Here is a 57,671-nt window from a genome sequence, read left to right as displayed (position 1 = left end):
TGGAGAGACTCGTCAGGCCGCGCATCTCCTTTTGCGGCCGCGACGGGCTGCCGGAGAGGGCCGGACCCTGCGCCGCACACCGTTCCGCTCCCGCAAGGGAGAGGAGGAGCAACAGGATGGAGAGGCGGCGGTTCATCGGGGCTAATAGATGAATTCCACATCGTCGAGGAACATGGTACTGCCCACCTCCCCTTCGAAATAATCACCCCTATAACTTGCCGCAGCGGTCAGTATGAGCACGTTCGGCCGCTCCGAAGCGTACTTGTCGCGGTAAACGAGCGGTATGGTCACCTCCGTCCATTCGCCTACCTGCGTTTCAAGCATCAAATCGCCGTAGCCGATGACGTGTCCTTGCAACGTCGACGGGTTGCTCTTGTCGGCATACAGAAATTCGTCGTCAGGCAAGAAAGCGGTCTTTTCGGCATTGTTCGTATCCACCGTATGGCTGGTGCTGCCGTCGGTCATATTGACCAGACAGACGAATATTCTCCCCTTGTCGCTTCCCACCGGGGTATATTTGTACCATACCCGCAACGCCGCGGGCCGTGCATTGAAATCGAACGGCCGCCCCATATTGACCGTACCGCCCATACCGGAAACGGCGCCGAACGACCCCACGAAGAGATTGCCCGCAGCCAGCTTGCCGATACCGAAGAAACTCGGCTTCTTGGTCTCCAGTTTTGCGGCAAGACGCCCCTCCGAACCGGGCCGGGGGTCCTCCACACCCGTCGTCAGGTTGTACTCCCCGCCCGCCGTGGTAGCACCGGGATTGCCCGTTCCCCAGAACTCCGTACCGCCCGCGGCATAAGGATACCACGGTTTGCCGGACTGATGCCACTCTTCAAAACCGGCGTTCGGCAGCTGCACCCCGTATTCGGTATCCGCCACTGCGAGCGGTCCGCTCTCCGAACCGTCCGTCACGAGCCGGAACTCATAGCGCCGGCCGGCTCCGATACCCGAAACGGCAGCCATATAGGTATATCCGTCGGCACCCCGCACAGCATCGGCTTCCGTCCACTCGTCGCTGCCCTGCACGCGGTAACGTATCTTTACGGAGACGACACCGGGGTCGGTCACGGCCGCCCCTGCCGTCGCCGTGCCGAACCAGAGGTCGGACGACACGAGCCCCGTCGCTCCGGCCACCGCTATCCGCGCCGCAGCCTTGCCCTCGCTTCCGTCCGTATCGGTCACGAGGAAATCCAGCGTATTGATGCCCGCCGGCAGTCCGGCGAAGAAATCACCGTCGAGCGTGAGCACGCCGTTGAATGCATCCGTACGGGAATAGGAGATTCCGTCGGCTCCGGAGCCGACGACCTCGCCGCCGGCCATCACCTCATAGTACTCTTCCCCGGCGGTAAAGGCAACGGCCGCGAGAGGATTTATCGAAGATATCGCGAAACGAATCGGGTCGGTATGATATCCTGTCACCTCCCCGATGTTGAACCCGTCGCCGCTGACGGCCGGCTGGGGACTGAAATTGAAGTTGTCGTCGTGCGAACTCTCCCACTCGCGCACCTGTACGTTGACGGTCAGCTCCCCGTCGGCATCCTTGGAGTAGCGGAACGTCAGGGTATATTGCATCCCCGGTTCCGGTAACTCTATCCGGCCCGTCTTCGTGCCCTTCGCCGACACGTCGGCATCGGAACTCGTTCCGTAGAATCCCCAACTGAGGTGTTTCGTCCCTTCCGGAAGGAGGAAATAACCCGTTCCGTCGGAGGTGTATTTCAGCGTCGGCACGAGACTGTTCTCGGCATCCGTCTTCGAGAAGTCGTCCGAGGCGCTCACATAGGCGAGATACCCTTCGTCGAACCGCTGGGCCACCGTCCCGTCGAACACCACCTTCACGGCGATATTGGTTATCCGGCAAACTATCGGCAGCGGTTTCACGTCGCCGGCCGCGAGCGTAAAGGTCTCCCCGCCCGCATAACTCTTGCGTGTAAAGGTGGCCTCGCTGCCGTCGCCCGCCTCGACCGCCACCCTGTAACGGCCTGCCGCAAGATAGAGGTCGGTCGGCACCTCCGTAGCCGGTCTGTATTTACGGATAAGGTTTTCGGCGGTGCCGCCCTCTCCGTCGTCCGTAAGGCTGTAAATGCGCATCGTACTCAAGGCGAGTGCATCGTACGCTCCGTCATCCGCCCGCGACTGGTCGGGGAGCGACACACTGAGCTGCAGGATACACTCTCCCTCGCCACCGCGTTCACCGACAGGAGCATCCTTGACGCACCCGGCCAGCAACAGGGCACAAGCAGCCAGCGACACGGCCGTACGGTTCATATATCTTCTCATCTTCATCTCTTTCTACCGAACGGCCCTCCTATTTCACAACGTACAACTGGATGGTTTTGGTAACGGTACCCGAAGCGTCCGTCACGGTCAGCCGGAAATCGCAGTTTCCCTCCCGGTTGAGCAGCGACAGCAGGTCCATGAAACCGGTAATATCGAACGAAACCCGCTTGCTCCCCGTCACCGCGGCACCCGTCGGGAATCCGAAGCCTTCGAGCTGCGCCTTGTACTGTCCCGGATTTATCAGGTCGAGGTGGTCGGTCAGTCCTACCCCGGTCAGTTCGGAGGGCGGCAGCACCGATTCGCTGACGATATCGACCGTGAATCCGGTAAAGGCGCTCTGCGTAGTCACGTCTATCACAATCTCCACGGCGTTATGGTTGTAGCGGGTACCGAAATCGTAATGTTTCGTCCCGGCCTTGTCCGTCCATACGACCGACGGCCCCTCGGCGACGGCACCGCCGGCCCGTACCCGGATGGCGAGTACCGTGTAAGAGGTGCGTCCCCTATCGTCCGCAGCCACGAACTTCACGGTATGCGTCCCTTCAAAGCCATACAGGGCCGACATGCCGGCATCCTTCACCGCGGCGGTCACGACGCCGGTTTCAGCCGCTCTCACGACCGCATAGGCAGCCAACTCCTCATTTTCCGGCCACAGCGTTACGGTTCTATCCCGTATGCCGGCAGCATCCAGCGCCTCCAGGAAGGCGGCATTGTCGGAACCGAACACCATCTCCACCGAATACAGCGACGCTCCTTCGGCCGGCGTGAACACCGCCTTCAGGTTCTCGTTCCACTTGCCGAGCGCATCGTCGTACATCGAACCGTTTATGTCGTAGCCGTTCGCAATGTCGTAACCGTCGAGCGTAACGACGGGCGAATCCGCATCGGAGACATCGTCGTCCGGAATGGTCTCCTCCCCGAAAGCATACAACTGCGTGACGTCCACCTCGACCTTCCGGTCATACACCCAGTTCTCCACGGTCACCTGGAACTGTACGTTGCCCTCGTCGGCATTGAGCACGCCTATCGACACCTTGCGCCACTGCCCCGCCTTGCAGCCCGTTATCTCTTTCGTCCAGTTCACGGCGACATACTCCGGCGCTTCGTCGGCCGCCGCCTTGTTATACTGTCCGGAGAGCACCACCTTGACGGTATTCGATGCCTCCACAGCCTTGAAATAGCCCGCTTTGCCCGCATCGGCGGCGGCACGGTCGAAAACGAGCCGGTTGTCGCCGACCGACAGGGTGACCGTCAATTTCTCCTTGCCGGCGGCCTCCGCTTCGGCATCGCTCATGAAGAGCTCCTGCAGGTCCTGCGTCAGCGTCACCGTGGTCTTGATGTTGGCGAGCGTACAGACGAGGTCGTTCACCTGCGTCTCCGTCCGTTTTATCACATTCTTGGTCACGGAACCGAAATAAACGGGACGCTCCCAATCCGCACACGACGTCCCCGCCATATAGTTCGCATGGTCAGGCGATTCGGCCGACACGACATACGCTCCCGGCGCAAGGGGCAGCTTCTGATTCCCGGCGAGCTTGAGGTCGGCATAGGTGTAAACCGACTCCTCGCCGCTCTTGACGCTCCGTATCTTCACCTTGTAGTCGCCCGGCGCATCGGACGTCGCACCCGCCGCACGGGACGACTGCGCCCCGCCGGCTCCCGTACCGGAAGTTATCTCCTCCGCATAATTGGCGACATCGACCTCCAGGGCTGACAGGGAGAGGTAACCCATCTCGGTCTCCCCGTTCCCGCCGCCTCCGAAATCTATCGACTCGTCCTTGCATCCCGCAAGCAGCAGGGATGCGAATACGATGGCCAGCGTAAATCTTTTCATATGATTCGTTTTCATTGTTTTACTTATGCATCGGGATTCAGTTCTACGGGTATCTCCTCCACGGCCACGGGCGTGTCGTCGAGCGACACCACGATTCCCGCCTGCCCTACCTGGCCGGCATCCACCGTCACCGTATGCCATGTACGGGCCGCGGTGGTTCCGACAAGCGTCTCCGGAAACGCCACCTCGACTCCGTTGGTCTTCGTGGCGCTACCGCTCATGTAAAGCCCGGTACCCGCCTTGACGAACTGCGGTACGGTCTGCGGCAGAGGACTGGATGCGGAACCGACGAACCCGGCCCGGAAACCCGAATCGGTACGGATATTCACCGTGAATTCCGAATAGTACTTTCTGAACCAGTCTGAAAAGACGAGGGTGAACACGGAGTTCGCCAGCGATACGGAAACGGGTTCGGTCACGGTCTTACGGGCCACGATGGTAAATGCCTCCTCACCGGAAAAACATGCGGCACCGGCCCCCTCGGCTTCGGGGTCGCCATACGTGAAGGAGGCGGTATAATTGCCCTCCGCCAGCAGCGGTTGGTCATAATCGGCCAGGGTTTCGTACGAAGCCACGACGCCGTCGGTCCCCGACAGGGAGAGCGACAGCGCCCCGGCATCGGGAATGAGTTCGGCAGGCAGCTCTCTCGTCTCCGCCCGCGTTCCCACGAAAGCCGATACGCTGCAATCGAATTCCACGCTGCCTTCGCCCGCGGACGCACCCTCCCCGCCTGCCGAGCAGGAAGAGGCGAACAACGCTGCGGATACCCATACGACAGCCCAATATCTCTTCATTTCGTCAATCTTTTTCATCGTTATCGTTTGATGGAGACCCTGATATTATCTATATATACGTAGACCGTCTTAGCCGTAATGGTCGACGCCCCCGCGTACTCGATGCGGTAAGATGTTCTCCATGCGAGCCGGTGGGCATTGGTGCAGCCGGGCACCTCTATTCCCTCTTTATGCAACGGAAGAGAGGTATAACTGCCGTCGGTACCCGCATCCTCCGCCGCCAGCACCGTGTTTTCGATGCCGTTGGTGTACGCTACCGCACCCGTTCGGGTATCGCTCCCGAACTCGTACTGCGAATAGACGACCGCCTGGCCGAAGAAATTTGTCCCTTTCTGCGAAGTACCGCCGATGTCGAACGACACGTCGAGGGTGACGGTCGCCCCCTCCTTGATAGCCGCAAGCAACGGCGTATCCATCCTGCCGCGCTTGTTGTCGCCGCTGTCCGGGTCGGGAAGAATGGCCGAAGAGCCGAGATAGGCCGATATCCTCGCCGCCGTTCCCGCCTCCAGCCCGAAACGCGAACCCGACCAATCCGGCAGGCTGTAACCATCCAGCTCCACCGTCGAATCGTCCTCTCCGCCGGCTGCTCCGCTGAAATCCTCGTAAAACAGGTACGGAACCGTAAGCCCGACCGGTGTGCCGCCCGCCTCGGGGAAAGGAGCGACGGTCCGTCTCTCCGATACTATGGCACTGGCCGATTCGTAAGTGAACGTAAACTCCCCGTTCTTCATCAATGCACCGTTGTCTATACCGTCGTACCGGTCGTAATAGCAGAGCCGGTAGCTGTTCTGCGAATTGATTTCGAAACTGCACGTATCCGTCCCGTTACGGAACTTCGCCCCCTCCGGCGCCCTAACCGTAAAACGTTCGGGCTCTTCACCGAGGTTGTTGCCCGTAACGGAGAGGTCTATCCACGCCACCGGCAGCTCCTGCGGCACGGTCAGATTGACGGGCGTGATACGTCCCGCCTCCAGCATCCTGTCCATCTCCACCTCCAGCGAACCCGACTGATAGCCGTTGGCGTCGTAGGCGGTGAACCGCACCGTACCGGAAACCTGCCCCGGACAAAGGAAAAGCCACACATACGCTCCGTCCGGCGAATCCTCCTCCGACTCGTGCAACGGTTCCGAAAGGACGGCCGTCACGGTCGCACTGCCCTCCGTCAGCACGGGAGGAGCCGTCGGAGCGGCCATATCCGCCGTCATCGTCCCTACCACATCGCGCGGAAACTCGACACGCAACTTCCGGACACCCACCCCCCACAGGTTACGTCCTTCCGGTATCTGTATGCGCATGACATGACATTGATGGATGAAATTCATGGAGAGCTCCTCCGCCTCCGAAGTAAGCGCCTGCCCCCGAACGGGTTCGGCAAGCATGAAATCGAAATTTTCCGAATAGCCCCGATAGCGGCCGGACTGTACGGCGGGCAGATGCCAGGTCACGGACGTACCGTCCATACGCTCCGGCAGGGGATAGGCTCCGTAATAGCTGTACTCCCCTTCCGCCATCGCAGGCATCTCCGCTGCGAAAAGCGCCTCGCCGGGATAGGCCCTATAACAGCCGAATGCCCGGCCGACCGGACTTCCGGCGTCGTCCGCCGACCGGTAATAGACCCCTATCGTATCCCGTTCCGACCAGAAGCACCGGTCCAATGCCTCGCCCCCGATAAAGGTTCGCGACACCGGTTCGGGTACTTCTCCCTCCTGCACGGCACGGACATATACCCGCCGGAGCACCTCCTCTCCGCAACCGTTGCCCATGCCGGCGGAACAGCCTGCCGCAAGACACATGGAGAGAACCGCCACAATCGCGGGAATCCCTATTTTCCGTCTCTTCTTACCGTCCATCGGCACAATCGTTCCTTAACTTTCGCACCCGCCGGCAACCCCGCACCGACAGGCCATAAAACAATAGCAGAATGTACAAAGGTAGAAAAAAGCGGCCAATAATAATATATATTTAATTTTCCCGATACGATGGCCGGGCGGCACATCTCCTCCTCCGCCCCGCAAACCCCATAAAAATGAAGTTTCCGCAGAAAATTCCTGCGGAAACGACATGGGGCCCGACCGTCCGTCACGGACAGTGACAGGGCCAAGAATCCAACAACACAAAGCTACAAAATCCATGCTCGCTCACATCGTCCGCAAAGCGGGCGCCACAAACCAAATCTCGCCGACATCCCGATCCGAGGTTCCGGGAATCCGTTTGGAAACGATACGCCCGTCCGGAACCTCCGGGGCGTTTATCCCGAAATCATCGTCGTTCACTACGCAAAGGGTTCCGTCTCCGAGGAGGCACATCCCCTCCGGCTTGTCGTGGGGATAACCGGGCGCTGCGGCGAGGATGTCGCAAAAAAGCTCCTTCTCCACGGCCCTGAGGCCATACCCGGCCAGCCGGCCGGGCGCAAGGGTATCGACGGCCATGTATCCGTCCAGCGGAGAGATATCGGAAGCCTGCGAGAGGTCAATACGGAAAACCTTCTTGAAACCGCGCCCCTCTGCAGGAAACTCCGCATCGCGCTCCAGCACGAGCAAATCTCCGCCGCCGAGCACGCAGAGTTCGCTCACCACATTACCGGGGTCCTCGAGCGGATAGAGATACTGCGCCGTCCGGCCGTCGGTGGGACGGAGCGCCACGATACGGCAGAACACCGCAGTATCTTTCGTGGAGGCGTCCGGATTGTAGAGCGGCGACTGCATGATGCCGAAGAGCATGTCCGCTCCGGCATCGTAGGCGAGCCCCTCCATGCCGCGGTTGGGCCGGCGACGGGCCAGCACTTCGGGCAATCCCCCGTTGAAGGGGCTGTACTCCTCAAGCAGCCTCCCCTCGCCGTCGAAACGGAGCAGGTAAGGGCCGTACTCGTCGCTCACCCAAAACGTACCGTCGCCCGCCAGTGCGAGCCCTTCGGTATCGAGACCGCGTCGCAGGCTGTCGCATACCGCCTCTCCGGCAAGGTCATACCCCACCTCTCCCGTACTGCCGTCACCGCCGGCGGCAGGCAGTCCGCTGAAAAGGTTTCCGGCAGCATCCCGAAGCGGCACCGTTCCGACCGCCTCGAGTGAATCGCCCGAAAGCCGGAACTTTCCCACCCGCGGAGCGAACTCCGGCAGTGCGAAAACCTTGCTCTCCGGCGTCGGCCCGTCCACGTTGGGTCCCCGGTCGGTCAGGAGCCAAAAACAGGAATCGGCCGCATCGTAACCCATTGCCGAGCCGTACCCGCCAATAAAGACAGGTGTTCCGTCCGCCTGCGGACATACCGTTTCAAAAGGTACCGCCACCCGTTCGGGCAGGGAGGAGGCAGCGCTCCCACACCCCCAGCACAGCGCAGCGGCCGCAACCGCCCCGAACATTCGCTTGTCTGCAACAACCGTTTTCATACGTTTTCAATTTGGGACAGGCCCTGCGACCTGCCTGTCTGAAAAATCCCCTGTATCCGCTGTTCCTATGTAAGACCGTCTGCAGTCCGACCGGACTGCTCCGCCCGGCTGCAGACAAGTCCTACGCCTCTTTTTCCGGTCACTCCCGGACCGTGCCGCCCGCATTGGAAGCCCCGCGGGTGGAGGTGCCGAACACCGTCCACTCCGCCGCGCCGTCCGTACGGCGACCGTATGTCTCGTCATCGTCGAGCGCCGGTATCTCCACCTCGTCGGTCACCGCCCCCGAAGCGTCGAGCAGCGTCAGCGCATCGCCCTTCTTGCCGAGCCCGAAATCGAACGACCCCTCCTCCTTGGCCACCATCACCAGATAACCGCCGGCCGGAACCACCGTTCCGGCCGGGAAGGTGAAGGCCTTTTCGACACCGCCGTCGTCATAGAGCACATACCCCTCCAGGTCGGCATCGGCGCTGCCTCCGTTATAGAACTCCACCCAGTCCTCGTCCTGCGAACCGTTGGTCAGTATCTCGTTAATCACCACGGCCACCTCCGGATGCACCTCCCCGCCGTTGCTGCTATTCTTGGTAGGCTCCATCTTCCGCAACACATCGCCTCCGTCGGGCATGCGCCCGTACGACATCACCTCATCGTCTGCAAAAGCGGGTATCTCCAACTCGGCCACCAGCACGCCCGCAGGGTCATAGACGAACACCCAGTCACCGCTCTTGCCGAGTCCGAATGAAGGTCCCTCCGCATTCTTCTTGCAGACGTCGTAGGTAAGGAACCCGCCCGCCGGAATGACCGTCCCGGCCGGAACGGTATAGGATTCGTCATCGGCTCCCTTGTCGTCCTTTATCACATATCCGCCGAAGTCTATCGCCGTATCGCTCGAATTATAGAATTCAATGAAATCCACCGACTCGTTCCACGGGAGCTGGGCCGTATCCTGGTTGTTGGTGAACACCTCGTTCACCCAAAGTCCCATCGTATTCGTCACGGGCTGCCGGGCAGGGCCCTCGTTGGGAGTTCCCTTGGTAAAGGCGGCGAATATCTGCCACTCCGGCGCCCCGTCGGTCACACGGCCGTAACTTTCGCCCCGTTTCATGCTGGGACATGCCACGCAGTCTATTTCGTTCATCTCGGCATCGGCCAACGTCACATATTCGTCGGGGCCTTTGCTGAGCCCCCAGCCCGGATAGTTCACGGGGTCGGCATACCACGCGTTGTCCTTGTCGCAGACCACCACGAAGAAGCCGCCCGCCGCAACGCGGGAGCCTTCGGGGAAACTCCATGCTTCGGCGCTTCCGCCGCTCTCCCACAGCTTCAGGCCACCGAGGTCGATGTCGCTGCCGCCCGCATTGTAGAGTTCGATGAAATCGAGGTCGTCCTTTTCACTGCCATCGGCATACGTGTAAACCTCGTTGATGACAAGCACCCCCTTCAGGGAGGCATCCGCTCCGCCCGTATTGGAAAAGCCCTTGGTCGGTACGGCGGCAATCCGCCACTCCCCGCCGCCGTCGACGGTACGGGCGTAGGACTCCCCTTTGGTATCGCCGAAATCGGGCGTATCCACCTCGTCCGCCACCTTGCGCTCGGAATCGAGCAGCACCACCTTGTCTCCCTTGGAGCTCAGACCAAAGGTAAAACTTTCGCCCTGGCCCGGCGACACCTGTTCGTACACCAGGAATCCGCCCGCCGGGATGACCGTTCCGGCCGGAATCACGAACTCTTCGGCAGCCCCCTTATCGTCCTGCAGAACGAATCCGCCGATATCGGCATCCGCCTCGCCGCCGTTATAGAGCTCGATGAAATCCATGTCATCGCCCGCGGGAGCCGACAGCACCTCGTTGATATACACCTTCGCATCCGAAGGTTCCGGTTCCGGAAGGGGGGCGCCGCCGCCCGTATTGCTCCGCCCTTTCGTAGGCGCAGTGAAAGCGGCGAATTCCGAACCGCCGTCGCTCCTGCGCCCATAGGAACTGCCATCCTCCATTACGGGAAGCATCACGTCGTCCACCACGTTACGCGATGCGTCGAGCAGCGTCACCCGGTCGCCTTTGGAGGAGCTGATGCCGAACGAGAACTCCTCCAATACGAGGAACTCCCCAGCACCTATCGTCGTACCTTCCGGTATGACGTACTCCTCTTCCGCCCCCTTGTCGTCCTGCAGGATGAAGCCGCCGATATGCAGCTCCTCATTCCCCGCATTGTAAAGCTCCACCCAGTCGGGATTGCAGGAATACACTTCATTGATGTAGAGCCCGTCGATATCCGAATCGCCGGGGTTCACATCGCTCTCCCTGTCGTTCTTACAGGATACCGCCACCGCCGCGAATGCGCAAAGCGCCGCGAAAACAATCTTTCTCATGCTCTTATCTGTCTGTTTATAAAATTTTCCGTATCAGAACGACAGCAACAGACGCAGCTGCAGGATGCTGAAGTCGAGCCCCGAAGGAAGCATCTGACTGAGCGGTTTCCCGTCGAGAGTGATGTGTCCCTTGTCGTCGGCATACTTGTCGTTGTCCATGTAGGTATAATTCAATCCTATCAGCACGTTCTGGTTCGGGTACCAGTTCAGCGACGCGGAATAGCTCGTGGCCGCTCCGCCGGTAATGACCGCCCGTGCATCATGGAAATCGTTCATGTTGATGTTGCTCGCCCGGACAGCCAGTTCGAGGTTCCCGCCCCGACGCACCTCCATGGGCCCGAATTCGGCATCTTCGGGTGCATAACGACGCTGTTCGCCGCGCAGCATGTAGGAGGCCGTGGCATACCAGCCGTTAAAGGAGGCGTTCTTCAGCGGTATCCGCTCCCCGCCCGAAAGCCCGTAGCGGGAGAGTTCGGTGAAGATGTATTCGCCGTAGACGAGCAGCTTGCGCCATCTGAAAGCGAGCTCGGCACCCACCGTATAGTAACTCTTCACATTGAATATCTCGGCCCTCACGAAACGCCTGCGGTCCGTGCGGCTCTCCGGGAAGGTTCTGAATTCGACGAAACGCTCCGTTTTGCCGCTCATCTCCGGAACTCGCCAGGTACCGTAACCGCCGATATGGAGCGTCAAGTCCCTGTCGGCCAGCGGCGAAAAAGCCACCCGCGCCGTAAAGCCGTAACCGTCGCCGCCACGGTTCTTCTCCTTCTGGATGATGTCCACCTGCCGACCGAAGATGCCTCCCGACACCCACCAATGGTTCCCCCATGCGGTGGCCGCAGCCCCGAGCCGCCGCCCGCCGGCGAACGCCTCGACAGCCATCGGACGCTCCATGTTGATGAGATATTTGGAACTCGTCAGGCGTTCCATGCTCATTGGTTCCTTGAAATGACCGACTTTGACCGAAACCCGGTCAGAAAAACGGTACCCGATGAACATATCCTTCAACTCCACCTCGTTGTACGCGAAATCGAGGTCGAGCTCGCCGAACCATTTCTCATAGAGCGTGGCCTTGACTGCGAACCGGGCCCGCCGTATCGACATGCCGTTGCTGAAACGGAACGCCCCGTCGTCGTACTCGAGGTCCTTGTTGGGCTTGGACATCAGTCCGGAGACATCCTCCGAGGGGAGATAGGCGGCCGCATCCACATAGATGCGGTTGTCGAACCAGAGTCTGAACGCCCTGTCGCGCGTCTCGAACGTCAGTTTGCCGTTGCGAAACGAAGCGCGGGCAGGCATATCCTCCTGTGCGAAACCTGCGAAGCACGAAAAAGCGGTCCATATCACCAATAGCGTAAATTTCTTCATTGCATCGTTCTTGAATAATACGCCGCAAAAGAACCGCGGCGACTTTAACGAAGCGTTAAGGCGAGGTTAAAAGATTGTTACGCGCGTACCTCTCCCTATAGGTCCGAAAAACCGGAGGCGCAAATACGAAGTGATTTCGCTTTTAAAAAATTGTCCCTACCTTTACCTGCACCGCGGACGAAGGAGCGCAGGCAGCCGGGCCGCCCCTTCGGCCGCCCGGCAAAAATGAAAACTTAACGACACTATGATGAAATTCGCAGAACTGGCCGGAATACGCCAGAGTGTAAGAAGCTATTCGGGAAAGGCCGTCGAGGAGGAGAAACTGATGCAATGCATCGAAACCGCACGTCTGTCGCCCTCGGCCAACAACTCCCAGCCATGGAGGTTCGTCGTCGTGGACGAACCGGAACTCAGAGACCGCATCGCCGATGCGGCAGCGGGAATGGGGATGAACAAATTCGTCCGGCAAGCCCCCGTCATCATCGCCGTCGTGCTCGAAAAACAGAACATGCTTTCGGCTGTCGGAAGCGTCATACAGGACAAGGAGTACAGGCTGCTGGACATAGGCATAGCCGCCAACCAGCTCTGCCTGCAGGCGGCCGCGCTCGGACTCGGCACCTGCATGGTGGGATGGTTCGACGAAAACAAGGTAAAACGACTTCTCGGAGTGGACAAAAAGCGCCGGATACCGCTGCTGATAACGCTCGGCTATTCCGATGCCCCGGTACGGCAGAAAGTCCGCAAGCCGTTCGAAGAGATATACGGCCGCAACCGATACTGACAAGGCCGAACGTCCGTCCTACCGCGGTACCGCCGAACGGATAGCGAAACAGTGCCCCTACCGGTCTCCGGCAGCTCCGGCCCGCCTGCGGACACCGCTGCCGGAAGCGTTGTTGAGCACCACCCAACTGACAGCGGCTATGACGAGCACCATTCCTGCGGCAGTCATCCACGTAAACGGCTCTCCGAAAGCGAGTATGCCGATAACCATGGCCGTCAGCGGCTCCATGGCGCCGAAAAGCGACGTGGTCGTCGGCCCGATATACTTGATGGCCTGCACGAGGGTGATGTTGGAGATGGCCGTGGCGGGAAGGGCGATGCCCAGTACGCAAAGCCACATCTTCCAGCCGGTGACGAGGCGTATGCCGCCGTCGAACAGCAATCCGCAGCAGCCGAAAAGCAGCGCCCCGAAAGCGGTCACATAAAACGTCAGGGCCGCCGAATCTATCCGGGCGGCACGGGTCTTACGTACCCCTATGATATAAGTGCTGTAACAGACCACCGAAAGGCAGGCCGCCCCGATGCCGACCAAAGCGTGTCGCCCGCCGGCATTCAGGTCGCCCGCCGAAAGCAGGACGGCACCCAGCAGCGATACGAGTATCGCCACGACGACCTGCCACGAGATACGCTCCCTAAAGAAAAGGGCCATGCCGCACGCTACGGCGAGCGGATAGAGGAAGTGGATGGAAGAAGCCACCCCGGTAGCTATGTTCTGGTAGGCTATCACGAGGCTCAGGGAGGTCATGGCCCGGGCCGTTCCCAGCAGGCATACCGTCCCGAGGTCGCGCCACCCGATGCGAAAGTTCTGCCGCACGGCGAGTCCAAAACATCCGAGTGCCAGCGAAGCGACGCCCCAACGGTAAAACAACACCTCGAACGAGGAGAGGCCGCCCCCTATCAGCATCAGCGTGAAAAACGGTGCGAAACCGAACGTCGAAGACGAAAGTATCGCGTAAACTATCCCTTTAAAATTGTCGGTGCATCCCATATCGCTGCAAAATCCATCTACCCGCCGCAAAAGATTTGGCAAAGATAGAAGAGTTTTTCCGAAATCGGACCGTTTCGGAAAGAAGGGCCACAGCTGAACGGCCGGGAAAAAGGTTGTGCCCCGGCCGATAACGTCCAACCCGCAAAATAAAGCACCCGAACCCACGTTATAATCATTAGTCTGCAAGGCATATCCCCTTCTGCGGTCCGGGAAAGGGCGGAAAAACCCGGTGCGACAAAAAATCGCGACGAACGGCAGATGTCCGTTCCTCTTGACCAATATCCGCTGGAAGAGAGATGGATACATATCCGTCCGCGGGAAAGGAAGCCCGCCGGAACGGGACAGTCCCGGTCGCAAAAACAGATTTTGAGCGGGGGAAAGAGGGGAATTACGCCCCAATCCCTATATTTGTATGTTTTAAAATCCGACCGGACGTCAGATGACCGGCAACAACAAACACGCCCAACCATGGCAAAAAAGGAAAGGAAGAGACTCAGACTCACGAAACGCCAGGCCATTGCAGGAGCCGTCGTACTGGCAATAATAGCGGTAGCCCTCTATTTCATTTTCCGTAAACGTCCCCAGCCCGAGGTCCATCCGACCGTCGTAGTGGAGACCGTAACCACGGACGACATGGAGATTTACGGCGAATATGTAGGCCGGATACGGGCCCAGCAGTTCGTCGAGATACGCGCCCGCGTGGAGGGATACCTCGAAGAGATGCTTTTCGAAGAGGGTACCTACATCAAGAAAGACCAGGTGCTCTTCGTCATAGACCCGAAACTCTATAAGGCGCGCGTGGATGGCGCACGTGCCCAGTTGCAGAAAGACAAGGCCCTCGAACTCAAGGCCAAACGCGACCTGGACCGCATCCGTCCGCTCTTCGAGCAGAATGCGGCCAGCCAGCTCGACCTGGACAATGCCATCGCCTCGTACGAAAGCGCCGTGTCGGCGGTAATCATGAGCGAAGCCGACCTCGCACAGGCGGAACTGGCGCTCGGCTATACGACGGTACGCTCGCCTATTTCGGGATACATCAGCGAACGCAACGTGGATATCGGCACACTCGTCGGCCCGGGCGGCAAATCGCTGCTGGCCACCATCGTCAAAAGCGACACCGTACGGGTGGACTTCAGCATGACCGCCCTCGACTACCTCCGGAGCAAGGAACGCAACGTAAACCTCGGCCATCAGGACCCGACACGCGGATGGAACCCCTACATCACCGTCACGTTGGCCGACGACTCCGTATATCCCTACGAAGGACTGGTGGATTTCGCCGACCCGCAGGTAGACCCGCAGACGGGTACTTTCTCCGTACGTGCCGAGATGCCCAATCCCGACCATGTGCTGCTGCCGGGACAGTTCACCAAGGTCAAGCTGCTGCTCGACGTGCGCGAGGGAGCCGTGGTGGTACCCTCGAAGGCCGTCATCATCGAGAAGGGCGGCGCATTCATCTACGTCATCAGACCCGACAATGTAGCCGAAAGACGATTCATCGAGCTCGGTCCCGAAACCGACAACATGATGATAGTGGAGCGCGGGCTCATCCCCGGGGAACGAATTGTCGTGGAGGGATATCACAAACTGATGCCCGGCATGACGGTCGAAATCGTGGAACCTGTCGCCGGGGAAGCCGCCGCGGAGGGCATGGACAACAATGCGGAGGAATAGCCCATGAAAGCCGATTTCTTCATAGACAGACCGGTTTTCTCGGCGGTCATCTCCATCGTCATCGTCATCGTGGGCTTCATCGGGCTCACGATGCTCCCCATCGACCAGTATCCGCAAATCACACCGCCGACGGTCAAGGTGAGCGCGAGCTATCCCGGTGCCAGCGCACTCACCGTCAGCCAGGCCGTGGCGACGCCCATCGAACAGGAACTCAACGGTACGCCCGGCATGCTCTACATGGAATCGAGCAGCACGAATACCGGCAGTTTCAGTGCCACGGTGACGTTCGACATATCGGTCAATCCCGACCTCGCGGCCGTGGAGATACAGAACCGCGTGAAACAGGCGGAGGCCCGCCTCCCCGCCGAAGTGGTGCAGAACGGCATCAGCGTCGAGAAACAGGCCTCCAACCAACTCATGACCGTCTGCCTGCTCTCTTCGGACGACAAATTCGACGAAATATACCTGAGCAACTTCGCAACGCTCAACGTGGTGGACATCCTGCGAAGAATACCGGGCGTGGGCGGCGTATCGAACGTGGGCAGCCGCTACTACGCCATGCAGATTTGGGTACAGCCCGACAAGCTGGCCAGTTTCGGTGTAACCGTTCAGGACCTGCAGAGCGCACTGAAGGACCAGAACCGCGAATCGGCCGCCGGCGTGCTCGGCCAGCAGCCCATCGAAGGCGTGGATATTTCCATCCCCATCTCCACGCAGGGCAGGCTCTCTTCCGTGGAGGAGTTCGAGAACATCGTCGTACGCGCCAACCCGAACGGTTCGATAATCCGCCTCAAGGACGTGGCCCGCGTATCGCTCGAAGCACAGAGCTACAACACCGAGAGCGGGCTGAACGGCGGCAATGCGGCCGTGATGAATATCCGTCTGCTGCCCGGTGCGAATGCGATGGAAGTCTCCAAGCTCGTCCGGGAGTCGATGACAGAGATAAGCGCCTCCTTCCCGGAGGGCATCTCGTACCTCATCCCGTTCGACATCACCACCTACATTTCCGAATCCATCCACGAGGTCTACAAGGCACTTTTCGAAGCGCTCTTCCTCGTCATCCTCATCGTCTTCCTCTCGCTGCAGAGCTGGCGGGCAACGCTCATCCCCATCATCGCCGTCCCCATCTCGCTGATAGGTACCTTCGGCGTGATGCTGATATTCGGCTTCTCGCTCAACATGCTCACCTTGCTGGGCCTCATCCTCGCCATCGGTATCGTGGTGGACGACGCCATCGTAGTGGTGGAGAACGTCACACGCATCATGGAGGAGAAGAAAATCGGAGCCTACGAAGCGACGAAAGAGGCCATGCACGGCATCAGCGGAGCGCTGATTACCACCTCGCTCGTACTCTGCGCGGTATTCGTCCCCGTGAGTTTCCTTTCGGGCATCACCGGCATGCTCTACCGCCAGTTCACCGTCACCATCGTAGCGTCGGTACTCATCTCCACCGTCGTGGCCCTCACGTTGAGTCCGGCCATGTGCGCCCGGCTGCTCAAGCCGGATAACGGCCGTAAAAAGAATATCGTCTTCCGATACATCAACATCTTCCTCGCCCGTGGAAACCGGACTTACGAGAAGATGATTAAAAAGAGTCTGACCGTACCCAAACGTGTATTCGCGGGGCTGGGTATCATCGTGATAGGCATCTGGCTGCTGAACTACGCCGTGCCGGGCAGCTTCCTCCCCGAAGAGGACCAGGGCTATTTCACCGTGGAGCTCGAACTGCCCGAAGGAGCCACGCTGCAGCGGACACGCGAAGTGACCGACCGCGCCATCGCCTACCTCATGGCCCGTCCCGACGTCGAATACGTGCAGAGCGTCGCGGGGTCGAGTTCCAGAGTGGGAACGAGCCAGTCGCGCAGCGAGCTGACGGTCATTCTGAAACCGTGGAAAGAGCGCAAGAAAGGGAAACTGGACAAAATCATGGACGAGGTACGCAGCGAACTGTCGCGCTATCCGGAGGCCAAGGTGGTGCTCCGTACCCCTCCCGTCATCCCGGGGCTCGGTACGTCGGGCGGTTTTGAAATGGTACTGGAAGCAAGGGGCGAAGCCACGCTCGACAACCTGCGGCAGGCGTCGGACACCCTCATCTACTATGCGGCCCGCGACCGCAGGCTGAACGAGGTATCCTCCTCGCTGCAGCCCGAAATCCCACAACTCTACTTCGACGTGGACCGCGACCAGGTCAAACTGTCGGGCGTCCCGCTGGCCGACGTCTTCTCCACCATGAAGACCTTTACCGGGTCGGTGTACGTCAATGACTTCAACATGTTCAACCGTATCTACCGCGTTTACATACAGGCCGAAGGGACTTACAGGGCGCACAAGGACGATATCAACATGTTCTACGTGCGCGGCACGGGAGGAGTGATGATACCGCTCACCGCCCTCGGCACGGCCTACTACACCACGGGGCCGGGGGTAATCAAGCGGTTCAACATGTTCAACTCGGCCACCATTACCGGCGAAGCGGCACAGGGACAGAGCTCCGGACAGGCCATGGAGGTGATAGAGGAAATCGCACGGGAGAAGCTGCCGGAAAACATCGGCATCGACTGGAGCGGGCTCTCCTATCAGGAGAAGAAGGCGGGCGGTCAGACGGGTTACATCCTCGGACTGGTGTTCGTCTTCGTATTCCTCTTTCTCGCCGCACAGTACGAAAGCTGGTCGATACCGATAGCCATCATGCTTTCGCTGCCGGTAGCCGTCCTCGGCGCCTATCTGGGGGTATGGATATGCGGCCTGGAGAACAACGCCTACTTCCAGATTGGCCTGGTGATGCTCATGGGCCTCGTGGCCAAGAACGCCATCCTCATCGTGGAATTCGCCCAGGCCGAAGTCAAGCGCGGCGTGAACGTCACCACGGCGGCCATACACGCCGCAAGGCTCCGTTTCCGCCCCATCCTCATGACCTCGCTGGCCTTCATCCTCGGCATGGTACCCCTCGTGCTTGCGAGCGGCCCCGGTTCTTCGAGCCGGCAGGACATCGGCACGGGTGTTTTCTTCGGGATGATAGTCGCCATCATCGTGGGTATCGTTCTGGTACCGTTCTTCTTCGTCATGATACACAAGTTCACCGACAGGCTTAAAAAGAAGAGGGCATGAAGCAGACCGTAAAACACATCCTCCGGGCCTTGCTGCTCGTCGCCGTAGCGGCGGCAATGGGGTCGTGCGTACTCGGCAGAAAATACCAGAGTCCCGAGCTCAACCTTCCTGACCGCCTCTCCGACTCGGCCCCCGACAACGATTCGCTGCTGTTCGCCGACATGCGGTGGTGGGAAGTATATTCCGATACCACTCTCCGGAATCTCATATCCGCCACGCTCGCCAACAACAAGGATATGCGCATCGCGGCCGAAAGGGTACAGGAACTTGCCCAACTGCGCCGGATAGACAACGCCGCCATGCTTCCGCAGATAGGAGGGACGGCCTACGGCGAACGGGAGTGGGAGAATTACGGAGGCAACAATCCCGACGTCAGCCCCGAATTCGGAGCCAAACTCACGCTGGGCTGGGAGCTCGACCTCTGGGGCAATCTCCGCTGGGCACGCCGCAAGGGAGTGGCGGAATACCTCGAATCGGTGGAGGCGCAGCGGGCACTGCAAATGACGCTGATTGCGGAAGTGGCACAGGCATACTACGAACTGGCCGCTCTGGACAACGAACTGGCCATTGTCCGCCGGACGCTCGCCACCCGGCAGGAGGGGGTACGGCAGGCCAAGATACGTTTCGAGGGGGGCCTGACCTCCGAAACCTCTTACCAGCAGTCGCAGGTAGAACTTGCGAGTACCGCCACCCTCGTACCGGAGCTGGAACGGAAAGTGGCCGCCAAAGAGAATGAAATCGCACTGCTGGCAGGCAGGTATCCGGGGCCCGTGGAACGTTCGTCGCTCGACAACGCCATGAAACTACCGCAGGAGCTGCCGGTGGGACTGCCTTCCGAACTACTGCTCCGGCGCCCGGATGTCCGGGCTGCGGAACAGGCGCTCATAGCGGCCAACGCCGCGGTAGGCATGGCCTACACCGACCGCTTCCCGCGGATACGCCTCACGGGAGCCTACGGACTCGAAGGCGACGCCATACAGAGCATCCTTCAGTCCCCCTACGGTCTGCTGAGTGGGACGCTGACCACTCCCATCTTCTCATTCAACGCCAAACGCGCCAAATACCGGGCCCAGCAGCACGCCTACGAACAGGAGTGCGCACGGTACGAAAAGAAGGTACTCACGGTCTTTCAGGAGGTGAACGACGCCATCGTGGGCTACAACAGCGCCCGCGAAGCGTGCGTCCTGAAACGGAATCTCGAACAGGCCTCGCGCAAATACGTGGAGCTCGCCCGGCTGCAATACATCAACGGCGTCATCAACTACCTCGACGTGCTGGACGCACAGCGCCAGTATTTCGATGCACAGATAGGACTCAGCAATGCCATCCGGGATGAATACATCGCGCTCGTACAACTCTACAAGGCACTGGGCGGCGGATGGGACACGACGCCTCCGCCGACGGAAGAGCCGGAGGAACAGAGGGAAGAGCAGGGTACCCGCCCCGAAGTCTCCGAACCGCGATAACCGGCTCCTCCGGACGAGGAGCCGAAACAGGCGGCGACACGCTCCCATCTCCAGAAGGAAAAGGGTTGTCCACCGCAAGCCGCTGCCGCCCGCATCCGACAGGACAAAAGAGGCGAATGGACCGGTGGCCGGAACATCCGTCCATAGGATGAATCGTTCTTTTTGTAACCGGGAAGCGGAACCTGCCCGACAAATGCAAACTGCAAATCATAACCCTTCTCCATACCATGCGCACAAACCGTCCGATACGTCTTCTTTGCCTTTTGGCAGTGCTTCTGCTCGCCGCCGGATGCAAAAACCGGGAACCCCGACTCGTCACCCATACGCTCGAAGTTGCCCCTGCCGTCCTGTCGTTCGCATTCGATGAAACCGGCATATCCAAACGGATAGACGTCGAAACGGATGCTCCGTCTTTCAGTTTTTCGGTGAGCTACTCCGGCCAGGAGACCGACTGGCTGGAAACGGCACAGGAAGAAACATGTATCACGGTATCGGCCGCAAGCCGGAATGTTTCCGACGGCGAACGCCGGGCGACCCTCACGGTAAGTGCCGACCGGGCGGCTTCCCGTACCGTCGTCGTCACGCAGGGTAGCGAGGGGGAAGGGACGGACTATGCCGTCGTACTGTCGCCGGACAGCCTCGAACTTCCCGCCTACGGTACCCTGACGGGAGAGGCGGAAATCATCTCCGCCGGCAGCGGCTTCCGGGCAGAACGGGCCGCCGGGGATACGTGGTACGAGGTGCGCATCGAAAAACAGCGGCTCATCGTAACGGCCGCGCCCAACTCCTCCGCCGAGGCACGGGAAGGAGCAGCAACGGTCACGAATGCCGAAGGCGGTGAAGCCGTGCTGACCATCCGGCAGGCCGGAATTCCCGCCGCTTACGGAATCACCCTCGAACCCGCTTCGCTGACTTTCGCCTCCTCGGGCGACGAGCTGACCAAAACCGTCTCCGTCGTAACACAAGGAAGTGTTCCCGCCGCTTTGGTGACGTCCGACCAGGCCGAATGGCTCTCGGCGGAGATAGTGGAGAAACAACTCCTTGTGACGGCAACCGTCAATGACGGCGGTGAACGCCGCGGAGAGGTCACGGTCACCAATGCGGAAGGGGCCTTCGCGGTACTGGAGGTTACGCAGCAGGCGGCCGGCGATACCGGTATCGCTGTCGAACCGGCACAACTTTCATTCGGGCCGGAGGGCGGCCGCCGCACCTGCGGAATCACCGCCGGAGGAACGGAACTGACGGCCGCAACCGACACCGGAAGCACCGCATGGCTCTCGGCCGCCGTGACCGGAACGGCACTGGAGGTGACCGCCGCACCATGGAGCGGCAGCGGCGTACGGAGCGGAACCGTCACGGTACGCTCGGCGGAGGGAAGCGAGGCAACCGTGGCCGTATCGCAGCAGGGTACCCCCATCACCGACCTCTCCGGCACATGGCAGTGGCATTCGCTCTCCGCCACTACGGAAGACTGGACGAATACCTCCGAATTTTCCGGGACGGCGACCATTGCCCGCGAAAACGGCGGGTATGCCGTCACGGGCATCGCCGGCAGCGGCGTACAGGGGTTCGGCGGGGCGACGGCCACCATCCACCTCATACTGCGCAACGGTACGGCGGGAGTCTCCTTCGGAGCCGCTTTCCGAAAGGGAGACAAGCCCTACTATTCGGCCCCGCATCTCGTATTCCCGTCAGGAATCGTCGAGGCATGGACGGAGCCGGAAACCTTTCTTCCGGTATCGGTAGAACGGGACGCATCGGGACTCGAACGCCTCCTGCTGCCCGACCTTCTCACGGCCACTCCGGAACTCTTTCCCGACTCCGAACAGCTATGGGGCGAAACGGGCGAAGCGAGTTACATCTACTACGAAACCCTCACGATGGGCGGCATCGCCGTTCCAGTCCCGATAGAGTACCACCGGCACGTCGTCCTGACGCGACAACAACCGTAAAACGACGGAGTGAAAGGGCGGCCGCACAGCTTGCGGCTCCATACACAGACGACCGTACAAACCTGAGCGTAACACCGGAACGAACGGAACATCCGGACTGCGATACCTTCTGCCCGGCAACCGAAAAACGCCGCCCTTTCTCCGCCCGCTCCCCGGCGCCCCGACGATACCCCCATACGGCATCGGGCAGACGCACCGCATCCGGCAATGCGGCGAATAAAAAACTATGGATTAAAAAAGCGCACGGAACCGAAATTCCGCACGCCCCACCTATGAAAAGAATGGAGGTCGGGCGCCGTCACGGGTCTGACGGCGCCGTCCCGTTCCATATTTATCAGCCCACGACCTCCAATGCAAGCGGCCCTTCGTAACTGCCCGTCGTATGATACATGGCATCGGAGATGAAATCCCATTCGAGTCGGTAATTACCGTCTCCTGTTCCCGTTACCGCCAGGGTACCGCCGGTAATCCGGGCCTCCTCGCCGTTGTACTTGTCATCCTGCATCCGCAGGTACCAGGTTCCTTTCGCCGTCGACGGATGATTCCACAATCCCCGCTCGCCTCCGCTCACGGTAAAAGGCTCCGGAACGACCGAAGTCCCATCTTCGTTCTTGCCATCAAAATTCGGGGCAAGTGCGTACGTTCCGTCCGGAATCACGTAAATTCCCTCCTCGTTCTTTTCGATAGGATTCGTCGCAAGCTCTAACTGGAGCAATTCGCCCGAACCGGTATATTTGCCAAATTTCGACACGAACTCGATACCGCTACCCCACAGCGTAATATTCCACTCGGTATAGGCCAACTGCCGTTTATCGTTGTTGGGATAGACAATCGCCCTCGTTCCGGTCACTGTTCCTACCTCAACGTTTTCGAGAATCGTGCTCTGAAATTCGGGTTTTCCGGTCTGCGTCACCTTCACCTCATAGGGGCCGATACCCTCTTCGCCCGTATAAATCACGATACGGCCGGAACGCGGGTCGGCAGCTTCGTTTTTGTTGTTGTTCAGCAGCACCATCAAACCGACACGGTCCGACAGTTCGTTTTTCCGAACCGTAATCCAGTCGGTCGCGGCGGAATCGTACTCCACCCGATAGTCCCAATCGATATTTACGGCCCGTACATCGATGGAATAATTCTGGTTTTCGCCCAGATAATCGAACACGAATCCCTCCTCGGGCGTCGCACCGTTGCTGAGTGCAATATCGAGCGAAGGGGGTATCACCTTCTCCTTCTGTACGACGCGCACCACTTTCGGCGAAGCGGACTCCTCACTCGGTATTACGGTGATGTTGCCGGCACGTTCCACTGTATCGGGATTGTCGGACACCGCCACGGCAAACTGTCCTTCGCCCTCGGTCACGGTGAGCCACCCGCGGGCAGCCTCATCCACTTCGGTACGCCAGGTAAGTCCTTCGCCTTCGGTCATCACGGTCACCTTCTGTGTCGCCGCTCCCTCCGCCTCGAAAGTCAGCGAAGCGGGCTCCACGGTAATGGAATAGACAACAGGAGTGTCCGACGGCTGCTGGACAATCGTCACGGTCTTGTCTTTCACCTTGATGCCGCTGCCGCCAGCGGCGTTTACCGTCAGGGAGGCGGTACGCTGTTCGGCCTGCGGATTATCCTGTACGCCGACCGTCAGGAGCCCTTTCGTGCGGTCTTCGGTCACGGTGACCCACTCCGAGGCATTTCCTACAAGTTCGTATTCCCAATCGGTACCGACGGCCGTGACCGTTACCTCCTGGGCAGGGGCGGCGGCAGCCGCGAAAATGAGGGAAGTGGGCGACACCTCGAGCGACGGCTGCGGTTCGTTTTCCCCTTTGGTCGTACACGACACCGCAGCAAGGCAGGCCGCGGCGATAACGCACAATCTTTTTTCCATGGTCTGTTCAGTATTAGGTCAGTTAAAAATATGCTAAATAGACGGTTAATGTCCGGTACGGGCCGAAATTCCCTCGCCGCCGGGATGCCGGCAACAAACCGGTCCCGGCCCGGTATCCGCCTTCGGACGGATACCGGACGAAACCACGGACCAGCCACCTGTCAAATAACCTTATGTAAAAATTATGAAAAGAGTTTTTTGTTATTGCGCCGGAGGAATGATGTACCACGGGTAAATTCTCCCCTTCATACCCGCCGGCTGTTCCGTACCCGTACCGAGCACCACCCGACCGTCCGGCGAAACGCTTTTGATGAAGATATCCGACGGAATGATGAGGCCGTATTCGCTGTAAACCCATTCGGCTACCGTTCCGATGGCAACTCCCGCATTGAGGTCGTACACTTCGCCGCCGGCCATAGGCAGTGCAATGAATGCGATGCCCCCGTCGGTCACATGCACGCCCTTGGCACCGCTGTACTCCTCCAATACGACAGTCGTCTCCGTTTCCGTATTGTAAAAGGCCGGGCACGAACTGGCGACCGTCGAATAGTCGTCCGTATTGACCGTTATCTCCTGATAAGCGCCGGCTATCCAGTTGCCCGAGGGACTCATCTTGTAGATTTCGGCCTGGCTGACTATTCCGTTGGCATAGTAGAACGTCTCGTCGCCTTCCGGATAGGGAATGGTTACCGACTTGATTTCATGTACATCCTCGCCTACATACTTGACCTTGCCGTCTTTCCAGTAAATCATGGCTCCGTCGCTGTTGTCCCACGTCGTTCCATAAATCACGGAGCCGTCGGCGGAGATGCCACGCGCCATCGCCCCTACCGAGAAATCCTCGCCCTTGAAGTTCTTCTCGGGCATGGAAAGCATCCGGGCCTCGCCGTCCTCCCAAATTATCGGACGGTACTGACCAATGCGCTCTCCCTCCTGCTTTTCGCTGGTTGCATAACCTACCCATTTGGAACCGTCGCCCGAAACGCCCATCACGTTGCCCCGGTTCGTACAACCCTCCGGAATACTGGAGAGCATGTAGTCGCCGTTGAGGTCGAAAATGACCGAACCACCGTTCTCATGGTCGGAGATAAAAAGCTGGCCGTAATCGGTAATGGCAAACGGCTGACTACATTTGAAAAGCGCGGAAGGGAACGGACCGAGTTTGATTTTTTCTCCGGTCTCCGTGTCGATAATCACAGGATAGTATTCCCACGTATTGTCCTCCATCGCTTTGTTCGTAAAACCGCCGATGTACTTGCCGCTGGGCGACACTACGCCGCCGTTCTGGAACATCCGTTCCTTCCTGAAACGGTTGATGGAGAGGTCGGGTGCCAACTGATAGACCGTAATCGTCTGGGATGCCTGCCCGGCCGTCACCGTCACGGCAGCCTTTCGCTCGGCATCGCCATCATTGTCTTCTACTGATAGAACAAGGGTCGTACCGTCCTCTCCGGGTTCCGCCTTCACCCAGGATGCGGATGCTTCCGCCGCCCACTGCGCCGGAGATGTTTCCACCGTCACTGCCAAAGGCTCGTTATCCGTACCGAAAAAGGTACAGCCCGCCTGGCTGAGGCTCACGTATTGCAGTTGCTCCTGCGCCTCCTGCCCGCAGGCCGAGAGTGCGACAACCGCCAAAGTACACATAACACCTGTAAAAAACCGATTCTTTTTCATGAATAATTAGTAGGTTTAAGATTATCCAAAAATCTTCGTCACATCGGACCGTCTGCATGCACGCAATGCAAACATACGATTAAAAAAACATTAAAATGCTGATAGTTAATATTATTACATCTTTGCTCGCAAGACATATATATGCAACGAACCGGATATTTTCAGCATAAAATCCACAAAAAACCTTTTGCAACGTTACGATATGCCGACAGGGCCGCCGGCAATCACGTAGCGCCCGTCTGCAATTCTGTCAGCCAGCCGATACGATTTGTTGCCAGACTGGCATACAAAGGGTGACAGTTTGTACGGCCGGAGCGTTTGGCATATAATGTGCGACACATACTGCCGCAATGCGAAAAGCAGACGATATCACATAACATATAACTTCAAAACAGTTTAAGAGCTATGAAAATCAAACCGTTATCAGACAGAGTTTTGATACAGCCCAATCCGGCTGAAGAGAAGACGGCGGCAGGCCTCATCATCCCCGACACCGCGAAGGAAAAACCGCTCGCAGGCAAAGTGGTAGCAGTCGGCCCCGGCACATCGGAGGTAAAGATGGAGGTCAAGGTAGGCGACCAGGTACTCTACGGCAAATACGCGGGTACGGAGGTGACCGTCGAAGGCGAAACATACCTCATCATGCGCCAGAGCGACATTTTCGCAATCATCTAATCATTTCACACGCAAATAAATCATATAGCCATGGCTAAAGAGATAAAATACAATGCGGAAGCCCGCGAGCTTCTGAAAGAGGGCGTCGATGCGCTCGCCGATGCGGTAAAGGTAACGCTCGGCCCGAAAGGAAGGAATGTGATAATCGACCGCAAGTTCGGTACGCCGCACATCACCAAGGACGGTGTGACGGTAGCCAAGGAAGTGGAACTCGAAGAGCCCTTCGCCAACATGGGTGCCCAGATTGTCAAGGAGGTAGCCTCCAAGACCAATGACGACGCCGGCGACGGTACCACCACCGCCACGGTGCTCGCCCAGTCCATCATCGGCGTGGGCATCAAGAACGTGACCGCCGGCGCGAACCCGATGGACCTCAAGAGGGGTATCGACAAGGCCGTCGCAGCCGTTGTGGAGAACCTCCGCAAACAGAGCCAGAAGGTGGGCGACCACATCGAGAAAATCGAGCAGGTAGCGACCATTTCGGCCAACAACGACAACACTATAGGTTCCCTCATCGCCGAAGCCATGAGCAAGGTGAACAAGGAGGGCGTCATCACCGTCGAAGAGGCCAAAGGCACGGAGACCACCGTCGAGGTAGTGGAAGGCATGCAGTTCGACAGGGGCTACATTTCGGCCTATTTCGTGACCGACACCGAAAAGATGGAGGCGCAGCTCGACAAGCCGCTTATCCTCATCACCGACAAGAAGATTTCCACGATGAAGGAGATTATGGGCGTACTCGAACCCGTGGCACAGAACGGTCGGGCACTCGTGATAATTGCCGAGGACGTGGACGGCGAGGCGCTCTCGTCGCTGGTGGTGAACAAGCTCCGCGGTACCCTCAAGATAGCTGCCGTCAAGGCTCCCGGTTTCGGCGACCGCCGCAAGGAGATGCTCGAAGATATCGCCACGCTGACGGGCGGTACGTACATCACCGAAGACAAGGGTTACAGGCTCGAAGACGTCAAGCTCGAAATGCTCGGAACGGCCGACAAGGTGACCATCAACAAGGAGAACACCACCATCGTGGACGGTGCCGGGCGCAAGGATGCCATCAAGGCGCGCGTAAACCAGATACGCAAGCAGATAGAGACCACCACCTCCGATTATGACCGCGAGAAACTCCAGGAGAGGCTCGCCAAGCTGGCAGGCGGCGTAGCCGTACTCTATGTCGGCGCAGCCACCGAAGTGGAGATGAAGGAGAAGAAAGACCGCGTAGAGGATGCGCTGGCCGCAACGCGTGCAGCCGTGGAAGAAGGTATCATCCCCGGTGGCGGCGTGGCCTACATCCGTGCCATCTCCGCACTCGACAAACTGAAGGGCGAGAACGACGACGAGACGACCGGTATCGCCATCGTGAAGAGGGCCATCGAAGAGCCGCTCCGCCAGATTGTCGCCAACGCCGGCGGCGAAGGTTCGGTCGTAGTGAACAAGGTACGCGAAGGCAAGGGTGCTTTCGGTTACAACGCCCGCAGCGACCGTTACGAAGATATGCTCGAAGCAGGTATCCTCGACCCGACCAAGGTAGCCCGCGTAGCGCTCGAAAACGCCGCTTCGATAGCCTCCATGTTCCTCACCACCGAGTGCGTACTGGCCGAGAAGAAGGAGCCCGTACCCCCGATGCCGGCAGGCGGCGCAGGGATGAACGGCATGGGCATGATGTAATCAACCTGAATAACAGGGTGTCCCTCACGGGGTACCTTAACCGAAGAGGGGAGAGTGCGAATATCGCACTCTCCCCTCTTCGGTTAAGGTACCCTTAAAACAATTCCTCCCGCGAACTGGCCCAACCTCCCACCGACAGTACATCGTCCTCAAAGATACCGACAATACCGCCCTGCCCCTTATCCATTCGGCAAGCAGACGGAATTCGCTGCATTACGTTCGACACCGTATGACCCTATACACCTCATGGCGTATTGCATTCTTTGCACCACCGCTTATCCATGACCGTAAAATGTTGGACATGTAAAATAAATAACATATCTTTAGGGTGAAGATTTAAGTTTAACTCATAAAAACCTTCTATTATGAAAACCAGACTTCTTTTACTCCTTGTCGCCGCAGCGACGCTGTGCGGTTGCGACCGTTTAGGACACCGATTGACCTACTACACCTATATCAATGCTACGGACAAGACAGTTGTCGTGACACTTTACGACCAAGACTTCTATACGAATATTTGGGATCTCAAAGTAAATCCCGATGCCAAAGAAGTATTCCGCTTTGTCATCGCACCGGGAGAACAATACACCAGAATACTGCAGCCATATCCGGGTATGGGAAAAAAAAGTTTCTCTCCTCCGTTTGAGGATATAAAAGAGGCAAGATGTATTACCGTATCGAACGGGGAGAGCATAGTTTCACATCTAAGGCCCAATAATCTATTCTACCAATACAACGGCTTTTATGAAGAGACAAAATCCACGAATAAATCCGTCCATCTACAGTGTGTATTCGACGATGATTTTTTTAATGACTTCGGATTACCTGTGCCGGTTTACGATTAACTCCATAATTACCTAACTTAAAACTGTTGCAACATGAAAAGACTTTACCTGTTACTGCTTTCGGGGCTGCTCCTGGCGTCGTGCGTCAAGGAGGAGCTTCCCCAACCGTCGGAGGGCGAAGAACCCCTCTCGGCGGCCGTCACCCGCTCCGCTGGAGAGAAAGACCCGTACAAACTGTCGCTGGTGCAGGAGGTGCTCGACGCCAAACTCGTCCAAATGGGACAGCCGAGAATCGTGTTGGAACCGACCCACCAGTACGTATGCTTTTCTCCGACCGATTCGGCCCAGGTAGCTAATTGGAATCATTGAATACAATTGCACTTTACAATCGTAACGTATTGTCTTTTAAAAACAAATAATACGCCTTTGAAGCGATAGTTAAGTTTAACTCATAACAATCTTTTATTATGAAAACCAGACTTCTTTTACTCCTTGTCGCCGCAGCGACGCTGTGCGGATGCGACCACTCGTATTACAAGTTTGCCTATTATACTTTTATAAATGGAACAGACAAAACCATTATCGTTACGCTCTATGATCAGACTTATTATAGTGATGAATGGGGACCGGGAAAAAACCCAAATGCTAAGCCGGTCTACAACTTTACAATCACTCCCGGGGGAGAATTCACTAAGATATTGACGCCGCCTCCTACGGGAGGATTTGGTACAAATATAGCTGATCCTTTCGATGACTTAAAATTTGAAGGTCTTTCTATATCTAACGGAGAATGGGAAGTCGGAGATATGGTTGGAGCATATTTATACCATGCGGAGAACTACGATATAACCAAAGAAACCAAAGATGTTGTATACCTTCAATATATTTTCACAGAAGAATTTTTCAAAAGAGGATATCCAATATTAACGGAATAAAAGCCTACAAAATTGTCTAACTTTAAAATTACTATTATATGAGAAACTTTTACCTGTTACTGCTTTCGGGGCTGCTCTTGGCGTCGTGCGTCAAGGAGGAGCTTCCTCAGCCGTCGGAGGGCGAAGAATCTTTCACGGCGGCCGTCACCCGCTCCACCGGAGAGAAGGACCCGTACAAACTGTCGCTGGTACAGGAGGTGCTCGACGCCAAACTCGCCCAAACGGGACAGCCGAGAATCGTGTTGGAACCTACCCACCAATACGTATGCTTTTCTCCGACCGATTCGGCCCAGGTAGCCCGGCTGGAGGCGCTCGACCTGATTACGTCCTATAATCCTGTCGGCGAAGAAGGTAAGCCGATTCCCGAACCCGATGAAGATTCTCAAGGTGAGATTCTACCGCTTTACTCCGTGGTTCCAATCGGTTTCCAATTCCCGGAGGATATCCCCTATACGAAGATTTATGATGTCTATATTCAGAGTCTCGGCGGCGCAGGGTCTGCGTCCGGTTCGGAAGAGCAGCTCTCGACCGACCTGTTCAAAGATGTCCTGACTCAGACGCTGGCCGCTACGGGACACACTTCTGTCGCAACGCGTGCAGGCGAATCGCAGCAAGAGTGGAACCCTTCGGCAAGATTCCGGTTTCACGTCGATGTAGGCGACAACAGCGACACGATACTCCCCTTAAAACAGCTCAACGTAGTGGTCGTACAGGGCAGCAATCAGAAACGATATTATACCGATGCTGACGGGAGGATTACAGTAACCGATAAGTTCATAGGCCCCGTAGATTATCAGGTCGTATGGGATTCCCACCATTTCGTCATCCGGCAGGGCAATACATGGACGAGGCGCGGTTCTTGGTGTAAGGGACACACGGAGCCGCTCGATACGGTACTGACGTCGCAGTGCGGTCTCGATTATTTCCTTGCAGGTTCTCACCGTGCGCTGACAGCCTATTATACCGAACCGAATCACGTTCCGGGACTGGTCAGGGAACAGAAACTGCTCAATATAGGAATCGTCGATAAAGAAACGCCATTTAAGTGGGAAGGCAGATACGTTCCTATACTTACTGCCGTAATAGGAGAACACGCTTTGACCATGTATGCAAAATCCCGTGTTGGGGGCTATCACTCGTCCAAAAGTGCAATGCAAACGACCTTTCACGAATTGGGACACGCATCGCACTACTATAAGGATGCCGGCAGTTACAGTGCCATGTATCTTTTCGGTCGAAGAAAAGACATGGAATCTTGGGCTAACGGCGTTTCGTATGCTTATACGCGTGCATTGCTGGGGGAGGAATACGAATGGAGTGGCACTACCAATGAAGAATATACCAGACTTATAGAGTGCCTGTTACTGAACGGCTTTACGATGGAGCAGATTCAGTACGACTTTTACGGTTCGGACGATTGGGGGCACTGGCAATCGAGAATCCGTGCCAGAAACGACAAACAGATAAGCGACCGATTAGTGAACCTTATCTTCGACAATCCGAACAAATATCATTTCGATATGAGGAATATGGCCGAGGTTTCGGATACCCGGATACGGCTTTACCAACCCGTCCGACTTAGGATGAAAGACCAAACACCGTTTTCTGCAACCTGGGAGATAACGGACGGTACGGGCGCCACGATACTGAATAACAATACTTCCCAACTTCTGGTATGCTTTACCGAACCGGGAGAAAAGACCCTGCGTGCCACAGTAGAGCTGGCACCGGGCATCGAAGAGACGTTCGACAAGACCGTCACCGTCTCAAACACGAGCATCGTTTCGGTACCCGGAACCGCTACGGAGGGTTATCCGGTCACGGTTTCGGTGATGGATTTGGAAATCTGTCCGGATGCGAAAGTCACGGAGTGGTCGGTGGTTCAGGGCGACGCAACCATTACGCCGAAGACGGACAGAAGCGCCCAGTACACTTTCAGACAGCCGGGAAATATGACCGTCAAGCTAAAGATACAGTTCCAGCCAAACGGCCCCGAAGTGGAATACACCGCTCCGATACGCGTGCAGCCATTGGATGTTTACAGCGTATTCGGAGTCATCAACGCACCGGAGACCTACGCCTACAACACCACCTACCGGGCCAAATATATGGGGACGGAAACGAACGTCGAAATAGTGGATGTAGAGGCCGACCACCGGACACATTACCCGTACTATCCTTTCGATACATGGAGTTATAACAAATCCACAAGAACGCTGTCTTTCCTTATTCCCGACCACCCGTTGACTTTCGATTACAAACTCATCATACACTACAAGGTAAACGGAGTGGAAGTAGAAGAACCGGCCATACTCATCGTATCGAATTTCCCGGATACGCCTGCGTCTCAAACGACGGGCACGACAATCGGCGAATAGGAAACGGACAAAAGTCCAATCGACCGGACGACGGTTCAGATGTCCGGAATAACAGCGGACGGCCTGTCCGAATAATCGTCATCCTGCGAAAGGTCGGATTGATTTCAATACCTGCTGTTTCCAGCAACGAACGAAGCCGGAGTTTCCTCTCCGGCTTCGTTTTTACAGTGCGTCTACAACGGATACGCCGCGCAATTCAGCTATTTCCGTTTCTTTCCCTTGGCCGGACGTTCCCACCGGTTGCCGTCTTTCTCGAAAAACGACCAGTCGAATCCGCCGCTGCCTCCCTCTTCCGATTCAAAAGAGAATGCCGCATCCACCCGTCCGGCATCCCGTCCGGAAGAGGGGAACGGTTTTCCCTTTCCGGCCGGTCGTTCTCCGCGACCGCTGTCCGGCCGCCCCTTTTCTTTCTTCGGACGCTTCCCGCGCTCCGCAGCAACATGCTCCGCCCCATCGCAGGAACGACGCTCCCACCCGACCGACCGGCCCGTCTCCCGCTTCCCGCGGATAGGTTCCTCCCTGGCTGCAACCTCCTCCCCGACATGCTCCTTTTCCCGGCCGCGCGGTCCGTCGGACCCGCCGACCGATTGGGCTATCTCCGCCAGAGGACGCGTACCGCGGCGCAGTTTGTTCAGCCGACGCACCACCTGCTCGGCATCCTCGAAGGGAACGCTGACGAAAGAATAGCTGTCGCCGAGCTTCACATCGTTGATATGTTTGTCCCGCAGGCCGCACTCGCGTTTGAGCAGGGCCACGAGTTTCCGTACGTCGTAACCGTCTTTCCGGCCGACGGCGAGGAAGAGCCGCGCCGTTCCCCGCCTGTCTACCGAGAAGGAGCGTATTTCCGGATAGTTCGACTCGTCGAGCTCGCTCCGGAAAGCGAGGCGCAGCAGGGCAGCCAACGCCACTTCCGGCGTATAGGCAGCCAACAGCTCCTCGGCCATATCGCCGTAATCCGCATAGTTGTCCCCCTCGACGATTTCCCGCAGTTCCTCCTTGATGCGCTGCCTCTTGACGGCCACAATATCCTGCGGCGTAGGCAAATCCTGCCTGCGGATGTCGGCCTTGATATCGCGGCGCAGGAAGCCGAACTGCCGCATCTCCGAAGAGGAGATGAACGTAATGGCCGTTCCCTGATTCCCGGCCCGGCCTGTACGCCCGATGCGGTGCACATAGCTTTCCGAATCCTGCGGCAGCGAATAGTTGATGACGTGCGACAGGTTGTTGATGTCGATACCCCGCGCCGCCACGTCCGTAGCCACGAGGATATTTACCTGCCTGTTACGGAATTTACGCAGTACCTTTTCACGCTGTGCCTGCGACACGTCGCCGTGCAGGCCCTCGGCCGCGTATCCCCGTTCGAGAAGCCGGTTCACCAGCTCGTCCGTCCCCACCTTCGTGCGGCTGAAGACGATGCCATAAAATTCGGGAGTGATGTCGATGATACGCGTCAGGGCGTCGAACTTGTCCGCTTCGCGCACCTCGAAATAAATCTGGTCGGTCAGGTCGGCCGTCAGCCGGGCCGATTCCACGCGCAGCATCTCCACGTCGCGCATGTAGGTCCGCGAAAGGTTCACGATACGCTGCGGCATGGTCGCCGAAAAAAGCAGGACGCGCCGCTCTCCGGGCGTATGCGACATAATTTCCTCGACATCCTCGATGAATCCCATGTTCAGCATTTCGTCAGCCTCGTCCAGCACGAGGTAGCGGATGCCGGACAGGTCGAGCGTCCCGCGCCGGATGTGGTCGAGCACGCGCCCCGGCGTCCCCACCACAATATCGGCCCCCTTCGCCAGCCGCCTGAGCTGTTCGCTCATGGAGGCTCCGCCGTATATGGCCGCGATGGAAAGCCGCTTCTCCCGATTGTAGGAGACCAGCTCCTCGGTCACCTGCAGGGCGAGTTCGCGCGTCGGCACGAGGACGATGGCCTGCACGCTGCCCGCACCGCGCACGAGCTCCTGCAGGATGGGCAAACCGTATGCGGCGGTCTTGCCCGTCCCCGTCTGGGATTGAGCGATAATGTCGTTCCGGCCGTCAAGTAATATGGGAATGGTGAGCTTTTGAATTGGCGTAGGGCGCTCGAACCCTTTCGCTTCGACTGCGGCGAGCATCTCCGGAGAGAGCCCGAGCGAGCCGAAATCTTCGTTTTCGGTCATCTTTTATCTTTTACGAACCGCAAAGATACTCAAATAAACCGCATTTACACAAAACGGCAGCGAGGCTTACCGCCCACTGCCGTTCTTCTTCCTTCACCCGAAAGCGCTGCAGCCTCCCGGATGCAATGCGACTACTCGGCTACCGCCGTATCGGCCTCTTCGACAACTACGGTCTCGGCACAGCAGTCAGCACATTTGCAATCTTCGCATTTGCACTCCTCGCACTTCTCTGCCGGGCATTTGCAATCCTCACACGATGCGCAGTTCTCACACTTCGCAGCTTTGGCGCAACTGCACCCTTCGCAAACACACTTCTCGCAAGTGCACACACCCTCGGCGCATTTGCACTCCCCGCATTTGCACTCCTCGCAGGGGCAGGCGGCGCAGCATGCAGTTGCCTCGGCAGCCACCGTCTCGGTCTCAACAACCTGTACTTCCGCAGCCTTCTTGGCGTTCCTGTTACCGCATGCGGTCATCACGAAAGCGGCCATAGCCACGATGCAAACGAGCGTTAACTTTTTCATGGTCTTTAAATTTTAGTAGGTTATTATAATGAATTAATACGGTAAAACCCGTGTCACTGCCGCAACGGTATCGGCCTGCAGGCCGGATTCCGGTACCGGAACCGGTTCTTCCCGCAGCAACTCCTCGACGGGGATGCTTCCCCGCCAGAGAAACGCGGTACTGAAACTCTTCCGCACCCTGTCCCACAGCATCAGCGCTTCGTCAATCGTGATGCAGTTACCCACGGTCACGATATAGGAAGGATTTTCGTAAACGAGAAAGGTTGGTATACCGGGAAACTCGCTGCGGAAACGCTCCTGCGTAGCCAATGCCTCGCTGCGGGCATTCTGTCCGTTATCGAAAAATATCCGGATACGGTAACCGGGAATCTCGGTCGGCCGGTCGCTGTTGTCGTAGCGCCGCACGGCCTCGACTGCGGAACCGTACTCGCGAACCGTCACCACGGCATCCGTCGATTCGCCGGGCCGGGCCAGCCGGGCCTTGAACGTCCCTATCCCCTGCCCTGCGGCCGGGAAAGAGAGGAGCAGCGCCAGAAGTGCGACCGTACCGTATGCCAACAATTTCATCCTCATAACACACAATTCAAGCGCCGCGAAAGGACGATACGCTTTCCCCGAAATACCTCAGAAACTCCGACAGAGGCATCTTCTCCACTCCGAACGTTTTCTTCAGGCATCCTGCCTTCACCGTCACGCCTCCCGTTACGAAGAGCAGCGGCGCATTTCCCTCGATGTCTCCCAAAACGGCGAGTGCCTTCAAGGGATTGTCGAGCGAACACTGCAAGGGCACATACAGCTCCGTACGGCATCGTTTCGGCAGATAAAGCTCTCCCTCCACCCGAGCCTTGGCGATACGGCCTCCGTCCCGGGAGGTGAGGACGAACGACGCGTCGCGCACCGTGATGTTCCTGCCGGAGGTGTTCTCGACGAGCAGCACGACGCCCACACGGGGCGACGCCTCCATCGAAACCTCCACGTCGGAGATACCTTGGAAGATGACGGCATCCCTCCTCATGCACCCCTGCAATGCCAGGAGTGCGGCGAGCGCCGCGACGAATATGCAAATCTTTCCTCTCATTCCTTTCTGCCCTCGTAAATATAGGCGATTCCGCGCATCTGGCGGCGGGAGCGGCACGCTGCGAACCCTGCCTGCCCCATCAATCGCAAAAATAGTAAATTATCCGGAAAATGGTCCACCGATTCGGGAAGATAGGTATAAGCCGAATCGTCCTTCGATATCAGGCGCCCCACCAACGGCAGGATACGGTGGAAATAGAACCGGTACAGCGGGCCGAAACAACGTCCGCGGGGCGTCGAAAATTCGAGGATACAGAGCCGGCCGCCGGGGCGAAGCACCCGGAAGGCTTCGGCGAGACCGGCCTCGATGCTGCCGAAATTGCGAATTCCGAATCCGATGGTCACCGCATCGAACGTCCCGTCGGGAAAGGGCAGTTGCTCGGCATCGCCCTGCACCAGTTCGATACGGTCGCAAAGTCCCCTGCGGGCCACCTTGCCGCGCCCCACGGCGAGCATCTCGCCGGAAAGGTCGATACCGGTTATCCGGGCCGCTGGAAGACGGCGGGCCAGGGCGACGGCTACATCGCCCGTCCCTGCGGCTACATCGAGTATGGCAGCCGGCGTACCGGCCGCCACGACGCCGACCATACGCCGCCGCCACAGTCTGTCCACCCCGAACGAAAGCAGGTGGTTCAGCAGGTCATATCTGGGGGCGATGCTGTCGAACATCTCGCGCACCCGCGTTTTTTTGCTGTTCTCTTCCATCACATCACTGATAACGCATGGTCCGCTCCGGTCTGACCGCCGAAACGGCCCGTGCCGGAATGACCATCAGGACAAGCATCACGAGGGGCACCCCGACATTCAGGGCAAACCACCACTCCCATCCGAAATGTACCGGGACACGGGAAAGCATGTACCCCGTACTGTCGAGCCGTATCAGCCCGGTATATTTCTGCAGCAGCGCCAGCCCTATCCCGACGACATTTCCCCACAGCATCCCGCGGAACACGATGGCCAGCGAGCGCAGCATGAAGACCTTCTGCACGGCCCGGTTCCGCATACCCAGCGCTTTCAGCACGCCTATCATGGAGGTCTTTTCGAGGAGGATTATCAGCATCGCCGATACCATGTTCAGAAAGGCCACGAGCAGCATGATGACGATGATGACCGCGGCATTGACGTTGTGGGCGCGAAGCCAGTCGAAAGTATTGGGATTGAGACTCACGATATCCTCCACCTTCAACACGTCGGAAGTGCGGTCGGCGTTATCGAATACGGCCCCGTAGACCGCCTCGGCGAACTCGTCAAGCCGGCTGAAATCGGTGGTCATGACCTCGTAACCGGTCACCTGTTCCCCGTTCCAGCCGTTGAGCCGCTGCACGTTCCGGATATCGGTAAAGGTCATGGCGTTGTCGAGCTCTTCCATACCGGTGGAGTAGATGCCGCACACCTTGAAGCGGTCGCGCCTGACGGGCCGCGAGGAACTGATGAAGAGCATCTCTACCCGGTCGTCCACGGCGAGCCCCAGCATCCGGGCAATATTGGCGGAGACCAGCAGCTCCTTACTCCGTACCTCCCCTCCCACGGCAGGAAGCGAACCGACGACAAGATGTTCCTGCAGGAAAGCGGTATCGTAATCGGGACCGATACCTTTCAGCGCCACGCCCTGTATCGCTTCCGGCGTCTTTATCATCCCCCCCTTCACGGCATAGGGGGCCACGGAGGCGAAGCGCGGCAGACGGGCGACGGATTCCATGAGCGCAGTATCCACCGTCACGGGGTCGGTTTCGAGCGAGGCGTTCGAGTGGAGGCTCACTATCCGGACATGGGAACCGAACCCGACCAGCTTGGCCGTCACCTCCCGCTTGAATCCCGTCACGACCGCCAGTGCAAGTATCATGACGGCCATGCCTACCGCCACGGTAAGCGTGGCGATGCGCACCATGATATTCTCCCGCCCCCCCTTCCGGGAGGAGATGCGACGGGAGATAAACAGCTCTGTATTGATATGCGACATGACAGTACGGTCCGATAACTCTGAAGAGGGCGGCGCCGGACATAATCCGCACGGGACATACCCGATGCTCCCGCCTCCGTCCGCAAAATTAAACCAAAAAACGGGGGTTGAGCGAAATCGGACGGCAAAATTGCATATCCGCCGCTTTATTCGTAGTTTTACCGGAAATATGAAAACTCCAATTCCGTCATGAAAAAAGTTGCGATGATAACCGGAGCGACCTCCGGTATAGGAGAAGCGACGGCAAAGCTGTTCGCACAGACAGGCGATTACGACCTCATCATAGCGGGCCGTCGAGCCGACCGGCTGAAAGCGCTCAAAAAGGAGCTGAAAGAGGCCTACGGCACGAAGGTACACGTCATGAGTTTCGATGTCAGGGACTACCAGCGGGGCCTGGCCGCCCTGGATTCCATGCCCGAGGAGTACCGCCGTATCGACATTCTCGTCAATAACGCCGGCCGCGCCACCGATCTGGTAAAGTTCCAGGAGGGCGATATCCGGAACTGGGACGAGGTAATCGACATCAACATCAAAGGGTTCATCTACATGGCCCGCATCGTTTCGGAGCGGATGGCACAGCAGGGCGGCGGACATATCGTCAACCTGGGTTCGATAGCCGGCACCGAGGCGTACGAGGCGGGCAACGTCTACTGCGCGACGAAACACGCCGTACACGCCCTCAGCCGCGGCATGCGCATCGACCTGCTCGGCACGGGCGTCAAGGTCACGGAGATACGTCCGGGCAAAGTGGAGACGGAATTCTCGCTGATACGCTTCCACGGCGACAAGGAGAAGGCCGACAAGGTATACGAAGGCATCCGCCCGCTGCGGGGGGAGGACATCGCCCGCACCATCCTCTGGGCGGTCACGCAGCCGCCCCACGTCAATATCGACGAAATCGTGGTGACACCCGTATCGCAGGCCAACTCCTACTACAACAAGAAAGAGATGTAAGCCTCCGCCGAAAGAAACGGCACGGCAAACGATTTAGCGGGGAGGCAACGCAATAGCCTCCCCGAAGCGCCGTTATTGATACAGAAACCAATAAACAGGAATTAACGATGACAATAGAGTGGTGGCTGCTGATAATCATCGGGATTGTCGGCCTTATCGTACAGGGACGGTTGCAGTCCGTATTCTCCAAATACTCCAAGGTACCGATGACAGGAGGGCTGACGGGCCGTGAGGTGGCGGAAAAGATGCTGCGCGACAACGGCATCTACGACGTCACCGTGACCTCCACGCGGGGACACCTTACCGACAACTACAATCCCACGAACAAGACAATCAACCTGAGCGAAAGCGTCTACGCTTCCAACAGCATCGCGGCTGCGGCCGTGGCCGCCCACGAAACGGGACACGCCATACAGGATGCCTACGGGTACGCCCCCCTGCGTGTGCGCTCGGCGCTCGTGCCGGTCATCAGCTTCGCATCGCAGTGGTCTTTCCTGCTCATCATTGTCGGCATCATCCTCATCAACACCATGCCGGCCATCTTTTGGGCCGGCATCGCCCTGATAGCCCTCTCGGCAATCTTCTCGGTCATTACGCTGCCGGTGGAGTACAATGCCTCCAACCGGGCCATGCAGTGGCTGGAAGCGAGCGGCACGCTCCACGGCGAAGCGCTCCAACAGGCCGGAACCGCCCTCCGATGGGCCGCACGCACCTACCTCGTCGCAGCCCTGAGCGCCATCGCCACCCTCCTCTACTACATCGGGTTCGCGCGAAGAGACTAACGCCGACACCAACTATCAAACAGATGCAGGGAGACGGAAATCCGTCTCCCTGCATCTGTTTTGCGGCGCAGACAATGACCGCTTTTCCATCTTCCGAACCGGCTTCGCCGACACCACCGCGCAATCTTCCCCACTTTCCGAATAACTTAAAGAGGCCGTACCGTTCTGAACATATCTGTTCAGAACGGTACGGCCTCTTTAAGTCTAACCCCACCCGGACGAGACATCGAAAACCGGTGCGAAAAAATCTTCCAGCCCAACCGGTCGCATCCGATACCGATAACAACGCAACGATTTGCGATTTATCTTCCGCTGCCATAACCGACTTGTGCGGATAAAGGGACTCGAACCCCCACGCCTTTCGGCACCAGATCCTAAGTCTGGCGCGGCTACCAATTACGCCATATCCGCAGTGCGTGACAAAAATAGCTTTTTTTGCCGTCAATGACAAATCGCAGCAGAAGCGTTCCAGTTCCATCCATCCTCCTGCGCAGCCGAGACGACTGCAGAAGCCCCCCTTTCCACCTCTGTCCTTTTCTTCCGGCCGCCTTCCCCTCTCTCTGCCCGTGCGGACACAAGCCGCACCTCCGACCGGAATGAGACGAGCGAAGACAGCACAAAGCCCCTTTCGGAAAGGCAAAACCAAGGCGCAAACACAAAAGGTCGGAAACAGAAACCGATACGGCTCCGAAACCCGTTCCGCTTCCGTCGGTTCGGGACGACGACAAAAAACGGGCACCCTCACCGGGTACCCGCCTGTTCGTCACCGCCGAAGCGGCCGCTATGTCCGATTAGAAGAAGAGGCTGAGGCCCACTGCCCAGGTATTCTTCACCGGGCTCTCCTTACCTGCAATCCAGTATGAAGCATCGACCCTCACCGGACCTACTGCCGCACCGAGCCCCACGGTAGCGTAGCTGCCGCCGATGGATTTCTCGTCACCGTAGTGATAACCGGCACGGAGGAAACCGTGTTTCAGGAAGTTGTACTCCAGACCCAGACCGGCGGTAAACGACGCATCGGTCGAAGGCATGAAGGTATAGCCGAGGTCGAGAGCTGCGAGCAGCTTGTGGTTTTCGGAGAAAGGCATGTCGATAGAACCGCCCAGCTTAGCGTAGGCAGGCATCGCTATCGGATTGGAAGGCACCGAGATATCGAGTTTGGTACCTACGTTGCTGACGTTGAGGCCCACCGCCCAGGTCGAACCGTAGAAAGATTCGATGGTATTTTCATAGTAAAATCCCAGGTCGAAGGTAAACGCATTGCCGGCCTTGTAATAGTCGCTGCCGAACTTCGTATAATCCGAACGGATATACCTAGCAGTCAGCGACATGGTGAAGTTATCCACAATCCTGCGCGTATAACCGATGCTGACAGCCATATCGTTGGGACGGAAAGAATCGCCCGCAACGGCATCGTCACCTGCGATAATGCTCTTGGGACCGTTGAAATAACGGAAGCCGAGGGAGAAACCGTTGTTTTCGTCGAGGTTGAAATAACCGCCTACCGCATGGGTAGCAACGCCCTTATTGTAATCGGGCATCACGGGGTTGTAGGAATAGCCGAAGCCCATCCGTTTTTCGCTGAGGAGGTTGGATGCGGCATTGCCGAATATTCCGAAAGGATTGTCGTTCACTGCGGTAGTTGCCATACCCATACCGGCGGCGCGGGGGTCGGCGCTGTTAAGCAGTGAAGACGCAGCGCCCGAGGGAGCATTGTCCTGAGCGAACACAGTTGCAGAAGTACCGCAAAAAAGTACCGTACAAATTGCTCCGAGCAAGATTTTTTTACTCATAGTCAGAGATTTAGATTATTATAATTTACTTTAGTTGATGACATATCGCATAAGTCACAATAGACAAAAATAGTAATTTTTTTTAAACTTGATTAAACGATGCACAAAAATACCCGAATTTGGGCGATACGGCATCCGGTCCATCCGTTCCGGAGCGGATACCGGACGGCAAAGAGATACGGAAAGACACCGTACGGAACATCTTCCGTACTGCATATACCATCAACCACTCCGATATATGACACATTCAGGCCTCCAAAACGCATCCGGAACGCCCGAAAACGGCATGTGCCGTTACTTTATAGGTAACGGCACATAACACAACGCAAATATAGCTGTTTTTTGCAACCGCGCAAAATAATAGTTGTTTTTTTTATTATGTGGCGATAAATCAATGTATTCAAAACAAATGCGGTACTATGGAACAGAAATCGTTATTGCAAACGCTATCATCTATCATACAGGAGCTTAAAGAGAACGGACAATGGGGTACGGCCCACGTCTACCAAAGCGCGTACAATTCGTTCGCCCTGTTCTCCTGCTGCCGGGACATCCCGTTCAAGAAATTCACCCCGGCGCTCCTGAAGGATTTCGAGATATACCTCCGCAAACGCAAATGCAGTTGGAACACCGTCTCCACCTACATGAAAGTGCTGCGGGCCACCTACAACCGGGCCGTGGACGAAGGCTACGCCAGCTATGTCCCACGGCTCTTCCGGCACGTACAAACGGGGGTCTCCTCCGAGCGGAAAAAGTCGCTGGAAGCCTCCGACATGGGAGGGCTGATGAACGGCAAGGGCGAGGAACTCTCCGCAGGAATGGAGCGCACGCTGGCCATTCTCCAGTTGATGTTCATCCTGCGCGGCATCCCGTTCGTAGACCTCGCCTACCTGCGCAAAAGCGACATCCAAGGCAATATATTAAGGTACAGGCGACGCAAGACGGGCAGACGACTCACCGTAATACTGACACCGGAGGCCCTGAAGCTCATCGACACCCTGTCGGATAAAAGGGAGGAATCGCCTTATCTGCTGCCGTTCCTCACCAGTCCGGAAGGGAGCGAGGAGGCTTACCGTGAATACCAGCGTGCGCTGCGGAGTTTCAACCGGCAGCTCGCCGCGCTCGGGGAACGGTTCGGCGGCTCGACACCCATCAGCACCTACACGATACGGCATACATGGGCTACCATGGCCTACTACTGCGAAATACATCCCGGCATCATCTCCGAGGCGATGGGACACTCCTCCATAGCGGTCACCGAGACCTACCTCAAACCGTTCCGGGACGACCGGATTGACGAAGCCAACCGGGAAGTGATATCCTATGTAAAAAAACAGGCCCGGAAAAACTCCGGCCGATAAACGTTCGGCCCGGTTGCCGGAGCCGCTTCCCCCGGCTGCCGGAAACCGGATACGAACAAATCCGCGACTTTTCTCAACTGCGACGGTCGGTCCGGGGAGATGCGTTTCCCCGGACAGGCTGTCTCTGTCCGTATGCAACCGTACCACGACCCCATATCCGAAACGGCCTCCGGTGAGGATACAGGGACATGTGCCGTTACCTATAAAGTAACGGAAAACACACGGGGATAATTGAGCCAACCGCTGACAAGGCCACATTTTCTTTTTTAAAATTTATAAATTTTAAACTTTTGTGTCATGAACAAAAAATTTCTAAGCTTATTTCTGTGCGGGGCATTGGTGTCCGGTTCGGCAGGGATGTTCGTGTCCTGTAAGAATTACGACAGCGACATCGCCAGTCTGGACGACCGTATCACCGCTGTCGAGAAATCGGTCAGCGAACTGAAAGCGCAAATCAGCGCCGGCGCTGTCATCACCGATGTGACTCCCACCGAAAACGGCGTCAAGGTAACGCTGAGCAACGGCAAGACCTTCGAACTTACGAACGGCAAGGATGGTGCCAACGGCACCAACGGCTCGAACGGAGCCGACGGTCAGGACGGCAAGCCCGGTTCGGTAGTGACCATCGGCGACAACGGCAACTGGTTCATAGACGGTGTAGACACCGGTTACGCATCCAAGGGTGACAAGGGTGACAAGGGCGACCAAGGTGACAAGGGTGACAAGGGTGACAAGGGCGACCAAGGTGACAAAGGTGACCAAGGTGACAAAGGTGATAAAGGCGATACCGGAGATAAAGGTGATAAGGGCGATACCATCTACTATTATCCGGGCACCGAAGGCGAGGAGAACGGCTTTTGGGTAGAGGTGACCCGTGACGGCGTTACCGGCAACGAAACGAAACGCATCCTCACCGAAACGTGGCTGCCGCTCGGTACCGTAACCGCAGTATGGGACAGCGAAAACGGTTACCTGACGCTTTACAACGTGGATGGCGCTACGGAAGAGGAACCCGTACGCATCCCGCTCTATACCCATCTGCAGTCGATTGCTTTCGTGCCGCAGGTTATCGACACGAAACTGGGTATGGGCGTGATTGACTTCTACACCATCACCCGGGCAGGTGAATTCATCGCTGCCAACGACGCACAGGTCACCTACCGTCTGAATCCGCAGAACGCAAAGGTTTTCGATATCGAGTGGTCGTTCATCGACCGCACGGTTGAAACCCGCGTTGCAGGCGACAACGCCGACCTGCTCACCATCGTCTCCAGCGAAGCGGGCGAACTGGGCGGCATGAACTTCACCGTCAAGGCCAACGACGCGCTGAAAAGCCTGAAGGAGAATCAGGAAGCCATCGTAGCCCTGCAGGCCCTCAATACGGAGAACAATACGGAAATCGTCTCCGACTATGCAGCGGTGAAGGTGACCGAACTGAAAGATTTCGTCATCATCAACAAAACGAAGCTGAAATACGACGAGCAGCAGAAGGTGGACTATGACGAATCCGACATCGTAACGCTCGGCTGGACTACTCCCGCCTTCGACGAAGCTGCCGATGCCTATTTGAAATACGATGCGTCAATCGACCTCCACACCGTCGTGGAAACGTATGCCAAGGAGATTGAGAAGGTACTCACCGATGCGACCGTACGTTTCGAACCCATCTACGAGTTCCGTAAACCCGCCTCGTACATATCGCCCGAGGACGGCAATACCGACCAGCAAAAGTTCGTAACGCTCGACGAGAAGACCGGCATCGTGACTGTGGACAAGGAGTGGCTCGCACAGGGTACCGCAGCGGTAGGCCGTACCCCCATATTCGAAGTATACGCGTTCGTGAATGACAAGGCAATCGCCAACGCCTACATCAAACTCGAAATAACCAAAGACGACGTCGCTCCGGAAGACAAGGAGGACTTCGAGAAGACCTGGAACATCAACCACGGAGAGGCCATCGAGTATGCGGACATCGACCCGAACACGGGCTATACCGAACACTACGACTGGGCTACCTTCAACGCCGAAATACTCGATGTACTCGGACTGACGATGGAAGAATTCTCCACGAGGTACAACGATGCCGAGGTAAAATACATAGACCCGGTAAACGGTCCTACGACGCAAATGCCCGACGGCGTAACCATCGACTCGAAGAATCCGGCGGATGTCAATACTTCCACCGAGCTGGCAAACATCCTCATTACCAACAAGGCGAAATTCGGCGAGAAGACCTTCACCCTCACGTATCCTGCGAAGAACAGGAAACAGGACCCGAATATCGTCATCACGCTCGACTACAATATCGAACATGACCTGAGCCACATGCCCGCACTGAACCCCGACTACCTCATCGCCGGTGCAGACCAGACGGTACAGGTTAAAGGCCGGGAAGTAGCCGGTGCATGGAAGCTCGAAGCCGAAATGAAGGAATTCTGCGAAAACTACCTCAACGGTTACGACGTACTCGCAGGCAACCATACCGGTCTCTCCTTCCGGTTCGAGGACAACAGGCTCGAGAACGAAGGTGCCGAAATTACCGGTACGGAGTGGTCCGACCAGGTAATCTCGCTGACCACTCCGCTGACACAGAACGAATCGTACAGGGAGTACAAAGTCGAGATGGTTGCAACCTGCCAGAACGGCGAATGGTGCGAAAAGAGCTTCACCGTACGCTTCGTAAGGCCCTTCAACGCGACGATAGCCGCCGTCGAGCTCCGGACGCTTACCGCTACGGCTGACGAGGCAGACATCGCCGACCTGGTAGTCATCAAGGATACGGACAACAGGGTAGTATACCAGAACGGCGAACTCACGACGCTCGGTACGGATACCTACAAGCTGAATGCCGCAGCCCTGACGTTCGAATACTCGCTTGAATACACGGCCGACAGCGAAGCATCCTTCGGCGGCGGGCTGACGATTGACCCTGCAACCGGCGCACTGACGTGGCTGAACAAGGGCGGCGACCTGCAGACCGACAAACACGCTACCGCCGTAGCCGTTATCACGATACCCGACCTCGCCGCAATCAAGGCGACCGGCACCGTGACGGTACTCTCCACCGAGAACAGCAAAGAGTAGGCAATGACGAAAAGGCTATGGTTGCATAGTCCGGTTTTAGGATAATTAATGTTGGTGCCGGGGTCCCCGAAACGGGGGCCCCGGTTTTTTCATCCCCGCAGCTCGAAGTTCGTTCCCGGCAGGGCGCCTTGCTCCGCGAAATAGGGAGCGAACAGACACGACAAGAGCGAACAGACACGACAAGCGCAGGGCGCATACTCTTCGGTATGCGCCCTGCACTGTCATTTCTCTTTGCAACAAGCAATCTGCGGAGCTATTGCAGTCCGTTGGCGTACATCTTCACGTCATCGACCGTTATCGTATTCTCGCACAGGATAACGAGGCGCTCCACCACGTTGCGGAGCTCCCTGATGTTCCCTGTCCAGGGCAATTTCTGCAGTTCGGCCAGCGCTTCCGCCTCTATCTTCTTGACAGGCACGTTGTATTCGCCGCATATCGTCTCCAGGAAATGGTCCACCAAGATGGGAATATCGTCTATGCGCTCGGCCAGCGTCGGCACACGGATGATGATGACGCTCAACCGGTGGAAAAGGTCTTCGCGGAACTCGCCGCGGGATATTTCGCGGGGAATGTCCTTATTGGTCGCGGCCAGAACACGCACATTCACGTCGATGTCGCGGTCGCTGCCGACGCGCGTTATCTTGCGCTCCTGCAACACGCGCAGCACCTTCGCCTGCGCCGGCAGGGACATATCGCCTATCTCGTCGAGGAACAACGTTCCGTTGTGGGCCTGCTCGAATTTGCCCTTGCGCTGCTTGACGGCGGAGGTGAAGGCCCCTTTCTCATGACCGAACAGTTCGCTTTCGATAAGTTCGGAAGGAATGGCGGCGCAGTTTACTTCGACGAACGGTCCGTCGCGCCGGCGGCTCTTCTCGTGCAGCCAACGCGCCACGAGCTCCTTGCCCGTCCCGTTGGCTCCCATGATAAGTACCCGTGCATCGGTCGGGGCGACCTTGTCAATCAACGTGTTCAGACGCTTGACCGGAACCGATTCGCCCACTATCCTGCCGACATGCGACCGCGCGGCACGCACACGGCGTACCGGGACAACCTCTTCCGGGACGGATTCGGCCTCGTCCGCCGCATCCGCCACGGCGGCAGGCGTCTTGGCCAGCCCCTTGCGCACGGCATCCAGCAGCCGGTTCATGTTGATGGGTTTCGTGACGAAATCGACAGCACCCTGCTGCATAGCCAGAACGGCGCTTTCCGGGCTGCTGTCATGCGACAGCCTTATCCACGGCGTGGAGGTTCTCAGCGGGGAATCGGGCTGTCCGCACAGCAACAGGTCGAAATGCCGGTTCGCATAGACGGTCATGCCGGAAATCGTGTCTTCGGCGACTTCCACCGCATGGCCCTCATACTCCAAACGCTCTTTCAGAGTATTGCGCATGCTGCGCGAAGGATCTATTACCAGTATATTGGCCATAGTCGGAGGTTAAAATGTTACAGCAAAATTTGATTTCCCCAAAAAATCGCATTAACTTTGTACAAAGTTAAGTAATTAGTTTTTCTTGTCAAAAGACATGCTGTTATTTTTCTCCTACCTATCAGCATTTTGACCTCCTGATTTCACATATTTTACCGGACGGATGTCCTACCGAGGAACGGAGCCGGTCATTATCGTGAACAGGCGGTTGCCGTCTTGCGGCAGCGACTAATGATTCATTTTATGGAAAAAAACTATAACATCTACAGGAAAAACCTGCAGCTGCCGGAGTACGGCCGGCACATACACCAGATGGTGGACAACCTGATGGCCATCGAAGACCGCGATGAACGCAACCGCAAGGCACGGGTGGTGATAAACGTGATGGGTAACCTCAACCCCCTCCTGCGGGACACCCCGGAGTTCACCCACAAACTCTGGGACCACATGTTCATCATGTCCGATTTCAAGCTCGACGTGGATTCTCCCTATCCCATTCCCACCTCGATGACGCTGACACCCGTACCGCGCCGCATGGACTATCCCGACGAAAAGGTGGGGCTGAAACATTACGGCAAATATGTCAAGAAGGTCATCCGTTCGCTCGAAGGGGTACGGGACCAGGAGGCCGTACAGGAGGTGTTGGGCGACATTGCCCGCTACATGCGCACCAAAAGTTACGAATACAATCAGGAGCACCCCAACAACGAGGCCATCATCAAGGAGATAAAGCGGATGTCGGATTACCGCATCAGCGTGGACGAGGATGCCCTGAGTCTGATAAAAAGCGAATACAAGCAGGCGCCGGTACGCAGCAAGAAACCGCTCTACGCCAACAAGAAGAACGGCAAGAACAACAAGGGCCCCCAGCGGCACAACTATTCCAAATAAGACGCACAGGGCTGCGGCTGCGGAAACCGGCACGTAATATCGCGCCGTTTTTCGCGTTTTCCTATCAATCGGGTTATCTTTGTACCCCAAACCGACACGTATGAAACACTCTCTTCTTGTACCCGCCCTGGCGGTATGCGCCGCAGCAGCGCTCGCCGTCTCCTGCGACAGCAACAGGGCGAAAGTGTCCGGGCGCATCGCCGGCCCCGAGCGGTGCATGGTGGTGCTCGAACAGATAACGGCCACGGGCGCCGTATCGGTGGATTCGACGGCCACGAACCGCAGGGGCAACTTCCGGTTCAACATCGAACTGCCTCCGAGCGGAACGACATTCTACAATCTCCGGATAGGCGAAGACAGAATACCCCTGTTCGTATCGCCGGGCGAGAAGGTCACCATCTCGTCGATGTACGGCAACCCGGGCGACTACATCATACGAGGGTCGCGCGAATCCATCCTCGTCAAGGAGCTCAATGACATGATGAATGCCGGGGCCGGAAGGCTCGATTCGCTCTCCCGGCTCATCTCCACGACCGACCGCAACGCCGCACGCCGGACAGAGTACATCAAGGAGTACGGCAGGGAGTACAGCCGTCTGAAACGCGAACAGATAAAATTCATCGTAACCAACAGCCGGTCGCTTGCGGCGCTTTACGCCCTTTACCAGCGACTGCCCGACGACAAGACGCTCTTCAACGGCAATTCCGACATCATCTACTACCGGCTCGTAGCCGATTCAGTCTCCAAATACTATCCCGATTCGCCGTACGTGGCCGCGCTCCGATCGCAGGTCGACATGGCCGACGCCAACGAGGAGCTCGCACGCATGGTCAGCGAAAGCATTTGCAATCCGGCTCCCTATCCCGACATCGCCCTGCCGGACATGTACGGCGACGTCCGCCGGCTCTCGTCCATCGGGAACAAGGTCATTCTACTCGACTTCTGGTCGGCCGCAGCACCGGAGGCGGCGATGTACAACGCCGAACTCAAGGAGATTTACAGCCGATTCGCCGGGGAGGGCTTCGAGATATACCAAGTGGGAATAGATACCGACAAACAGGTGTGGATAAACGCCGTACAGGAACAGAGGCTGCCCTGGATTTCGGTATGCGACTTCAAGGGGCCGGCAGGTATCGCCCCGCGCGTGTACAACATCGACAAGGTTCCCGCCAATTACCTCATCGACGGCAACGGCGAAATCGTGGGGCGCAACATCCCGACCGACAAACTCGCCCGCGAGGTGGACAATCTCGTAAGGAGACTGAAATAAAAGGAAGCCATGTACTACTTCGCATCGGACATGCATCTCGGACTGCTACCGGCGCAGGAGTCGCGGGAACGCGAAAAACTGCTCATCGGATGGCTGCGGAGGGTTGCCGCCGATGCCGAAGCCATCTTCCTCGTAGGAGATTTGTTCGATTTCTGGTACGAATACCGGCGCGTCGTCCCGAAAGGTTTCACCCGGCTGCTCGGCACCCTGTCGGAGCTGACCGACCGGGGGGTGGAAATCCACTTCTTCACCGGCAACCACGACATGTGGGCCTACGGCTATCTCCAAACGGAGTGCGGAGTCCATGTCCACGACAAACCCCTCGAAACTCTGCTCTACGGCAAACGATTCTTCATCACCCACGGCGACGACATCACCGCCCGCGAACACGGATTCCCGACGCGGCTCATGAACCGGACTTTCCGGTCGCCCGCCGTCCGGTGGCTCTTTTCCCATCTGCTGCATCCCGACACCGCACTGCGCTTCGGATACGGATGGTCGTCGCACAGCCGCAAATCGAAGGCCGTCACGCACCGCTTCCTTGCCGAAGAGGAACCGATGGTGCGCTTCGCCCGCCGCTACTGTGCCCATGAACCGGTCGATTACTTCGTATTCGGCCACAACCACTGTGCCGAAATCTATCCGCTGGGCAACGGCTCCACCGCCGTATTCCTCGGCGAATGGATAGAACATCCCACCTATGCGGTACTCGACTCCACAGGCAGAGTCAGCCTCAAGCGATATCCCGACAGCGGAGAGACACAACAGGCCCGGAACACCCCGCAGTAGCAAGGAGATATCATCCACCCTCTGCAAAGACCGCACACGGCCGGACGGGGAGACAGTGCCTCCGGCGACGGTACGGAGAGAAGGCCCAATCCGACATACTACAAACCGAGTACACGATATGGCAAGCCCCGGCAAAACTGCGGGTAGCGCCGGATACGGAAAAAACGTTCCCGGCAGCGATGCGCAAAGAAAACCGCCCGGCAGCCGCCACAGACATGAAAGCCGAAAAGGGAAGGATTTCAATCCTTCCCTTTTCGGCTTTCGTATCGTACCCTTTCCCAATACGGCCTCGACCGACGGGACAGGATACCGGTATCTCACTGGGCTCCCTTGCCCTGGATATAGGCGTCGATAGCCGCGGCCGCCTTGCGTCCCGCTCCCATGGCAAGAATAACCGTAGCCGCGCCCGTCACGGCATCGCCGCCGGCAAACACGCCCTCACGGGTAGTAGCCCCTTCGTCGTTCGCAATCAAACCGCCCCAACGCGTCGTCTGAAGCCCCTCCGTCGTGGAGGCGATGAGAGGATTCGGTGAGGTACCCAGCGACATGATGACGGTATCGCACGGAATTTCGAACTCGGAACCCGGAACCGCTTTCGGGGAACGGCGCCCCGACTCATCGGGTTCGCCGAGCTCCATCCGGATGCAGCGCACGCCCCGCACCCAACCCTCCTCGTTGCCGAGAATCTCGAGCGGATTGGCGAGCATCACGAACTGTACCCCCTCCTCTTTGGCATGGTGTACCTCTTCCAGACGGGCAGGAAGCTCCGCTTCGGAACGGCGATAGACGATATAGGCATCGGCCCCCAACCGTTTGGCGGTACGCACGGCATCCATGGCGACGTTGCCACCCCCTACGACCACCGTCCGTTCGCCCACATAGACGGGCGTGTCGGACTCCTCCAGATAGGCTTTCATCAGGTTGTTGCGCGTCAGAAACTCGTTGGCAGAGAGCACTCCGTTGAGGTTCTCGCCCGGTATCCCCATGAATTTGGGCAGACCGGCTCCGGAACCGATGAATACCGCCTCGAACCCTTCGTCGCGCATCAGGCCGTCGATGGTCACGGTACGTCCGACGATGGTATCGGTCTCGAACCGGACTCCCAGTGCCTTCACCTTCTCTATCTCGCGGGCCACCACCTTGTCTTTCGGAAGGCGGAATTCAGGAATGCCGTATTGCAGCACCCCGCCGAGCTTGTGCAGCGCCTCGAACACCGTCACCTCATACCCCATCTTGGCCAGGTCGGCAGCACATGCCAATCCCGAAGGACCGCTGCCGATTACGGCGACCTTGTGCCCGTTGGAGGCGACCGCCACCCGCTGGCTGCTGCCGTGTTCCAATTCCCAATCTCCCACGAAACGCTCCAGTTTGCCGATAGCCACCGGCTCCCCTTTAATGCCGAGCACGCACGCTCCTTCGCACTGTGCCTCCTGCGGACAGACACGGCCGCACACCGAGGGCAGCGAAGAGTCCTCGGCAATGACCGCTGCGGCACCGGCCAGGTCACCGGCCAGCACCTTGGTAATGAAATTCGGTATTTTGATGGAAACCGGACAATGCGCCATGCACTGGGGCTTCTTGCAGTTCAAGCAACGCGAAGCCTCAAGCTGCGCTTCGTTCAGGTCGTATCCGTAACAAACTTCGTCGAAGTTCGTCGCCCTTACTCGGGGATTCTGTTCCCGCACCGGGACGCGGGGAATCTTGTTAGCCATACTCTTTTTTTAGATATATTTATGCGGGCCGTACCCGCGTTATCCCTTCTTCACTCCATCCGGCGGAAAACCGCCGCACATTTTCGGTTTCCGTCATCCCCGGCCGATACGGCAACGGTGGTCGGCGACCGATTCCTTAGACTTGTACATCCGCTGACGACGCATCGCCTCGTCGAAATCTATCAGCGACGCATCGAACTCCGGACCATCCACGCAGGCGAACTTCATCTTGCCGCCGATGCTCACCCGGCAGGCTCCGCACATGCCCGTTCCGTCTATCATCAGCGTATTGAGGCTTGCGATGGTCCTGATGCCGTATTCACGCGCCGCAAGGGCCACGAACTTCATCATTATCATCGGTCCGATGGTGACAATCTCGTCATAGCGTTTGCCGCGGTTGTCGATGAGGTCTTTCATCAGCGCCGTGACATTGCCGTGGAAACCCGCGCTTCCGTCGTCGGTGGACAGATAGAGGTTACCGGCCACTTTGCGCAGCTCATCGGTGATAATCAACATCTCCCGGTTACGGGCTCCCACGATGACATCCGCCTCGACGCCGTGTTCATGCAGCCATTTCACCTGCGGATAAACCGGCGCCGCACCCACGCCTCCGGCGATAAAAAGGAACTTCCTGGCACGCAGAGCCTCCGGAGTTTCGTGTATGAACTCCGACGGCTGACCGAGCGGGCCGGCGAAATCGGCCAAAGCGCCGCCCTCTTCGAGGGCCACTATCTTACGGGTGGAAGCACCGACAGCCTGTATCACGATGCTGATTGTCCCCTGCTCCCTGTCGTAATCGGCAACCGTCAGCGGTATCCGCTCCCCGTCGTCGGTACCGCGGACTATCACGAACTGACCGGGCTGGGCCGCCTTGGCTACGCGCGGCGCTTCGACATTCATCAGCCAGATATCCGGCGCAAGCAGCCTTTTTTCTACTATCCTGAACATAATTACGTATTTGGTTATACTTCCATTGCAACAATTCTCCGGAGCCGGAAGCCGTTGTATCAATAGACATCGGCCCCCAGCCGCACCTCACGGAAAGGACGCGCCGGGTCGTTCACTACGAACGAGACCCCGCCCGACTCCGTACCGTAAGCCTCCTCGCTTATCTTCAACGTCACCGGCACGGCCAGCGACGTTCCGGGACGCACGACCGTCCCCGGGGTCAGCGGACACTCCGTACCGCGCCGGAGCGACACGCTCCGTACAATCAGGTCGCTTTGCCCGCTGTTCGAGATATTCACCTCGAGCGTCAGCTCGCTTCCCGGCCGGACATCCCCGAAATTCCGGTACATCGGCGACACCTCGCAACGGGCAGCCCGGGAGATATCCGTAGCGCTGAAATCATCCACCGCGATGGCATTGGCCGTAAAGGGCAGGCCCGCCTCCTCGCCGTCCACCGAGAAATAGACCCGCTCGGCCAGCAGACCGTACACCGGGTCCCCTTCGGTAAAATCGTAGGTAAAGGTCACCAAGCCTCTCTCTCCCGGTGCGAGCCGCTCCGGAGCGGCTATCGTCAACCGGCCGCTCCCGTAACCGGCCCTCACAGACAACACGGTTTCGGTCTCCCCCGTATTGACGACACCGACGGCAACGGACTCGGCACTGCCGTTCTCCACATATCCGAACGCCACATGCATGGCCTCGGCCCGTACTCCGCCCGCCAACGCGAACGGATACTCCTCCTCCACACTGCGCGGACGCCCTATCACCGTCCCCTTCACCGTAAGCAGATTTCGGTTGCCGTTGCTGTAGACGGTCACGCTCTTCGAGAATTTACCCGAATAATTCGCCGGGTCGAACACCACCTCCACGGAACCGCGCCCGCCCGGCTTCACCGGTTCGCGGCTGTAATCGACTGCGGTACAACCGCAGTCCACCTTGATGCGCGTAATGACCGCCGCACCCGTACCCGTGTTGGTGAAGGAGAAGAGATGGCTGACCGGGCCGTCCACTTCACGCAGCGTACCGAAATCCCATTCGTATTCGTCGAAAACGAGCGCGGAGATGCTGTTCTGCGCCCACCCGGCCGCACAAACCAACAGCGCTGCGGTCAGCAGCACCGCCCTTTTCGCTATTCCGTACACTTTCATAACAATAAAACCCTGCAAATCTATAAAATATTCATGTAACGAGGAACGCCGTATTCATAATAACAGGTATATCGGAGTACCGGCCCGTCAAAAACAATTCGGAGAAACCCTGCACCGTCTCCGTATCGGCCCACCGACACCTCCCGTACGGTTCGTCCCCGCAAGAGACAAACGGACATCCGAGAAATTGTCATGCAGTTTTCCGAAAAAATTTTGCACAAAAAAATATTTGCTATATATTTGCATCCCGAAACGGGAACCCGCCAGTCGAAGACTTACGAGAGACTTCCGTTTCAACAACGAAATATTCCTCAATAGCTCAGTTGGTTAGAGCACCTGACTGTTAATCAGGGGGTCCCAGGTTCAAGTCCTGGTTGAGGAGCCGGTAAGAGAGACTCGCAAGAATGCGGGTCTCTCTGTTTGCATACTGTTCTTTGCGGAAGGGATTCGCAGCACCATTCAAACGCAGCATTCACGGATACGCTTCGACGACAGCAGGTCTTCTCCCGCAACGGAGACATACAGCGCCTCCCTGCCAATACTGCCCCGGCTACCCAGCATCCACCCACAAACCATATCCGCCCCCTGCTTCGCTCTCCCTTACGCCATCTACGGCACTACGCCTATCCGACGCTCCATCCAGACATCCTTCTTTCCCACCACATTTTCCTCGCCGACCGCAATGCCCGTTCGGCTGTCCGACTTCCTGCTTGTACGTCTTATTTACTCATTATCAATATATTATTTACTTTTATCATTACTTTTGCTACCTTGGCCAAAATTTTCAGCGCGTACTTCCTGCCCATTCCGCACACTGTACGGCCGGCAGCACGTACTCGATAGAACACGGACAATTTACCAATTTCAAACTATGAAAAACATCTGCTACTCGGGAGCGATACTCGCTCTGACGACATTGCTTCTGACCGGGTGCGAAGCCCTCCAGAAAGAGTACATGAAAATCACACTCCGGGAACAGGACAAAGTCCTGACATTCGGCCGAGAAGCCGGCCTTGAGAAATCCGTCACGTTCTCCTCGACCACCTCGTGGACCGCAAGCGTACAGGGCGACTGGCTCGCCGTCGCTCCCGACTCCGGCAACAGCGGAAGCAACACAATCACCGTCACGACCCTCAGGGCAAACGACGGCAACGATGGACGCACAACCGAAATCACGCTCACCGCAGGCGGAGACCCGGCAACCATTACCGTCGTCCAGAAAGGTACCGAAAGTACCGACGACCCGGACCCGAACAACCCCGACCCGGACGAGCCCGTCGTATCGGACGAGAAGTTCATCACCAAAATACGACTGACCGGAACCGAAGACCCGAACGACGTCTCCGATTTCTACATCGCATACGACGAAAACGGGAACATCGTCGGTACCGACCGGTTCGACATCGACATGGAAGCGGGCGAATGTATCTACTATTCTCACGTAAGCCATACGGTGACAGGTAGCGACGGCAACGAGATTACCGTTCTGACACGTAACGAATGGATAAGCACGGCAGAGATGCAGAGCGAGAAGTCGGAATACACTTCATCCATCCTGCTCGACGACAACGGAAATGCGGTACGACAGCCCTACGCCGTCGGAGACGAGGACTTATGGGTCGAGGCCGCATATAACGCGGACAACACGCTCAAGACCTGGATATGGGCAGGCAAAGAGTATGAAAACCAAGAGATAGCCGCACGGTGGGAAAACGGGAACATGGTATATTTCAACGAAGAAGACATAACGTATGCTCCGGAGTATGCGGCCCCCGAAACCGAAACCGGATTCGACTTCGGATTCTTCCTCATTCTCGAAAATTGGATTACCCCGGCTTCCTCGTATATGGGTACACCCTCCACGAACCTTCCGGCCGGGACGACCGGCGATTCTCCGAGGACATTCCGGTACGAATTCGACGGAACGGGGCGCGTGACATCCGCGTATGTGGAAGAGTGGGAGCTCCATTACGAAATCTTCTACGGAGAGCAGGAGATGCAGGAGTATCCCAAACCGGTCCTGTAAGCAGCCGTAAAGTCCGGGCAAGCCCGTTGTCCCGTACCGGCACCATCCTCCCCGCAGCATGGGAAACGCGATGGAACGGTACGCAGTCGGCCGCTCCGGTACACGCATTCCGTATTGTCATCGTGAGAGCATCCAGCGCCTCGCGATGACAATATTTTTTATCTATATCCGAAAACGGCATCGTACCGGAGAAGAATCCGAACGCATCGCACGCCCCAATCGGGCATTCCGGCCTCTTTCCGATGCACAGATTTTAGTAACAGCCCCCGGCAATATCCCCAAAAGTAGGAATTGCCTACCCCACGGGGAGCCGATATTTTTGCACCGGAATTAAAAACAGGAGGATTCATGAAAAAAACAGCGACTGCCTTGTTCTCTTTGCTGCTTGCGATATCCGCCCTCAATGCGCAGGGGCAAACGAAAACATACGACATATCGGGAACGGTAGTGGATTCGCTCTCTTCCGAACCGCTGCCCGGCGTTTACGTAACGGCAGGCAGCAAGGGAGGACAGACGAACGGCGACGGACACTATGTCATCAAGAACGTTCCCGCCGGAAAGGTTACCCTCAAGACCATGTATTATTCATCCTACCCCACCGCCACGCGCGAGATAGAGCTCACGGGCGATACGACGGTCGATTTCATATTGGCCGAACAGATATTCAACATCAACGAAGTGGTGGTGACCGGCACGAGAACGGAAAAAAGACTTGCAGAGGCCCCCGTACTGACCACCGTGATAGGGGAACGGGAGATAGAGAAAGCCGGTTCGGTATCCATGCTCGAATCCCTACAGGACAACATTCCCGGCATCGTCATATCGCCCAATGCCATGGGCAATAACATGCGCATCAAGGGGCTCAACAGCCGGTACATCCTGATGCTCGTCGACGGCGAACGCCTCGTATCGGAAGGGGCCGGAGGCAACGTAAACCTCGACCAAATCGACGTGAACAACATCGAGCGCATCGAGATGATAAACGGCGCAGCCTCGGCGCTCTACGGTTCCAACGCCGTGGGAGCGGTCATCAACGTCATCACAAAAAAACCGGTACACAAGTTCGAAGCAGATGCCAATGCCTCCTGGGCCAACCACAACACATGGCGTACCCGTCTGAGCGCCGGCACGAACCTCAAAAAGTTCTCGGCCCGGGCGAGCGGCTTCCGCAACTCCTCGGACGGCTTCGGCGGCGACGGGGAGGGGGCGTATGCAGCGGCCTACGAAGACTATGGGGCGACGCTTAACATGGGTTACCGTCCGACGGACCGCTCGGACGTGAACGTCGTGGGCCGTTTCTTCAGCCACGAAACCTTCAATCCGACCGGCAGCATGAACGCCTCGCATGCCCTGTCGCACAACCTGTCGCTCGGCGCGAACGGCGGACTCTCTTCCGCAGACAAGCGCAACAGCATGCGGCTCAGCGTGAATTTCGACAAATACTTCGATTACGAGGTCCTCGAAAAGAAGAACGACACGAAGAACAAGGACAACACATCGAGCTACATCTCCGCACGCTTCATAGATACCTTCATTCCTACTGCAAAATGGGAACTCATCGGCGGCCTCGAATACAACCATGAGGAGAATTTCGCCACCTCCACGCTCGGCGCCACGCCGACCACCAAGACGCTCGACGACGCCAACGTGTTCGCCCAGGCCGAATACGAGATACTGAAGAATTTCGACGCCGTGGCGGGCGCCCGCTATACCTACAACAGCCAGTTCGGCTCCGCCTTCACGCCCAAGCTGTCGCTCATGTACGAAGTGGCCGAATGGCG

42 protein-coding genes and 2 tRNA genes (2 of these 44 running past the window's edge) are annotated in these 57,671 nt (G+C 57.6%); 21 read left to right on the top strand and 23 right to left on the bottom strand.

Annotated elements, in window-relative coordinates; all coding sequences use genetic code 11:
• The 8 genes from BQ5361_RS09540 to BQ5361_RS09505 form a co-directional block, all read right to left on the bottom strand.
• On the bottom strand, nt 1-136 hold the beginning of the coding sequence (locus BQ5361_RS09540; protein WP_022064215.1) for a hypothetical protein. The gene continues 644 nt to the left of window position 1, outside the view; only the first 136 of its 780 coding nucleotides appear in the window; its start codon is at nt 134-136; its stop codon lies off the left edge, out of view.
• Nucleotides 137-141: 5 nt separating this feature from the next.
• Nucleotides 142-2,286 carry a PCMD domain-containing protein gene (locus tag BQ5361_RS09535; protein WP_257587965.1) on the bottom strand — a complete coding sequence of 715 codons (2,145 nt, stop codon included), beginning with the start codon at nt 2,284-2,286 and terminating at the stop codon, nt 142-144.
• A gap of 28 nt (nt 2,287-2,314) precedes the next feature.
• The gene (locus tag BQ5361_RS09530; protein ID WP_035471169.1) at nt 2,315-4,120 is read right to left on the bottom strand and encodes a DUF4493 domain-containing protein; all 1,806 of its coding nucleotides are present in this window, start codon (nt 4,118-4,120) and stop codon (nt 2,315-2,317) included.
• 23 nt (nt 4,121-4,143) lie between these two features.
• Nucleotides 4,144-4,914, bottom strand: a complete 771-nt coding sequence (locus BQ5361_RS09525; RefSeq protein ID WP_022064212.1) for a DUF4493 domain-containing protein — start codon at nt 4,912-4,914, stop codon at nt 4,144-4,146.
• Between the two features lie 20 nt (nt 4,915-4,934).
• Entirely contained in the window at nt 4,935-6,764 is a 1,830-nt protein-coding gene (locus BQ5361_RS09520) for a hypothetical protein (RefSeq protein WP_035471172.1), read from the bottom strand.
• 288 nt (nt 6,765-7,052) lie between these two features.
• Nucleotides 7,053-8,297 carry an esterase-like activity of phytase family protein gene (locus BQ5361_RS09515; RefSeq protein WP_081976746.1) on the bottom strand — a complete coding sequence of 415 codons (1,245 nt, stop codon included), beginning with the start codon at nt 8,295-8,297 and terminating at the stop codon, nt 7,053-7,055.
• 139 nt (nt 8,298-8,436) lie between these two features.
• Complete coding sequence (locus BQ5361_RS09510) at nt 8,437-10,662, bottom strand: lamin tail domain-containing protein (protein ID WP_035471174.1); 2,226 nt, start codon at nt 10,660-10,662, stop codon at nt 8,437-8,439.
• A 33-nt stretch (nt 10,663-10,695) separates the two neighbouring features.
• A complete protein-coding gene (locus BQ5361_RS09505) occupies nt 10,696-12,030 on the bottom strand; it encodes an OprO/OprP family phosphate-selective porin (protein WP_035471176.1) in 1,335 nt (444 codons plus the stop codon).
• Nucleotides 12,031-12,274: 244 nt separating this feature from the next.
• On the opposite strand from BQ5361_RS09505, the gene BQ5361_RS09500 reads away from it, so the two are divergent.
• A complete protein-coding gene (locus tag BQ5361_RS09500) occupies nt 12,275-12,811 on the top strand; it encodes a nitroreductase family protein (protein WP_317614670.1) in 537 nt (178 codons plus the stop codon).
• Between the two features lie 57 nt (nt 12,812-12,868).
• Here the strand turns inward: BQ5361_RS09500 and BQ5361_RS09495 are convergent, their stop codons facing one another.
• Nucleotides 12,869-13,798: a DMT family transporter gene (locus BQ5361_RS09495; protein WP_035471178.1), complete on the bottom strand. Its 930-nt coding sequence runs from the start codon at nt 13,796-13,798 to the stop codon at nt 12,869-12,871.
• A gap of 468 nt (nt 13,799-14,266) precedes the next feature.
• On the opposite strand from BQ5361_RS09495, the gene BQ5361_RS09490 reads away from it, so the two are divergent.
• The 4 genes from BQ5361_RS09490 to BQ5361_RS09475 all read left to right on the top strand — a co-directional run bounded on the left by BQ5361_RS09490 (nt 14,267) and on the right by BQ5361_RS09475 (nt 21,998).
• Nucleotides 14,267-15,472 carry an efflux RND transporter periplasmic adaptor subunit gene (locus BQ5361_RS09490; RefSeq protein WP_022064205.1) on the top strand — a complete coding sequence of 402 codons (1,206 nt, stop codon included), beginning with the start codon at nt 14,267-14,269 and terminating at the stop codon, nt 15,470-15,472.
• A gap of 3 nt (nt 15,473-15,475) precedes the next feature.
• Nucleotides 15,476-18,580: an efflux RND transporter permease subunit gene (locus BQ5361_RS09485; protein WP_035471180.1), complete on the top strand. Its 3,105-nt coding sequence runs from the start codon at nt 15,476-15,478 to the stop codon at nt 18,578-18,580.
• Nucleotides 18,577-20,046, top strand: a complete 1,470-nt coding sequence (locus tag BQ5361_RS09480) for an efflux transporter outer membrane subunit (protein ID WP_071425030.1) — start codon at nt 18,577-18,579, stop codon at nt 20,044-20,046. Before BQ5361_RS09485 ends, BQ5361_RS09480 begins: the two co-directional genes overlap by 4 nt.
• A 269-nt stretch (nt 20,047-20,315) precedes the next feature.
• Nucleotides 20,316-21,998 carry a BACON domain-containing protein gene (locus BQ5361_RS09475; RefSeq protein WP_257525935.1) on the top strand — a complete coding sequence of 561 codons (1,683 nt, stop codon included), beginning with the start codon at nt 20,316-20,318 and terminating at the stop codon, nt 21,996-21,998.
• Nucleotides 21,999-22,332: 334 nt separating this feature from the next.
• Here the strand turns inward: BQ5361_RS09475 and BQ5361_RS09470 are convergent, their stop codons facing one another.
• Nucleotides 22,333-23,877, bottom strand: coding sequence for a BACON domain-containing protein (locus BQ5361_RS09470; RefSeq protein ID WP_035471189.1), 1,545 nt, complete (start codon nt 23,875-23,877; stop codon nt 22,333-22,335).
• 201 nt (nt 23,878-24,078) lie between these two features.
• Nucleotides 24,079-25,521, bottom strand: a complete 1,443-nt coding sequence (locus tag BQ5361_RS09465; protein ID WP_071425029.1) for a BACON domain-containing protein — start codon at nt 25,519-25,521, stop codon at nt 24,079-24,081.
• Nucleotides 25,522-25,956: 435 nt separating this feature from the next.
• Between BQ5361_RS09465 and BQ5361_RS09460 the strand changes: the two genes are divergently transcribed.
• The 6 genes from BQ5361_RS09460 (at nt 25,957) to BQ5361_RS09435 (ending at nt 31,989) form a co-directional block, all read left to right on the top strand.
• On the top strand, nt 25,957-26,226 hold the full coding sequence (locus tag BQ5361_RS09460) for a co-chaperone GroES (RefSeq protein ID WP_022064197.1): 270 nt from the start codon (nt 25,957-25,959) through the stop codon (nt 26,224-26,226).
• Nucleotides 26,227-26,256: 30 nt separating this feature from the next.
• The gene (groL, locus tag BQ5361_RS09455) at nt 26,257-27,891 is read left to right on the top strand and encodes a chaperonin GroEL (RefSeq protein ID WP_022064196.1); all 1,635 of its coding nucleotides are present in this window, start codon (nt 26,257-26,259) and stop codon (nt 27,889-27,891) included.
• Between the two features lie 365 nt (nt 27,892-28,256).
• Complete coding sequence (locus BQ5361_RS09450; RefSeq protein WP_035471191.1) at nt 28,257-28,736, top strand: hypothetical protein; 480 nt, start codon at nt 28,257-28,259, stop codon at nt 28,734-28,736.
• Nucleotides 28,737-28,769: 33 nt separating this feature from the next.
• On the top strand, nt 28,770-29,045 hold the full coding sequence (locus BQ5361_RS09445) for a hypothetical protein (protein WP_035471193.1): 276 nt from the start codon (nt 28,770-28,772) through the stop codon (nt 29,043-29,045).
• Between the two features lie 98 nt (nt 29,046-29,143).
• A complete protein-coding gene (locus tag BQ5361_RS09440) occupies nt 29,144-29,611 on the top strand; it encodes a hypothetical protein (RefSeq protein WP_035471195.1) in 468 nt (155 codons plus the stop codon).
• 38 nt (nt 29,612-29,649) lie between these two features.
• On the top strand, nt 29,650-31,989 hold the full coding sequence (locus BQ5361_RS09435) for a hypothetical protein (RefSeq protein ID WP_035471197.1): 2,340 nt from the start codon (nt 29,650-29,652) through the stop codon (nt 31,987-31,989).
• Nucleotides 31,990-32,189: 200 nt separating this feature from the next.
• Here BQ5361_RS09435 and BQ5361_RS09430 read toward each other — a convergent pair whose 3' ends face one another.
• The 6 genes from BQ5361_RS09430 to BQ5361_RS09405 all read right to left on the bottom strand — a co-directional run bounded on the left by BQ5361_RS09430 (nt 32,190) and on the right by BQ5361_RS09405 (nt 37,706).
• Nucleotides 32,190-34,145, bottom strand: coding sequence for a DEAD/DEAH box helicase (locus tag BQ5361_RS09430; RefSeq protein WP_074021974.1), 1,956 nt, complete (start codon nt 34,143-34,145; stop codon nt 32,190-32,192).
• 131 nt (nt 34,146-34,276) lie between these two features.
• Nucleotides 34,277-34,669 carry a hypothetical protein gene (locus BQ5361_RS09425; RefSeq protein ID WP_022063505.1) on the bottom strand — a complete coding sequence of 131 codons (393 nt, stop codon included), beginning with the start codon at nt 34,667-34,669 and terminating at the stop codon, nt 34,277-34,279.
• A gap of 33 nt (nt 34,670-34,702) precedes the next feature.
• Nucleotides 34,703-35,242, bottom strand: coding sequence for a hypothetical protein (locus tag BQ5361_RS09420; protein ID WP_143047553.1), 540 nt, complete (start codon nt 35,240-35,242; stop codon nt 34,703-34,705).
• A gap of 10 nt (nt 35,243-35,252) precedes the next feature.
• Nucleotides 35,253-35,747 (bottom strand): hypothetical protein, encoded by a 495-nt coding sequence (locus BQ5361_RS09415; protein WP_022063503.1) that lies wholly within the window; start codon nt 35,745-35,747, stop codon nt 35,253-35,255.
• Nucleotides 35,744-36,451, bottom strand: a complete 708-nt coding sequence (gene ubiE, locus BQ5361_RS09410) for a bifunctional demethylmenaquinone methyltransferase/2-methoxy-6-polyprenyl-1,4-benzoquinol methylase UbiE (RefSeq protein WP_035471201.1) — start codon at nt 36,449-36,451, stop codon at nt 35,744-35,746. Before ubiE ends, BQ5361_RS09415 begins: the two co-directional genes overlap by 4 nt.
• A 4-nt stretch (nt 36,452-36,455) precedes the next feature.
• Nucleotides 36,456-37,706, bottom strand: coding sequence for an ABC transporter permease (locus BQ5361_RS09405; RefSeq protein ID WP_083389251.1), 1,251 nt, complete (start codon nt 37,704-37,706; stop codon nt 36,456-36,458).
• A 189-nt stretch (nt 37,707-37,895) separates the two neighbouring features.
• Here BQ5361_RS09405 and BQ5361_RS09400 point away from each other — a divergent pair, with 189 nt between their 5' ends.
• Both BQ5361_RS09400 and BQ5361_RS09395 read left to right on the top strand, forming a co-directional pair.
• Nucleotides 37,896-38,660, top strand: a complete 765-nt coding sequence (locus tag BQ5361_RS09400) for an SDR family NAD(P)-dependent oxidoreductase (protein WP_022063500.1) — start codon at nt 37,896-37,898, stop codon at nt 38,658-38,660.
• A gap of 107 nt (nt 38,661-38,767) precedes the next feature.
• Complete coding sequence (locus BQ5361_RS09395; RefSeq protein WP_035471203.1) at nt 38,768-39,442, top strand: zinc metallopeptidase; 675 nt, start codon at nt 38,768-38,770, stop codon at nt 39,440-39,442.
• 329 nt (nt 39,443-39,771) lie between these two features.
• Here the strand turns inward: BQ5361_RS09395 and BQ5361_RS09390 are convergent.
• Both BQ5361_RS09390 and BQ5361_RS09385 read right to left on the bottom strand, forming a co-directional pair.
• Nucleotides 39,772-39,853 (bottom strand) — tRNA-Leu (locus tag BQ5361_RS09390).
• A 380-nt stretch (nt 39,854-40,233) separates the two neighbouring features.
• Complete coding sequence (locus BQ5361_RS09385) at nt 40,234-41,235, bottom strand: PorV/PorQ family protein (protein ID WP_022063497.1); 1,002 nt, start codon at nt 41,233-41,235, stop codon at nt 40,234-40,236.
• Nucleotides 41,236-41,654: 419 nt separating this feature from the next.
• Between BQ5361_RS09385 and BQ5361_RS09380 the strand changes: the two genes are divergently transcribed.
• On the top strand, nt 41,655-42,596 hold the full coding sequence (locus BQ5361_RS09380; protein ID WP_035471207.1) for a tyrosine-type recombinase/integrase: 942 nt from the start codon (nt 41,655-41,657) through the stop codon (nt 42,594-42,596).
• A 297-nt stretch (nt 42,597-42,893) separates the two neighbouring features.
• The gene (locus BQ5361_RS09375) at nt 42,894-45,680 is read left to right on the top strand and encodes a PL29 family lyase N-terminal domain-containing protein (RefSeq protein ID WP_154818441.1); all 2,787 of its coding nucleotides are present in this window, start codon (nt 42,894-42,896) and stop codon (nt 45,678-45,680) included.
• Between the two features lie 253 nt (nt 45,681-45,933).
• On the opposite strand, the gene BQ5361_RS09370 is transcribed toward BQ5361_RS09375, so the two are convergent.
• Nucleotides 45,934-47,106 (bottom strand): sigma-54-dependent transcriptional regulator, encoded by a 1,173-nt coding sequence (locus BQ5361_RS09370; RefSeq protein ID WP_022063494.1) that lies wholly within the window; start codon nt 47,104-47,106, stop codon nt 45,934-45,936.
• A gap of 243 nt (nt 47,107-47,349) precedes the next feature.
• Between BQ5361_RS09370 and BQ5361_RS09365 the strand changes: the two genes are divergently transcribed.
• The 3 genes from BQ5361_RS09365 (at nt 47,350) to BQ5361_RS09355 (ending at nt 50,056) form a co-directional block, all read left to right on the top strand.
• Nucleotides 47,350-47,997, top strand: a complete 648-nt coding sequence (locus BQ5361_RS09365; RefSeq protein ID WP_022063493.1) for a DUF4290 domain-containing protein — start codon at nt 47,350-47,352, stop codon at nt 47,995-47,997.
• A 100-nt stretch (nt 47,998-48,097) separates the two neighbouring features.
• Nucleotides 48,098-49,267: a peroxiredoxin family protein gene (locus BQ5361_RS09360; protein ID WP_035471209.1), complete on the top strand. Its 1,170-nt coding sequence runs from the start codon at nt 48,098-48,100 to the stop codon at nt 49,265-49,267.
• A 9-nt stretch (nt 49,268-49,276) separates the two neighbouring features.
• Nucleotides 49,277-50,056: a UDP-2,3-diacylglucosamine diphosphatase gene (locus tag BQ5361_RS09355; protein ID WP_022063491.1), complete on the top strand. Its 780-nt coding sequence runs from the start codon at nt 49,277-49,279 to the stop codon at nt 50,054-50,056.
• A gap of 317 nt (nt 50,057-50,373) precedes the next feature.
• On the opposite strand, the gene gltA is transcribed toward BQ5361_RS09355, so the two are convergent.
• From gltA to BQ5361_RS09340, 3 genes are all read right to left on the bottom strand, one after another.
• Nucleotides 50,374-51,768 (bottom strand): NADPH-dependent glutamate synthase, encoded by a 1,395-nt coding sequence (gene gltA, locus BQ5361_RS09350; protein ID WP_035471212.1) that lies wholly within the window; start codon nt 51,766-51,768, stop codon nt 50,374-50,376.
• Between the two features lie 93 nt (nt 51,769-51,861).
• Entirely contained in the window at nt 51,862-52,716 is an 855-nt protein-coding gene (locus BQ5361_RS09345; protein ID WP_022063488.1) for a sulfide/dihydroorotate dehydrogenase-like FAD/NAD-binding protein, read from the bottom strand.
• Nucleotides 52,717-52,775: 59 nt separating this feature from the next.
• Complete coding sequence (locus tag BQ5361_RS09340) at nt 52,776-53,864, bottom strand: DUF1573 domain-containing protein (RefSeq protein WP_143047551.1); 1,089 nt, start codon at nt 53,862-53,864, stop codon at nt 52,776-52,778.
• Between the two features lie 308 nt (nt 53,865-54,172).
• Between BQ5361_RS09340 and BQ5361_RS09335 the strand changes: the two genes are divergently transcribed.
• The 3 genes from BQ5361_RS09335 to BQ5361_RS09325 form a co-directional block, all read left to right on the top strand.
• Nucleotides 54,173-54,246: transfer RNA gene (locus tag BQ5361_RS09335), tRNA-Asn, on the top strand.
• A gap of 489 nt (nt 54,247-54,735) precedes the next feature.
• Nucleotides 54,736-55,890 (top strand): BACON domain-containing protein, encoded by a 1,155-nt coding sequence (locus BQ5361_RS09330; RefSeq protein WP_035471218.1) that lies wholly within the window; start codon nt 54,736-54,738, stop codon nt 55,888-55,890.
• A gap of 348 nt (nt 55,891-56,238) precedes the next feature.
• Nucleotides 56,239-57,671, top strand: the 5' portion of a protein-coding gene (locus BQ5361_RS09325) for a TonB-dependent receptor (RefSeq protein ID WP_035471221.1). 715 nt of this gene lie beyond the right edge of the window; 1,433 of the gene's 2,148 nt are visible here — the first part of the coding sequence; the start codon lies at nt 56,239-56,241; its stop codon lies off the right edge, out of view.

This window comes from Tidjanibacter massiliensis, from assembly GCF_900104605.1.
Lineage (GTDB): Bacteria > Bacteroidota > Bacteroidia > Bacteroidales > Rikenellaceae > Tidjanibacter > Tidjanibacter inops.
Note: the sequence above shows the minus strand (reverse complement) of the source record. Positions and strands in the feature narration are given on the sequence as shown.

Coding starts and splice junctions, on each gene's coding strand:
- BQ5361_RS09445 (WP_035471193.1), top strand. CDS start 28,770: ATGAAAAGACTTTACCTGTTACTGCTTTCGGGGCTGCTCCTGGCGTCG.
- BQ5361_RS09375 (WP_154818441.1), top strand. CDS start 42,894: ATGAACAAAAAATTTCTAAGCTTATTTCTGTGCGGGGCATTGGTGTCC.
- BQ5361_RS09525 (WP_022064212.1), bottom strand. CDS start 4,914: ATGAAGAGATATTGGGCTGTCGTATGGGTATCCGCAGCGTTGTTCGCC.
- BQ5361_RS09460 (WP_022064197.1), top strand. CDS start 25,957: ATGAAAATCAAACCGTTATCAGACAGAGTTTTGATACAGCCCAATCCG.
- BQ5361_RS09440 (WP_035471195.1), top strand. CDS start 29,144: ATGAAAACCAGACTTCTTTTACTCCTTGTCGCCGCAGCGACGCTGTGC.
- BQ5361_RS09470 (WP_035471189.1), bottom strand. CDS start 23,877: ATGGAAAAAAGATTGTGCGTTATCGCCGCGGCCTGCCTTGCTGCGGTG.
- BQ5361_RS09360 (WP_035471209.1), top strand. CDS start 48,098: ATGAAACACTCTCTTCTTGTACCCGCCCTGGCGGTATGCGCCGCAGCA.
- BQ5361_RS09510 (WP_035471174.1), bottom strand. CDS start 10,662: ATGAGAAAGATTGTTTTCGCGGCGCTTTGCGCATTCGCGGCGGTGGCG.
- BQ5361_RS09400 (WP_022063500.1), top strand. CDS start 37,896: ATGAAAAAAGTTGCGATGATAACCGGAGCGACCTCCGGTATAGGAGAA.
- BQ5361_RS09435 (WP_035471197.1), top strand. CDS start 29,650: ATGAGAAACTTTTACCTGTTACTGCTTTCGGGGCTGCTCTTGGCGTCG.
- BQ5361_RS09380 (WP_035471207.1), top strand. CDS start 41,655: ATGGAACAGAAATCGTTATTGCAAACGCTATCATCTATCATACAGGAG.
- BQ5361_RS09485 (WP_035471180.1), top strand. CDS start 15,476: ATGAAAGCCGATTTCTTCATAGACAGACCGGTTTTCTCGGCGGTCATC.
- BQ5361_RS09405 (WP_083389251.1), bottom strand. CDS start 37,706: ATGTCGCATATCAATACAGAGCTGTTTATCTCCCGTCGCATCTCCTCC.
- BQ5361_RS09530 (WP_035471169.1), bottom strand. CDS start 4,120: ATGAAAAGATTTACGCTGGCCATCGTATTCGCATCCCTGCTGCTTGCG.
- BQ5361_RS09420 (WP_143047553.1), bottom strand. CDS start 35,242: ATGAGGATGAAATTGTTGGCATACGGTACGGTCGCACTTCTGGCGCTG.
- BQ5361_RS09495 (WP_035471178.1), bottom strand. CDS start 13,798: ATGGGATGCACCGACAATTTTAAAGGGATAGTTTACGCGATACTTTCG.
- BQ5361_RS09340 (WP_143047551.1), bottom strand. CDS start 53,864: ATGAAAGTGTACGGAATAGCGAAAAGGGCGGTGCTGCTGACCGCAGCG.
- BQ5361_RS09430 (WP_074021974.1), bottom strand. CDS start 34,145: ATGACCGAAAACGAAGATTTCGGCTCGCTCGGGCTCTCTCCGGAGATG.
- groL (WP_022064196.1), top strand. CDS start 26,257: ATGGCTAAAGAGATAAAATACAATGCGGAAGCCCGCGAGCTTCTGAAA.
- BQ5361_RS09535 (WP_257587965.1), bottom strand. CDS start 2,286: ATGAGAAGATATATGAACCGTACGGCCGTGTCGCTGGCTGCTTGTGCC.
- BQ5361_RS09500 (WP_317614670.1), top strand. CDS start 12,275: ATGATGAAATTCGCAGAACTGGCCGGAATACGCCAGAGTGTAAGAAGC.
- BQ5361_RS09370 (WP_022063494.1), bottom strand. CDS start 47,106: ATGGCCAATATACTGGTAATAGATCCTTCGCGCAGCATGCGCAATACT.
- BQ5361_RS09425 (WP_022063505.1), bottom strand. CDS start 34,669: ATGAAAAAGTTAACGCTCGTTTGCATCGTGGCTATGGCCGCTTTCGTG.
- gltA (WP_035471212.1), bottom strand. CDS start 51,768: ATGGCTAACAAGATTCCCCGCGTCCCGGTGCGGGAACAGAATCCCCGA.
- BQ5361_RS09365 (WP_022063493.1), top strand. CDS start 47,350: ATGGAAAAAAACTATAACATCTACAGGAAAAACCTGCAGCTGCCGGAG.
- ubiE (WP_035471201.1), bottom strand. CDS start 36,451: ATGGAAGAGAACAGCAAAAAAACGCGGGTGCGCGAGATGTTCGACAGC.
- BQ5361_RS09345 (WP_022063488.1), bottom strand. CDS start 52,716: ATGTTCAGGATAGTAGAAAAAAGGCTGCTTGCGCCGGATATCTGGCTG.
- BQ5361_RS09520 (WP_035471172.1), bottom strand. CDS start 6,764: ATGGACGGTAAGAAGAGACGGAAAATAGGGATTCCCGCGATTGTGGCG.
- BQ5361_RS09465 (WP_071425029.1), bottom strand. CDS start 25,521: ATGTGTACTTTGGCGGTTGTCGCACTCTCGGCCTGCGGGCAGGAGGCG.
- BQ5361_RS09330 (WP_035471218.1), top strand. CDS start 54,736: ATGAAAAACATCTGCTACTCGGGAGCGATACTCGCTCTGACGACATTG.
- BQ5361_RS09450 (WP_035471191.1), top strand. CDS start 28,257: ATGAAAACCAGACTTCTTTTACTCCTTGTCGCCGCAGCGACGCTGTGC.
- BQ5361_RS09415 (WP_022063503.1), bottom strand. CDS start 35,747: ATGAGAGGAAAGATTTGCATATTCGTCGCGGCGCTCGCCGCACTCCTG.
- BQ5361_RS09355 (WP_022063491.1), top strand. CDS start 49,277: ATGTACTACTTCGCATCGGACATGCATCTCGGACTGCTACCGGCGCAG.
- BQ5361_RS09395 (WP_035471203.1), top strand. CDS start 38,768: ATGACAATAGAGTGGTGGCTGCTGATAATCATCGGGATTGTCGGCCTT.
- BQ5361_RS09385 (WP_022063497.1), bottom strand. CDS start 41,235: ATGAGTAAAAAAATCTTGCTCGGAGCAATTTGTACGGTACTTTTTTGC.
- BQ5361_RS09515 (WP_081976746.1), bottom strand. CDS start 8,297: ATGAAAACGGTTGTTGCAGACAAGCGAATGTTCGGGGCGGTTGCGGCC.
- BQ5361_RS09490 (WP_022064205.1), top strand. CDS start 14,267: ATGGCAAAAAAGGAAAGGAAGAGACTCAGACTCACGAAACGCCAGGCC.
- BQ5361_RS09480 (WP_071425030.1), top strand. CDS start 18,577: ATGAAGCAGACCGTAAAACACATCCTCCGGGCCTTGCTGCTCGTCGCC.
- BQ5361_RS09505 (WP_035471176.1), bottom strand. CDS start 12,030: ATGAAGAAATTTACGCTATTGGTGATATGGACCGCTTTTTCGTGCTTC.